We start from the raw sequence: 56,691 nt of genomic DNA, 5'->3' as shown, positions 1-56,691 counted from the left end.
GCGTCTGGCCCGGTGCCGATACGCTCTGGAAGATCCCGATCAAGCTCATCGTACCGTGAGCGAGATTGCATATGGGTGGGGATTCGGCGATCTCACTTATTTCGGCCGCAGGTTCAAAGCCGCTTACGGCATCACGCCAAGCGAATGCCAGATGCTGGCTCGCCGGATGTAAGTAATCACGACCTGCAGCTGACGATTCCTGCGCATCTGTTAACGTCGATAGCATCGAGCGAACTACTCTATTGCGGCCACTGACTTTTTCGGTGCGCTGCGACACCATCGATGCAGCGGTTGGCGCCTGACGTTGGCGTGATTGGGCTCTCGCTTCAATCAGTCGCGGCGGGGTGCCGCGTTCGCGCCCGACTAAACAGATCGATCATTGCGCGGTTGAAAGCCGGGATATCGTCAGGCTTTCGGCTGGTCACCAGACCTGGATCGGTCACTGCTTCCTCATCCACCCACTGCGCCCCGGCGTTCCGAAGGTCGATCTCGAGTGACGGCCAGGATGTCATGCGCCGGCCGCGCGCTGCATCGGCATTGATGATGGTCCATGGACCGTGACAGATTGCCGCCACAGGTTTGCCTGCATCAAAGAAGCTTTTCACGAATGCGACCGCCTTTGGCTGCATGCGCAAGGAATCAGGATTGATGACACCGCCGGGCAGGAGCAGCGCGTCGAAATCCGCCGGACTTGCGTGGTCCAGGTGCACGTCGACCGACAGCTCATCGCCCCAATCGGTGAAGTTCCAGCCGCGAACGCGACCCGTCTTCGGTGAAACGAGGCTGGTTTTGGCGCCAGCCTCGTCAAGCGCCTCCCGCGGCCTGACCAGTTCGACATACTCGAACCCGTCGGTGGCAAGAATGGCAATCTTTTTGTCTTGAAGTGGTCCGGCCATGGTTCGTCTCCCTCGTCTAAGCGCGCATCAAGCGGAAGCTCGCGCATGTACGCGTTCACCGGTCCCCCTCGTCGATGCGAGCTTGGTGGTGTTGTGTGGATCGATCACGTATTTCTTGGCCGATCCGTCATGGAAGCTCTGATATGCTTCCACCGCTCTCTCGAGTGATATGACTTCGGTATTCAGAAGTCCCGTGAGATACGGCAGCCGGTCCCAAAGAATGGCCATCATCAGCTCGCGATTGTAATGCATGACTGGGCACTGACCGGCGGTGAAAGATGGCGATTTGACCCAAGCCGCGGGGAAACCTAAGGCCATGAAGCCCTTCTTGTTGAGTTCGTTCGGTGCACCCGGATCGAGATTGGTATAGACGCCAGGGATGCCCATGGCGCCTGCGGGCTTGATCACCTCCATCAAGGTGTTGAGGACAGCCTCCTCCTCGTTCTTTCCGCTGCCGTCCGGCCCATAACCGTGGCATTCCAGTCCGACACAATCTACGGCGGCGTCCACCCAACGCGAGCCGCTGCCGAGGATCTTCTCGATCTGATCGGGAACGGGCGTGGCGCTCGAGGGATCAACAACCTCGTAACCGGTGTTCTTGACAAGATCGCGCCGCGCCTTGTTGTGGTCGCCGACGATAATACAGGAGGCTCCGAGCAAGTGTGCGCTGGCCGCAGCGCAACGTCCGACCGGGCCGGCGCCGGCAATGTAGACTGTTGATCCGGTGCCGACGCGCGCCTCGACACAACCGTGATATCCGGTAGGCAGGATGTCCGATAGCAGAGTGAGATCCCTGATCTTCTCGATCGCCTGCTCCTTGTCAGGAAATTTCAAGAGCTGGAAATCTGCCCAGGGCACCATCATGTATTCGGCTTGGCCGCCCTGCCATCCACCCAGATTGAAGCCGTACGCTCCGCAATATCCGAGCTCCTCATTGGCGTTGAGACAAACATCGGTATGACGTTCCTTGCAGTTCCGGCATGTGCCACAGGCAACGTTGAAAGGCACAGAGACGATGTCACCAACCTTGATGCGCTCCACATGCGAGCCCACCTCGACCACTTCGCCCGTATTCTCATGACCCAATTGCATTCCTGAGGGTGCAGCGAAGCGGCCATGATAGATGTGCAAGTCGCTGCCGCAGATATTCGTTGTGATCAGCTTTAGAATAACAGCATGTTCGATCTTCTTCCCTTTGGGGTCCGCAAGCTTCGGATATCCTCTGTCCTGGACCTCCAGTTTGTAAGGCCCTAGAAACGTGACTGCACGGTTGGTTGCGGCCATGGCTTGCTCCTCATAGGATCCGCTTGAAAACGGTGGCGCTACTCTTTCGTTCACGAAAATAAGCGACCCAGAAGAATGGCGCCTTGGCAAACGTCAATCTTTTGCGGGCTGCTCGTTGACTTTCGATGTCCACGGTAACAGGGAGCGACCGGGCCGCTTGCCTATGGAGAAGGTCCGGCCGAAGCCCGTTCTGGCAGAACGCAAATCGAGCTGTCTGATTCTGACAGCCCCATTCCAGGGGCTCGGCCGAGCCGCAGATCAGGAAATCGTCCTGACGCCGATGGAGTCAAAGGAGGTCGCCAGAGGCTATCGGGCTTAAGCGCCCTCAAGCCGACAAGGGCGAAATGATCGTAAGGATCAACGACTTCATCTTTGGCAAGGATGGCAACATCTACGCCATCCTCGCGGTCAGCGGTCGCGTTGGCCCCGGTCGTCATCTCGTCGCAATTACCTTCCGTGTCCTCAAGCTCGACGATCCACGCGGGGAGATCGTGCTTCCAGGCACCATCAGGCAGCTCTTGGAAAACTGCCTTCTCGGCAGCCCATAGCGCCACCGTGGCTCTTTCCTCTAGGCTGTTTCTTCCCGTCGGCAATCGCTGTCGCGTATCAGCGAATACACCACACCCAGCGCGAGGATAACGGTCGCGAATGCCAGCGTGTGCAGGGCATCCGTTTCGTTCAAATCGAGAATGATGATCTTTCGGCAGATGGCAAGCAGCGCGATCACGATCACGGACCGGATCTGCACCACTGCCTCTCGACGTTCAGCCACGACCAACAGGGACTTCTTGAACTCCAACGCAATGATCACGGTAAAGATCATGCCGAAAACGGCCTGGAATACCCTGAAATCAGACGGATCCAGACTGCCCGCCAGCACCAGCCCGAACAATATCTTTAGGCTCAGTGTCCAGACCGCCGCGACCACTACGATCGCAATCAGGAACGTCAGGAAGAGCACTACAGCGTGCTCAAACCATTGATAAAGTGACGTCAACCCGAACTCGCTCTTCGTCTCCTGGAATGCATCCTTAGTCGACATGATCGCCTTCGCCCTCTTCCTTTCGCTGACCTGACGCGCATTGTCGCGCCTAGCCGTCAGCCGGGACCGCACGGGACCATATAGCCGGTGAATATTCTTCCGCCTTGACTGCTGTCAGCAGATGTCCGGCGCTCATGGTGCCACGCTCATCACTTTTTACGCGATCCAATTGAGAACCATCAATGCACGGCCCTTTGGCACTTGCGATGCTCCAAATGCGAGGTGTCCCACCCTCGCTGCCCGTTCCCGGGCGTCCTCCCTTGACTTGGACCGCCAGCACACAGCTGCGCGGTCCTTTCTTTTCCACGTGAATGCGAGATCAGGTATCGCCGGCGCGGATCAGCGAACCCCTATGGTCAGCAGAGCAGCATGATCGTCGCTGACGGATGGGACGAGCAGCGAGAACTCGTCCCCCATCTACGAAGGGTGCCCTGGATCCAAATGGTAGAGCGGCGTCTTCTTGGCGCGCTGCGGCGTCATCTTGGCGGGGTCTGGCGCTCCGGGAACGCCGCGCGGCCCCAACAGCTCGCGTTGAATGTCATCTTCTGACTTCTCGGGTTCAACCCCGTTCATGGGAGGGTCTTTCGGCATGCTCTTCTCCTTCTCGACACAAAGTACTCCGCGCCCCAGCTCATCATGGTGCTCGCGAGGCGCCGGTCCTGCCATTTAGGAGGACTACGTAAGGCCTCCGCCATTCGAATTGTTTCGCAACACGCAAAGCTTGATAGCTGTCAAGGCACGTCGTGGTGGCAGGTCGCTAGTATGGCCGGACCTGGAACCGACGGCTATTCTTGGAGCTAGACATGACCAGCACGACCTTCAACAGTAATGCTGACTTCAACATCGACTCGGCCTCCGCGATGCTTGCCAAGAACTGGTGGCTGTTCCTACTGCGGGGCATATTCGGAATTGTTTTCGGGTTACTCGCTTTTCTCTTCCCGGGTCCCACCATGCTTTCGCTGGTGTTATTGTTCTCGGCCTACATGTTGGTCGACGGCATAGCAGGAATCATTTCCGCCGTTCGTGCGATGCGACGGAAGGATGAATGGGGACTGTTGATCTTTGAAGGCCTTCTTAATATCGCCGTCGGCGTTGCTGCCTTTATCTGGCCTGGCCTGACGGTGCTTGCCTTTGTCTTCATGGTCGCCGCCTGGGCGATCATCTCTGGCGTGCTGATGCTGGCTGCTGGCTTTCGCCTCAAGCTTGATCATGGCCGCTGGTGGATGGTTCTGGGCGGGCTGTTGTCGCTCGTTTATGGCGTGCTGCTGGTCGCTATGCCGCTGATTGGGGCGGTGGTGCTTACGTGGTGGATGGGAGCTTACGCGATGGCCTTTGGTATTGCGCTGGTGGTGCTGTCCTTCAAGTTGCGCGCGCGCCAAAACGAGCAGACTGGCTCACTCGCCGCGGCGGCGTGAGCCATCTCGACGGCGGCAAAGTTAGTGCGGCAGCGCAATATGTCGCGGTGGGCCATCTCCGGACTCATGCACCGCAGCAAGGGCGGAACTACTCGACAACCTCATCGGCGAGGGCGGCACGGTGACCGCCGAGAGCGTTCGCCGCCGCCCGCGTGGGCTTACCGCCGTTCGACAATGACTGTTCCCCTCACCACGAACACGGTCCGGTCGCCGTTAGTTACTTCGGTGGCGACATAGGTGTTGCGGGAACGCGCCGCAGCTCTTTTCAGGTCGGCCGGCATCCGCTGCACGGCTCGGTGACATGCTGTCCCATCGCTCGGGAATAGCTTTCCACGCAAGTCTTCAATCTTTTGACCGCGCACATGCTGATGAAAGAAGTAACGAGGCATTTGGGCCTCCTTTCTCCATTCAAGAGTCAATGAGCGGCAGAGCGGTTTGTTCAAAAGTGAACTTTTGGGGTAGCCCGGGAAACTCCGACGCCCAAGCGCCGGAGCCCCAGTGGCCTCGGTACTCCCGGTGCACCGGGGATCACCCCGGAAACCACCATCTCAGTCGATAGAGCGGCCGCGATGAACATTCGCTGAAAATCAACAATAGCTCCCAAGAGATTGATCGTCTAAGGCGGCGTTACCCTGCGGCGTATTGAACGGTGCGGATCAACTTGGCTCGCCAGGCAAGGTCCTCATAGCTCTCGGCGATGTTACAGAGCGATTCCTTGACCACATAGGATCTCCAGCTCTACTGGGCCAAGAGAGCGCGATAGTGGCGCAAGTAGTCCCGTGCCATCCGCTCCGCCGTGAAACGCTCTTCGAAACGCGCGCGGACGCGCCGGCGATCGATCTGCCCAAGCCGCGTCACAGTCTCAATTGCTTCGTCCTGGTTTTGGACGATGAAGCCTGTCACGCCTTCCTCTATAATCTCGGGCACCGAACCGGACCGGTAGGCAATGATCGGCGTTCCGCAGGCCATGGCCTCAATCATCACCAATCCAAACGGCTCGGGCCACTTGATTGGGAAGAGCAAAGCAGCGGCTCCTGCAAGGAACGGCTGTTTCGAGGCGTCATCTACCTCGCCGACGAGCTGGATTTGTTTGCCGTCGATCTGAGGCTCTATCCTCTCTCTGAAGTACCCACTTTCGGCGCGAGGGACCTTGGCAGCAATCCTAAGCGGCATTCTTGCTGCGAGAGCGATGCGGATAGCATCTTCGGGGCCTTTTTCGGCGGTCAAGCGCCCGAGAAACGCCAGGTATGATCCGGCAGCAAATGAGGCACGGAACTGGTCGATGGGCAGACCGTGATACACCGTTCCACACCAGTTTGCGCTTGCAAGCGGAATACGCTGATTTTCTGAGATGTATACAAAGCAAGCTTCTGGAAACTTGCTGGTCACGGCCGGCAGTCCCGGAAGGTCCAGCCGGCCATGCATCGTCGTGATAAACGGCACTCCTGCGCGATTGAGAATGGGGAGATGTAGCCAGTCGATGTGAGCATGAATTACGTCGAACTGATCGGCGCGATCAAAAATTGCTTCCAGTTGCGCAGCCAAAGCCGCATTCGGGTCTGAGCGCGGACGACCAAGGCGGAGTGCTCTTGGCCAGACTGGAAAAAGCGTAGCTCGGGTCCTGGAATCTCCGCTCGCAAAAAGGGTGACGTCGTGCCCGAGTTCGACGAGTGCATCGACGAGCCAAGCGACCACTCTTTCTGTCCCACCATAGAGCTTCGGCGGGACGCTTTCGGCCAGCGGAGCAATTTGAGCTATCTTCATTCAATCACTCCCAAATGGCGCTTGCGTTCCGGCCGCCAGCATTCAGACCGGCAAGCATCAGCGAAGGACCCTGGCGAGGGTCGCGTATATCAGTCGGAGTGCGTTCATTGGTCGATCCGAAACCAACGATACCCGTAGCCGTCGAGTTCGATCGTCGAGTCCTCGCAGGACTTCGATGAGTACACGCGATTGCCGAATAGATCAGTTAACTTGTGCGCCGCCGGGAAGTCATCGACTTGCGCTCGGCACTCGGACTGCGACAGGTTGTGCAATATCAGCACCGACTGACCTTCCCACTCGAATTTCTGAACCAGAATGGAGAGAGAATTCGCGTTCGGAAAACTCAGATCACCCCACCCAACTTCCGTGCAAGACTTGCGCAATTCGACGAGGCGCCGCATCCAGTTGAAAAGAGAGTCCGGATCGCGCTGCTGGGCGGCAGCGTTGACCTTGGACGGCGCGTACTCGGCATCTTGGATCATGTCGTAACGCAATCCGGCCGCCGGGCGAGTAGAGAATCCACCGGTTTCATCATCCGTCCATTGCATGCAAGTCCGCACCGGCCATCGCTCCGGAAGCGCGAGATTGTCGCCCATTCCCAATTCATCTCCGTAATAGATGACCGGTGTGCCTGGGAGACTGAAGAGCAGGCTATATGCGAGTTCGATCTGCCGGCGGTCATTGCCAAGGATGCAGGCCAGACGCCGACGAATCCCTCGTCCGTAAAGTTGCATTTTTCGGGATGGAGCAAAGGCAGCATAGACTTCCTCACGCTCTTCAGGTTTCAAACGCCCCAGGTCAAGCTCGTCGTGATTGCGCAAGAACTGGGCCCACTGAGCGAACGGTGGCAACCGAGGTAGTGCGGCCAGACACCACCGGAGTGGCTGGGCATCTCCGCGCGCAAGCGCAAGAAATAGGTGCTGATTTAGGAGAAACGCGAATAGAAGGTGTATGCGCGATCCACTGCCGAAGTAATGATCGAGCTCGGAAGGGGCAACATTCGCTTCAGCCAGCAATACAGCATCACCTTTGCGCCATGACAAGAAGTCACGAAGCTCTCCAAAGAACTCGTATCGGCGCGTTGCCGGACGGTCCGGGCGTATCTCCTCAACAACGAAAGGGGCGGCGTCGATACGAAATCCCGACACGCCAAGTTCAAGCCAAAAGCCGACGATTTTGAAAATTTCTTCGCGAACGGCGGAAGATGCAATGTTCAGATCGGGTTGGTGCTGGTAAAAGCGGTGATAATACCAGGCTCGGGCGCAAAGATCGTAAGTCCATACACTCAGCTGCACGCCCGGAAATACGACGCCCTCCGTGCTGTCTTCCGGTTCCGTGTCTGACCAGACGTAGTATTCGCGAAATGCCGACTGAGGATCGGCGCGAGCCTGCTGGAACCACGGATGCTGCTCAGAAGTATGGTTGATTGGGAGATCGATTATCAACCTCATACCGCGCAGGCGCGCTTGATGGCTGAATTCGACGAAGTCGCCGAGCGTTCCAAGGGCGGGCGCTACATTGTAGTAGTCCGTCACATCGTAACCATGATCGAGCCCTGGACTTGGATAGAATGGAAGCAACCACAGGCAATTCACTCCCAGCTGGGCAATATGATCGAGGTGCGCCACTAATCCTTTGAAATCGCCGACACCGTCTCCGTCACCATCTTTGTACGTAGCCACGTTCAAGCTGTAGATCGCAGCGTTCTTGTACCAGAGGTCGAGCATCGGCAGCCCTTGCCTTGTCTACAGAGACCTTCTCAGACGACTTCAGATGCAGCCGGAAGTAATGTTTCGCTCCCACTGCTGCCTGACCATTAGAGCGCAATTATGCGGCGATCGTATTGGGATACTTTCTACCGAGTTGGCGCTCCATTGCATCGCGGCGCACAATTCGGACGGTTCGAATCCCAATCAGAGCAATGATACCGCGCTGCTGCAGATCTGAAAAAGCACGACACACAGTCTCCACGGACACCGCCAGGTACTCGGCGAGATCATACCGCGTGAGCGGAAGCCGTATGTCTCCCCGTTGATCTCCATAGCGCCTCTCAAGCAGCAGCAGGAACGCACTCACCTTGTCCACCGTCGTGACCCCCCCGAGGACAACGAGCTGCTGTCGGGTACGTTCTATCGATTGAAAGGTGATCTCTCTCACTTCTCTTGCGAACTGGCGGTCGCGCTCGCCGAGATTCTCAAGCCGCGCTCCGGAATAGCCCGCCAGCACTGTCTCTTCCGAAACGGCCTCAATCGCCTCTTCTCTCTGGTTGCTCCCGACAAAGAAAAAATCTCCCACCAGCATTAGGTCCAGGATCTGCCGTCGTCCATCGGTGCGGACCGTCGACCATCGCATGGAACCTGCAATCACGTAGTACCAATGTCCCGCGGTACCGTCGTCTTCCGGAACCTGCTGGTCGCGGTTCAATTTGACGATTGCCGCCGAGCCGTCGAGCCGCTTCAGCGCGTGCGGCTGTGCGGCGAGCATCCTTCGATAATAGTCCGCTGGGTGGATTATCGGCTTCATTTCTCTGTCCCTCATCTTCCGCGCACTGCGGCTGGAACGATCCGCTCGAACGCAATCAACTCTCAACAACACAACCGCGTAAACGTGGGAAATCTTCGTGCGTAAAAATACGTAACGGCGCCCAAGCCCTACGGCATTGAAACCTAAGGCGCGGTCAATGACGAGAATGCTTGGACCGCCAACGGCATTTTCGTCGCTCGTGCGTGAGGCAGACAACATGACTCTGTAGGAACAATTGCCTTCGATTTCGCACTGCACGCAACTCTTGCTCAAGAGCTCACGCTCTCCTCGTTGGGAGGACGGCCAGTTTCACCACAATCGCGTATGCCCTCTGGCCGAAATAGATCCTCATCTCCAGATCGCGGCGGGACGCGCCGAGTTCGCAGCCGGAGCCGGCATGTTCTGGCAGATGCACGAGGCGCTATTCCAAAATCAGCACATCGCGAACGAGTCGATCATTTCCCTGATCGGCCGCGAGCTTGGCTTTGCAGCGATGCCCTGCAAGGTGCCCTTGACCGGGCGGCATCGCGACACGCTCCACGATAGCCCTCTTGGCGGTGTGTGCGACGGAATCATCGCCTCCCTATTTCTTCACCAACGGTTTAAGGCACGATGGTCCCTACAACTTCGCCTCTCTCGAAATCGATCCACGCGGAGGCTGCCGCAAATGGGGCACGACGGTTGGGCAATCGGGCCATTCGGTCGCAGAGTCGATTAAAGCGATCCGCAAATTGACAATGGTCAGTGCGCCCCTGGTCCAAAGGGCGTACTCGCTAAGCCACTGTCAGTCACAGGAGCGCGACATGGAAGCAACCATCCCCCGTCCCCTTTCGAAGCTCATCATCAGCGCAGCCAAACCGTGCCGGCGGAACGCCGCGAAGTGGACGCGATTTTCGGGCCTGGCGACACTTGCCGGAATATTGGCTGTCCTCAGCATCAATCCCGCCCTGCCGCAGGCTGGCGTAGCTCTCGTCAAGGTCGACTTAAGCGTCGTCTCTCAGGGCTATCGAATGAGCAAGCTGATCGGCAGCACCGTCATCAACGACAAGAATGAGAAGATCGGCAGCCTAGACGACGTGATTGCCGCCAAAGATAAGAAACAACTCGACTTTGCGATCCTGCAGGTCGGCGGCTTCCTCGGCGTAGGCGGCCATCTGGTCGCAGTCCCATTTGAAAGCCTCGTAATGGACGACACCGGCAGCAAGGTCACCCTTCCTGGCGCATCCAAAGAAGAGCTCAAGAAGCTATCGGAATTCCACTACCGATCCTCTTGACGGTTGCATCCTATGTCGACGTCAAGATCAACCGACACGATCCTGGACCGTAGCCGTATCCGCGAAGTGACCGGCGTCTTTCATTCACGACGTGCGCTCGATGACGCGGCCCAGGATCTTCTTCTGTCGGGATTCGATCGCTCGGACATCGACATCAGCGCATCTCCCGACGAAGTGCAGCGACGGCTGAATTACGCGGTGATCCCTCCGGCCGATCTCGCCGACCTGTCGACGACGCCGAGACAACCTTTCTTTGGCAGCGATGATTTGCTTGGCGCTGAAGCCGTCGCCAGCAGCGTTCTCGGCTGCATCGCAGCGGTTGGCTCCGCTCTTTTCCTGATAATCAAAGGCTATGAGGTTATGGCAGTCGCCATGTGGTCGATCCTGATCGGGATCTTCACAGGTGCCGTCGTCATAGTGCCCATATACCGACTACTGCGCCGCGTGCGCGCCAGAGGCTTGGAGCCGGTGGCAGAATGGGATGGCGTCTTGATATGGGTTCGGGGTCGCGCACCTGAGAAGGAAGCTCAGGCCCAGGAGATTCTAATGCGGCATGGCGGGCAGGCCGTGCATGTTCATGAAATCGATCTGGAAAAGCGGCCGGAAGATCTGCCGCTGCACTCACTTCGTCCGGATCCCTGGCTGGGTGACGAACGCCTCGGGCGACCGTAACGAGGCGGCGACACATGCCACGCCTGCGTCATTTCTCCCAGCTGTTCTCACTCCGTCACACAGGTCATCGCTGGCGACCTTCATCCAGTTCGGCTTTACGAGCTCAAGCGAGAAAGTCGGGACGGAAGTTGACGGTCGTCATGGCTCGCTCGCTCGTCACGCGTAAATTGCCCCCACCGACGACGACGGAGCCGCGCCGAGAATGCCGCTCGCAAAAGCCAGGAGCCAATCATGAAGTCAGACCGTGAGATCGAACGTGATGTCCGCGACGAACTGAAATGGAATCCAGACCTCGATGCCAGCGACATTGCCGTTTCGGTCAAGGACGGCGTGGTCACGCTTGCAGGTTTCACGCACAGCTACGCCGATCGACTTGAGGCCGAGTCAGCGGCGAAGCGCGTAGCGGGCGTTCGCGCCGTAGCCAACGACATCGAGGTTCGGCTGCCATCGATCGATCAGCGCCCGGATCCCGATATCGCACGCGACGCCGTCACCGCGCTCAAGTCGGAGCTTCCGATCTCTCACGAAAAGATCAAGGCGACCGTCAGAGACGGCTGGATCACGCTGGAAGGTTCCGCTGAATGGCAATATCAAAAAACCGCAGCTGAAAACGCGGTCCGCAAGGTCAAAGGCGTCAAGGGCGTCATCAACGTGATCATGGTCCAGCCGAAAGTCCAACCCTCCGAACTCAAGCGTAAGATCCAGGACGCCTTTAAGCGAAACGCGGAAGTCGACGCCAACCGGATCCAGGTCGAGGCTAACGGCAGCGAAGTGGTCCTTAAGGGAACCGTACGCTCCTGGATCGAACGGGAGGAGGCCGAGCGTGTCGCCTGGTCGGCGCCCGGCGTGAGCAGGGTCGACGATCGCATCGTCGTGAGCCCCTAGAACCGAGAGTTGCATCGCAAGCTGAAAAAGGAGAATCCAATGAGGTTACGATCACTCGTCCCGTCTCGTGATGCAGGAATGCTGATGCGGCCCGACTTTGGCCTTTTCGGCCTGCACCGGGAAATTGACCGTCTGTTCAGCGAGTTTTCGCAGGGCTTGGGCCCTAACGGACAGCAGCTCGTGCCGAACATCGAAATCGCGGAAACAGACAAGGCGATCGAAGTCACCGCTGAAATGCCGGGGCTCGAGCGCAAGGACGTCGACATCTCCATCGAGGACGATACGCTCACCATTCGCGGCGAGAAGAAGGTGGAGCAGAACACGGACAGCGGCAAGGACAAGAGCGACAAGAATGTCCAGCATAGCGAACGCAGCTACGGCGTGTTCCTTCGCGTGCTGCAGCTGCCGCCCGGCATCGACCCGTCCTCCGTCCAAGCGACGATGGCCAATGGCGTCCTGAAGATCACGATTCCAAGGCCTGCAAAGCCGGAACCGAAGAAGATCGAAGTCAAGGAAGCTGCTTGACCGTCGGCGCGGCGAGACGCCCGAGCCATTTATCTCCTCACAGCCCGGCTCGAAGCGTCTCGCCTCCCGTCCCCAAACATCCACGACGGTGCAGCCGTCCGCCGCATTCACAATCCGAAGGAATCTGATCATGGCAAAAGCAATCGGCATCGATCTCGGGACCACCAACTCTTGCGTGGCCGTCATGGAAGGCAGCAAAGCCAGGGTCATTGAGAATGCCGAAGGCGGGCGCACCACGCCGTCCATGGTGGCCTTCACGGACGATGGGGAAGTCCTAGTCGGGCAGCCGGCGAAGCGGCAAAGTATCACCAACCCCGAGAACACGATCTACGCCATCAAGCGCCTGATCGGCCGGCGTTACGACGACCCGATCACGGCGAAGGACAAGACCATGGTGCCGTATCACATCGTGCCGGGCGACAACGGCGACGCTTGGGTTGACGTCCGGGGTAAGAAATATAGTCCGAGCCAGATCAGCGCTTTCATCCTCACCAAGATGAAGGAAACCGCGGAAGCCACTCTTGGCGGCGCCGTCACACAGGCCGTCATCACCGTGCCCGCGTATTTCAACGACGCACAGCGCCAGGCAACCAAGGACGCTGGCCGGATCGCCGGGCTGGAGGTCCTGCGCATCATCAATGAGCCGACTGCGGCCGCCCTGGCCTACGGTCTCGACAAGAAAGGCAGCGGCAAGATCGTGGTCTATGACCTCGGTGGCGGCACGTTCGATGTCTCGATCCTGGAGGTCGGCGACGGCGTGTTCGAGGTCAAGGCAACCAATGGCGACACCTTTCTCGGCGGAGAGGATTTCGACAAGCGGATCATCGACTATCTGGCGGACGAGTTTCGCAAGGAAAACGGAATCGACCTCCGCAAAGATCGCCTCGCCCTGCAACGGCTCAAGGATGCGGCCGAGAAGGCCAAGATCGAACTCTCCAGCGCCACCCAGACCGACGTCAATCTGCCCTTCATCACCGCAGATCAGGCCGGACCGAAACATCTCAATATCAAGCTGTCGCGCGCCAAGCTTGAAGCGCTCGTCGACGATCTGATCCAGCGCACCATCGATCCCTGCAAGGCAGCATTGAAGGATGCGGGCCTGCAGCCATCGGACATCAACGAAGTCGTGCTGGTCGGCGGCCAGACCCGCATGCCAAAGGTTCAGGAGACTGTACAGAAGCTGTTCGGACGCGAACCTCACAAGGGCGTCAATCCCGATGAAGTGGTCGCGGTGGGTGCCGCGATCCAGGCCGGGGTTCTCCAAGGCGACGTCAAGGACGTCCTGCTCCTCGACGTGACACCCTTGTCATTGGGCATTGAGACCCTTGGCGGCGTGATGACCAAGCTGATCGACCGCAATACCACGATCCCGACCAAGAAGAGCCAGGTGTTTTCGACCGCGGAGGACAATCAAACCGCGGTCACGATCCGGGTCTTCCAGGGTGAACGCGAGATGGCAGCGGACAACAAGCTGCTTGGACAATTCGATCTGGTCGGGATCCCGCCGGCACCGCGGGGCGTGCCGCAGATCGAAGTGACCTTCGATATTGATGCCAATGGCATCGTCAACGTATCGGCCAAGGACAAGGCGAGTGGTAAGGAGCAGAGTATCCGGATCCAAGCGTCCGGCGGCCTGACCGAAGCAGACATCCAGAGGATGGTCAGGGAGGCCGAAGCCCATGCCGACGAGGACAAGCGGCGCAAGGAGCTCATCGAAGCCCGCAACCAGGCCGACGCTGTGATCTACAGCACCGAGAAGGCCTTGAAGGACTCCGAGGGAAAGATCCCTGCCGACGTCAAGAGGGAGATTGAGCAGGCGGTCGCCGAGGCAAAGCAACGGCTTAGCGCCGAGGACGTGACAGCGATCCAGCAGGCAACCCAGCGCTTGCAGCAGTCGGCATCCAAGATCGGCGAAGCCTTGAGCCGCGCGGCGTCCCAAGGCGGCGCTTCCGGCGGCGGACAGGCGGGATCGTCAGGCAGCGGCGAGGACGTCGTCGACGCGGAATTCGAAGAAGTCGACCCCGGCGATCGGAAGGCTTCTTGAAGCCTCCAATCGGCCCGAACGCGACAGATGGAGCGCGAGATGGCTACCAAGACCATGGCTGATGAGCTCGGCGAGCTTCCCGCGGGTGAGCGCAAGGAAAGCGACCAGCCGCAGGAGACCACCGCCGAGCGCGACCGCCTGATGCGTGCACTTGCGGACGCCGAGAACACGAGGCGCATTGCGGAGCGTCGGGTCCAAGACGCCCGGCAATATGCGATCGCCGACTTTGCTCGCGAACTGCTACAGGTGTCGGATAATCTGCGACGAGCCATCGACGCCGGCTCGCCGGACCAGGAAGCCGAGGACGACGACGGCCTGCTGGCCGGAGTTGTCGCCACCAATCGGATCTTGTCACAGATCCTGAAGCGCTTCGGTGTCGAAGAAATCGAGGCTCTGAACCGGCCATTCGACCCGATGAAGCACGAAGCAGTGATGGAAACCGATCGGTCCGACCAGTCTCCCGGGAACGTCGCGGACGTTTTGGAGAATGGCTACATGCTTCACGACCGTCTCTTGCGGCCGGCCAGGGTCGTTGTAGCCAAACCGCCGGCGCCACAATCGCAACCATCGCCGCAACAGTGACCGGCAGGCCGCTCGGCCCCGCTGACGCGCAAACAGGAGCTCGTGTTGGCTGCAGACCCCTATGCAACGCTGGGCGTGAAGAAGGACGCAACGCAGGCCGACATTCAAAAGGCCTACCGCCGGCTCGCCAAGAAGCTGCATCCTGATCTCAATCCAGGCAACAGGACGGCAGAGGACAAATTCAAGGAACTCTCCGCCGCCTACAATCTGCTGAACGATCCGGACAAGCGCGCGCGCTTCGACCGCGGCGAGATCGATGCGTCAGGCACCGAGCAGCAGCCCCGGCAATACTACCGGGATTTCGCCGATCGGGACGGCGGGTCGGGCTACACCAGCGGGGCCGGCTTTGCCGATTTCAGTGACTTCGCCGGCAGCGATGATATTCTCTCCGAGATCTTTGGACGTGCCGGCCGGACCACCCGGCGACGGGGGGCTGACGTCCGATATCACCTCGAGCTCAACTTTCTCGATGCCGTCAACGGCGGCAAGCAATCCATTGTCCTGCCCGACGGGAGTACGCTTGAGGTCAACATTCCTCCCGGCACCAGCGACGGCCAGATTCTCCGCCTGAAGGGGAAGGGTCGTCGGGGAGCCGGAGACAGTCCGCCAGGCGACGCCCTGATTGAGATCAGTGTCCTGCCGCACCCCTACTTCGTCCGCAAAGGCGACGACATCCACCTGGACCTGCCGATCTCACTGAAAGAGGGCGTGCTGGGCGCGAAACTCAAGGTACCAACCGTGAGCGGCGCTGTCGCGGTCTCTGTGCCAAAATGGTCGAGTTCGGGCCGGGTTCTTCGGATCAAGGGACGCGGCGTGCCGCGCGCCGATGGCGGAAGAGGTGACCAGTACGTCACGCTGAAACTGGTTCTGCCGAAAAAACCAGACCCGGATCTCGAACGGTTTGTGAGTGAGTGGCAGCCTTCTGATAGCCCAAGACAGTCGATGCGAGTGTGACAATGAAGCTCCAGGAATTCGCCGATCGATCTCACCTCGATTCCTCCACGATTGAAGCCTGGGTGAATGCGGAATGGCTGGTAGCGCATCGACCGGGGCATCAGTTTTCCGAGCAGGATCTCGCCCGTGCGCGCCTCATCCAGGATCTCAGGAGCGATCTGGGTGTCAACGACGAAGGTATCGCGCTGGTCCTGTATCTGCTGGATCAAATATATGGGCTACGCTGCCTGCTGCGAGACATCCAGGCGATGCGGACCACAGCTTCCGGACGCTCCAATTGATGCGTTTGCAATTGATCGGCTAACATAAGCATACAATTCGGGCTTCGCTAATCTCTTTGAAGGCCAGGGATCATGCAGTCACTTCTCGCAACAATTCACGAGGCAACGATGTCCTCGGATGCCTGGCCAGACGCACTTCGAAGGCTTATGGATAAGGCGGGCGTGGCGGGTGCGGCGTTGATTGTCACGAACAAGACGACTGGTACGGTCGATGAAGCCGTCTTTTGCGGCCTCAGCGCCGAGTTTAAATCCCGCTACGTCGACCACTACGCCACGCTCGATCCATACTCGCCCCTGCTGGATACGCGCTGGATCATGCTCTCCACATGTCTTCCAGAGGCACTTTTGCGGAGAAGTGAGTGGTACAATGAGTTTGTGCTGAGCTGCGGCGTTCGCGACATCCTGGGAACCCGGCTCACCGACACTGCGGATCATTCCGTCATTCTTGGTATTCACCAACGGATCGGCCGTCAATTTCCTCAAGATGTTGAGCCACTGATGGCCACGATCACGGAACCCCTAAGGTATGCGGCGCGCTGCCATCTTGATCGCCTGAACGGCGACCAGCAATTTCGCGATCCGCAAACGACCAAACCCGCAGGAGGCCGCTACTTCTTTCATATTGAGAACGGAGCCAAATATCCCGACGAATGCGGAAGCGTTCTCCTATCGCCCCGCCACGCTGCGGAACGCGGGTTGACCATTGCTCGTGAGTTGGCGCGGGATGGCGACTGGTCCGGCTGTTCTGTCGTTGTCATCGATGAACGGGGACGAACGATCACGCGCGTACCAATTGACTCTTGACCGTAAGTCGAGCGCCGGATTCGAAGCAACACGGGAACCACTTACGAACAACCGACAGCTGTCACGCGGCGTAATTGAGCGCGCTGGCGTTTATTGCGAATGTCGGTGGTCTCTGTCTCTGCGCGACCACCCTCTTTCTTTCAAATTCAGAGCATTGACGATTGTCAGCGCGATCTAGCGATCCGCCGATATATTGCAGTCTAGAGATCCAAAGATCTTCGGCCACTTAACTGCTTCAACGTGAGGCAATATGGTTAGCACTACAGCGCACAGCGGCGTGCTCCACGCGGTCCAAAAAGGAGACACGAACCCCCTCTTCCAACCATGCCGGCTTGGGCCGTTCAGCCTGCCCCATCGAGTGGTCATGGCGCCACTGACCCGTTCAAGAGCACGACAGCCCGGCAATGTGCCGTCTCAACTCGCGGCCTGCTATTATGCGCAGCGCGCCTCTGCCGCCCTGATCATAAGCGAGGCCACCCAGATCTCGATGCAAGGCCAGGGTTATGCCTGGACTCCGGGTATCCATAGCCGCGAACAAGTCGAAGCCTGGCGGCAGGTCACGAAGGCTGTGCACGAGGCCAATGGACTGATCTTCAACCAGCTTTGGCACGTAGGTCGCATTTCACATCCGGCCCTGCAGCCGGACAACATGCTGCCCGTTGCGCCGTCGGCGATCACGCCCGCGGGCAAGGCCTTCATCGAAAACGAGCGTGGCGAGGGAGAACTGGTACCATTTGTGCGTCCACGCGCGCTCACGCTGGAGGAGATGCCATACCTCATCAAACAGTATGAGCGCGCGGCGAGGAATGCGGAGGCCGCCGAGTTCGACGGCATAGAGATTCATGCGGCCAACGGCTACCTGATTGATCAGTTCATCGAGAGCAGCACCAATCGACGCAGCGACGCCTATGGCGGCACAATTCAAAATAGGGTGCGGCTTCTGCTTGAAATCACGGAAGCCCTAATTCCCATTCTCGGGGCGGACAGGATCGGCGTCCGGCTCTCACCTCTCGGCAAGATGAACGACATCAGCGACGACGCTCCGGACTCGACGTTCGGTTACCTCGCCGAGCAGCTCTCCGGCTATGGTTTGGCCTATCTGCACATCGTCAATCCGGCGCTCGAGCAGATGCAGAATGGCGAGAAGCCGGAGCCTTACGCCCTCCACATGGCCCGGCTGATCCGGAACAAATATCAGGGAACCCTCATCGTTGCCGGAGGCTTCAACGCCGATACCGCCGCGCAATGGCTACGCGATGGCCAGGCCGACTTGATCGGCTTCGGCCGCAAGTTTATCGCCAATCCCGACCTGCCCGAACGGCTGCGCACCAATGCACCACTGAACGTGGACGACCCGACGACATACTATGGTGGCGGCGAGAAGGGTTACACGGACTATCCTTCCCTGGAACAGGACCGCGGCGAAAAGGTGAAAGCCTGTGTCGACCAGCGTTGGCGATGATGCAGAGGAGCCAGTCTGCATGAGAATATGATCATCCTCACATCGCACAGCCAGCTCGGAAACACCGGAAGGAAGACCGGCTTCTGGTTTGAGGAATTCGCTACACCATATTACATTTTCAAGAACTCCGGGGCCGAGCTGACGCTTGCGTCTCCCAATGGCGGCTTGCCTCCAGTTGATCCCAGGAGTGAACGACCTGAGATGCAGACCGAGGCGGCCATTCGGTTCCAAGCAGATGGTTACGCACAGGCCGAGCTCGCGAATACCAGAACATTGTCGAGTATTTCAGTCAGCGATTATGACGCTGCCTTCTATCCTGGCGGTCATGGCCTGTAGTGGGATCTGGCCAATGACCCGCATTCGATCACAATCATCGAGACCTCATTTTACACGGGGCGTCCCGTCGTACTGGTCTGCCATGGGGCTGGCCCTTGCGCTACACCAGGGCCGCGAATGGCGGCCCCTCGTCACCGGCAAAATTGTCACCGGCTTTTCCAACGCCGAGGAGACCGCGATGGAGCTGACTGATGTCGTTCCCTTCCTGGTCGAGGACATCCTGAGGAATAACGGCGGCAACTATACCAAGCACGACAAGTGGCAGCCTTACGCCGTATCTGATGGCGATCTCATCACAGGACAGAATCCCGCGTCGTCGAACGGCGTGGCCAACACGCTGGTCGAACGGTTGCGGATTAGTCGCACCAGCGGCAAGCAAGCTGATCGTGCCGCAAAGGGAAACTCAGCCTGACGATCTCGCGCGGTGAGAAAAGCGACATGACACGACGCGTCATGCCTCAACGAGCGCCTTCAAGCAACCGAACTTTTCCAGCGGCAGCCGCTTCCGCGCTTCCTTCCGCTCTTCCGGTCGCTCCTACCCGGCGCGGATCGTCAGCATTCCTCCATCCGCGATTTCTTCCTATCTATTGACGGGTATCATGGTCGCAATTTGCGCGTTGCAGAAGAATATCAAGGTTCAAACAGGCGCGAGCACCATCGATGGGCAGAATCTACGGGTCATATCCTTGTCCAGAATGCGCTAAAATGCTGCGCCTGCTTCGCCAGCGAGAGACCGACGCCAGCCGAACAGGCGCCGCTTGCAGCGATCCGATGCAGCGACGGGATATTTCGAACCTCTTTAACAGCGAACTGCGGCCGCCACGTGAGCTCTCCTTGATAGCCACCGAGACGGGGAGAGCAAAATAATCAGTCTGCCTTTCATCCAAACCTCCGTCAGATACGCTTCGATGCGCCAAATACACGCAGCCATGGACCATTTCCATCGCGGCGATTTCGAGTGCGCAGCGACCCTGGCCGCTGCTGCCTACGGAATGCTCTCGGCCATCGACAACGCCGCCCTGTGCGCGTCGGAAACCTGTTCAGCGGGCGTCGAGACCATTGCCCAGTGGCTCGCACGTGGCACGGTCCTCGATCGGACCGGCGAGAGTCGGCGAACAGAGAGTATCGTCATACGCACGGCGCAGGTCGGGATTGCCATTCATTTGGCTATCACGCGGTTTGACATTGCCTTTCCGGATCAGAAAACGCCTCAGATGGCCGGCTTCAACCGCGCGTATCGATTCTGGAAAGAACACGCAATCAGCCCGACGCAGACCGCGGGCGGATAGCTAAGGTGGGCAGTCTCCTTCTTCAGCGACGCCCCGCTACAAACTCGTCCATGTAACGCAACAATTTTCGCCGGTCGTTTGTCCGCAAAGCGTCAGCAAGGACCCCGTCAATATGCGTGGCCCAGCCCGAATAAGCCAATGCCCAACGCCCGTATCTTCTTTTTTTGACGGGCTCTGTCTGCAACGTCACAAGGCTCGTATGCCTGTCATCGCTACAAATCGAAGCCTTTATGATATGGAGGTTAGTCTCTGCACCTTCGAGGAACTGAGCAAAATGGTGACCGGAAAACAGCAAAACACCAGTCAGCCCAAGTTCGGGATTTCGAGCTTCCGCGGTGCTTCGAATGTTGGCGATCTCTGTGTCAGCATTCTGCTCAAGCAAACTGGAACTTACGTAGAGCCACGTTGCAAACATTGACATCATCATTTTGATCCTTAGTGCACGAAAGAGGACGCTAAACTGAGGCAACGTTATTAGTGCACTTCAAAATTCGTACTAGGACACTACGGTCAATACAGATAGGCTGCCGTGAAGGCACTCTGTTCTAATTCATGAGGCTGCAGGCGCGGCTGAAAGCGCGTGCTGGCGCAACCAGTCGCGCAAAGCCTCGACGCCCACGGCGCCGGCGCGTTGAGCGACAACATTTCCTCTGCGGAATAGCATCAGGGTCGGAATGCTTCGAATGTTGTAGCGGGCCGCCAGCTCTGCTTCCGCCTCGGTGTCAACCTTCAGGAAGCGAAGCTCGGGTTCGAACTCGCCGGCGGCGCGCTCGAAAGCCGGCGCCATCGCCTTGCAAGGCCCGCACCATGCGGCCCAAAAATCGACCACAACCGGAATTTCGTTGCGCTGGATGTGCGTGGCAAAGCTGCCGGCCGAAACCGGCATCGGATGTCCCGTAAAAAGGTGCTGTCGACAGTGTCCGCATTTCGCTTGGCGCGCATCTCTCTGGGCCGGAATACGGTTGGTGCTCGTACAATGCGGGCAAACGATGTGGCGGGCCTCTTTGCTCATGGCACAATGTCTCCCGATCAGTGCGTCGCTAAAGGTTGCTTGCGATCCGGCGGAGGAAAGGTTTCATCAATTTCGGCCAGATCCTGAGGCGTTAGGCGGACGTCGAGCGCCCCACGGTTCTCGCGCACATGCTCCGGCTTGCCCGATTGCGGTATCGCACATACGCCGTCTTGGCGCAGCACCCAGGCCAGCGCCACTTGTGCCGGTGTTGCGCCGAGACGCGCTGCAATCGTCTTGAGCGTGACGTGATGCAACACACGACCCTGCTCGATCGGCGAATAGGCCATGATCGGCAGGCCGCTGCGCTGGCACAAAGGCATGAGATCGTACTCGATACCGCGGCGCGCGAGATTGTAGAGCACCTGATCGGTCGCAACGTTTGCCCCGTTGGGCAAGTCGACAAGTTCCTGCATGTCGGCGACGTCAAAATTGCTGACGCCCCAGTTTCGGATCTTGCCCGCGCCCACCAGCGTTTCGAAGGCATCGACGGTCTCTTCCAGCGGAACCGCCCCCCGCCAATGCAACAGATAGAGGTCGATCTCATCCACCCCAAGCCGAGCCAGACTTCGGTTGCAGGCCGCGATCGTACCGTGCCGCGTGGCGTTCTGAGGTAGCACCTTGCTCACCAGAAATATCTCGTCCCGCCGCCCCTTGATCGCCTCGCCGACGACACGCTCGGCGCGGCCGTCGGCATACATTTCGGCCGTATCGATCAGAGTCATGCCGAGATCGATGCCGAGACGTAGCGCGTTGACCTCCTCCGTTCGCTTCAGCGCATTCTCGGCCATGTGCCAAGTCCCTTGGCCGAGCCTTGGAATATGTTCACCTGAAGGAAGCACGATCGTCCAGCTGGTCTCCATCAGAGTCATAAGGTGCACTCCCTTGTCTTCTACAACGGGACTGAGCTTCATATCGCCAAAATGAACATCGCCACTGCCGAGCTCGATAGACCAAATCACCGGCAGATGACTCCGATATTGATGTGGAACTCCAGCAGGATTAGGTGCGAGAGCTATAGCAGCAGCTCGAAGATCCGCGAGGCGAGTTCCCACTGCGCGGTCTGCGGATTTTTCAAATCCGGCTCGATGATCTTCAATGCGCGTGCGACTGCGACGCCAAGTCCCCCGGCAAGATCTGGCAGCATTGCTTCAGTCTCGGCGCTATAGCTGAAATGCAACGGCGGCCGATGAGCCAGACGGTCGAGAATCGGCGCCAGCTCTATCGTTTCATCCATTTTCCTGAATTGCTCGATGCACTCCTGGAGCCCGGCGGTGATAGGGAGATTCCAGGGCTCGATCAAGACGTCGCCGCCAGCTTTGGCGTCGGCCTCGGCGCGCAGTAATAGTCGATAAATCCTGTGATCGATGAACTCCTCGTAGCGCTTGAGGTCAGCCTTATCCAAGTGGAGACCCGCCGCCCCGCGAAACAGTCGCTGGAACTGCCTCGCGCCCACCGGGCGCGGCGGCGGCATCTTGTCGGGGGGAAGTTGCGCGATCATCGGATAGGTTTGCCATTTATCGCCGCCAGTCGCATTGACAGGCGTCATATACGAGGGATCTTCTTCACGAACCGCTTGCAGCTCTTATCATGCCGCGGCGGCGTGCACCGGCTCTTCGCTCCGGCTGGTCTGCGCCGTCTCGAGAAAAGCGTGAATCTGCTGTACAACGGTGGCTCCCTCGCCGATCGCCGCGCCAACGCGCTTGACGGATCCGAAACGAACATCACCCACTGCAAACACACCAGCCACGTTCGACTCGAGCGATGGCACGCTCGCGCCGTCAACCGATAGGAGATCGTCGGGGGGTATGTTCGTGCCTGTTCGCACAAACCCCTTGCTGTCGCGGCTGACGTTGCAGCCGCTCAGCCACTCTGTTGCGGGGTCCGCACCGATGAACATGAAGACGTTGCGAATTGCTTTCTCAACTTCCGCGCCGGTCCTGTCGCGCCAGCGGATTCGTTCGAGCTGGCCCTGCTCGTTACCCGACAACCCTACGATCTCCGTGCAGGTGAGCAACTCGATATTTTCCGTCGCCGCGATCCTGTCGATCAGATATTGCGACATGCTCGCGGCCAGGCTGGATCCCCGCACAAGCATCCATACCTTCTTGGCATAGCGGCTTAAAAACACCGCCGCTTGCCCTGCGGAGTTGCCTCCGCCGACCAGCGCCACCTCCTCGTTTCGGCATAGACGAGCCTCGATCGGGGAGGCCCAATACCATACTCCCCGTCCCTCGAAATGCTCCAAGCTCCGTATGTTCGGCCTGCGATAGCGCGCGCCGCTCGCGATCACAACGGTGAGCGCGGTGACGCTCCGACCGTCGGAAAGCTCGATCGCGAATGGATAGCGCTCACAACGAAGGTTCGTGACCGTCTCGGGGATGATCATCTCCACACCGAACTTCTGTGCCTGCACATAGGCACGCCCAGCTAGCGCCTGGCCTGAGATTCCCGTCGGAAATCCCAGATAGTTCTCGATACAGCTGCTGGCACCGGCCTGTCCCCCGAACGCCCGTGCGTCGAAGACGCCGACTGACAAGCCCTCGGATGCCGCATACACGGCAGCCGCAAGCCCTCCTGGACCGGCACCGACAATTGCCACGTCGTATCGGCGCCCTTCGAGATCCGGAGGCACCATCCCCAGGGCCCGCCCCAAGTCAGCTTCACTCGGATTTTTCAGGATTGCCCCGTTCGGACAGACCACCAGCGGCAATTCTTCCGACTTGCAAGGATAGTGCTTCAAGAATGCTTGCGCATCCGGATCCTTGGTGGGGTCGAGCACCTGGTGCGGATAGGCATTGCGGGCTAAAAATTCCAGCAGACGCACCATTCCCGGATGGCCGTCGTGCCCGATGAGACAAGGGCCGCCGGCGCCGGCCTCGATAAGGAACACCCGTCGCAAAATAAGGGCGCGCATGATGCGCTCGCCGAGTTGAACATCGGCGATCAGCAAGGCGCGAAGTCTCGCCGGCAGAACAAGCAGCGCTTCAACGGGCTCGGTTGCACGCGCATCGACCAGGGCGGGTCCACCGGAGAGTTGGGCGACTTCGGCGATGATTTCGCCTGCACCCAATTCCAGAATCTTCTCCGTCCGACCAGGTCGGTTGCGAGCTTCGATGGATACCCGGCCAGAAATCATGACGAACATGCCCGCCGGACTCTCACCCGTCCGGAATAGATATTGATTGACGTCATAATGCTTGATCTCGCCGAACCGGCGCATGCGATCGATCTCATCCGGCGCGAACTTGGGAAACATGTGTTCGTGGCGGGACTCAAGCATGCCGTTGCCGCTCGTCTGGAGACCGGCGACAACCGTGTTGGATAGGTCATCCATCCTATGCGCCTTTCAGGACCACGGCCCCTGCACGGCGGAAGCATTCCAAGGAAAACCCCGCGGCGCGTGTTGCGCGGTCAGCCACTGGTCCGTCGTGAAAGCCTCGATCGCCCAAGAGCCATTGAATCGGCCAATGCCGGAATTCTTCTCGCCGCCAAACGGACAGGTCGGCAAGTCGATGACGGGTTGATCATTGACATGAGCCATACCGACCTGCATTCGCTGGGCAAAGTGCACGCCCCGGTGCACGTCGCGCGTGAATACGGCGCCGCTCAATCCAAAACTTGTTTCATTGGCCACAGCCAAGGCTTCTTGGGCACTGCCGACCCGGAGGATCGGCGCCACCGGGCCGAATATTTCTTCTGCGGCAAGCTCCATCCGGTTAGTGACGTTTACGAAGACATGCGGCGGCAACACGAGTCCGTCCGGCTCGCCTCCAAGTACCTGTTTGCAGCCGTCGTCGCCGGCACGGCGAACGCGTTCCATCAGCTTCTGAAGCTGCGAGTTGTTGATGATCGGACCAATCATGGTATCGCCATCGCGGGGATCGCCGGTTTTCAATTTCGCCACCCGCTCCGTGAAGCGCTCGACGAACGTGTGATAGACGGGCTCCTCGACAATGATGCGGTTAATAGCGATGCAGATCTGGCCCTGGTGCAGAAACTTGCCGAACACTGCGGCCTCAACGGCCTGATCCAGGTCGGCATCCGCGAGCACAACGAAGGGAGCATTGCCACCGAGCTCCAGATCCACGCGCTTGATGATCGGGGCCTTCGCCGCAAGTTCCGCGATCCCGCGGCCGACCGGCGTCGAGCCGGTGAACGAAATGACCCGTGGAACGGGATGACTGACGAAAGCGTCGCCGATTTCGCTGCCGGCGCCCACAACGACGCTCAGGAGCCCTGCCGGCAGACCGGCCTCCTCGAAGATTTTGGCCAGCAGCAATCCGCCCGTGACCGGCGTATCACTCGCCGGTTTCACCACAACGGCATTTCCTACCGCGAGCGCCGGCGCGACAGTGCGATTGCTGAGATGGAGCGGCCAGTTCCAAGGACTGATCGCCCCGACCACTCCGACCGGCTTGCGCCGCACCTGATTTTCCTTGCCCGGAATGTCGGACGGAATGTAGCGGCTTTCGACAGCATGGGGCACCGAGCTCGCCCACAGCATGACCGTATGCGTCACTTCCCACTCAAGGTTCGCCTTCAGTCGCGTGCTGCCGGATTCTCTGATCAGCCAGTCGACGATTTCGCCACGGCGCGCTTCCATCACGTCTGCCGCGCGACGAAATACCTGCGCTCGCACAGCCGGTGTTGAGGCAGCCCACTCCACCTGAGCCTTGGCACCCGCTGCAAACGCCGCATCAAGATCGTGACGATCGGCCTGCTTGATTTCGAGGAGGACATCGCCGGTAAAAGGATTCGTGTCGACCAGCCTGCGCTCTGCCTGACCATGGCGCCAGTCCCCGGCGATCGGCAGCAGCTCCAACTTATCATAAGCTTGCGGATCTCTCGTTTGAATTCTGGTGCCATCCGGTCTTCTGGCTTCGTGTCGGTCGGAACCACGGTTGGCACTGCGCGCGACCATGTCCATCTCCTTGGCAGGTTGGCTTTCGCAGCTGACGATGACGCGTCGAGCAACGCTCCACCTTGACAGCCGTCAACGTAGACGGGGGAAAGCATCGTGCATCGATTGCTCATGAAAGGGTCGCCCACGCCTCAGAGCCTCTGATCGTGCAGCGCGTCAATAAAACCTAGGGATCGGACCAAGTTGCGGCGTGGGCCGATCTGACAAGTCAAACATCAGTTCATCAACAAACACCAGCCCCAGCCTTCGGGCGGATCATAGGCTTCGATGATTGGGTGGCCGGTCGCATGAAAATGCTTCGTCGCGTGTCGATTGGGTGACTGATCACAGCAACCGACATGACCGCACGTTCGGCAGACGCGCAGGTGCAGCCATGGATCGCCCAGTTGCAGGCATTCTTCACACCCGAGGGAATGGGGAACGACGTCGTGAATTCCTGCCAGGTGTCTGCAACGCTGTGCCATGTCATCCCTCAGTTTCTGTCTACTGTGCTCTGCCTGATCTCAATTCCTGCCTCGTTGCCGAACGTCCGGCCGCTTTTGTCTGATATTTCCCGGTGCAGCGTGCTGCGCCGGCATCCAGGCAAGCCAATTAATGCAACTGTCGTTTCGGAGAGGGCGCGTTGAACTGCGCTATTTCCGCCGTCTGCGGCGCTTTGCCGTTGAATGTCAGGACATTGCCTTCCGCCGAGATCGCGACCTTGTCGCCGTCCTTCACCTCGCCTGCTAGGATCATCTCCGCCAAGGGGTCCTGCAGATACTTTTGGATCACCCGCTTCAGCGGCCGCGCGCCGTAAGCGGGATCCCAGCCCTTCGCTGCGAGCCAATCCCTCGCGTCCGCATCGAGCGCGAGCGTGATCTTGCGATCGTCCAGTAGCTTTTGAAGCCGGGCGAACTGGATCTCGACGATCCGTCCCATCTCGCTCCGCTGCAGGCGGTGGAACAGGATGATCTCGTCCACGCGGTTCAGGAATTCCGGCCTGAAATGCGCCCGCACCATGCCCATGACTTGCTCGCGCACCGCACCCGTATCCTCACCCTCCGGCTGGTTCACCAGGAACTCAGAACCAAGGTTGGAGGTCATGATGATCAGCGTGTTGCGGAAATCGACGGTACGGCCCTGGCCATCGGTCAGGCGGCCGTCGTCGAGCACCTGCAACAGGACGTTGAAAACGTCCGGATGCGCTTTCTCGATCTCGTCGAACAGCACGACCTGGTAAGGCCGGCGCCGCACCGCTTCGGTGAGCGCGCCGCCCTCGTCGTAACCGACATAGCCCGGAGGCGCGCCGATCAGTCGCGACACCGAATGCTTCTCCATGTACTCGGACATGTCGAGGCGGACCATCGCAGTCTCGTCGTCGAACAGATACTCCGCGAGCGCCTTGGTCAGCTCGGTCTTGCCGACGCCGGTAGGCCCCAGGAACATGAACGAGCCGGTCGGCCGATTCGGATCTTGCAGGCCCGCCCGTGAGCGGCGCACGGCGGTTGCGACCGCATGCACCGCCTCGGCCTGACCAACCACACGCTGTCCGAGCTGCTCCTCCATCTTCAGGAGCTTCTCCTTCTCGCCCTCCAGCATCTTGTCGACGGGCACGCCGGTCCAGCGCGAGACCACCTGCGCGATGTGGTTGGCGGTGACCGCCTCCTCCACCATCTCGCCGGAGCCTTCACGGGCCTCGATCTCGGCAAGCTGCTTCTCGAGTTGCGGAATCCGGCCATAGGCCAGCTCGCCGGCCTTCTGGAATTCGCCGCGCCGCTGGGCGTTGGCGAGTTCGACGCGCAAACCATCGAGCTCCGCTTTCAGCTTCTGGGCGTTCACGAGCTTGCTCTTCTCCGCGCTCCAGCGCGCCGTTAGCGCCGCAGCTTTCTCCTCGAGATCGGCGAGCTCCTTTTCCAGCGACCGCAGCCGAGTCTTAGAGCCGGGATCGCTCTCCCTCTTCAGGGCTTCCTGCTCGATCTTCAGCCGGACAATTTCCCGGTCGAGCGAGTCCAGCTCTTCCGGCTTGGAATCGACCTGCATCTTCAGCCGCGCCGCCGCCTCGTCCATGAGGTCGATCGCCTTGTCTGGCAGGAAACGGTTTGTGATATAGCGGTGGGACAGCATCGCAGCCGCCACCAGCGCGGAATCGGTGATACGCACACCGTGGTGCTGCTCGTACTTGTCCTTCAGACCCCGCAGGATCGAAATGGTGTCCTCGACCGAGGGCTCGCTGACGAAGATCGGCTGGAACCGCCGCGCGAGGGCCGCGTCCTTCTCGACATGCTTCTGGTACTCATCGAGCGTAGTGGCGCCGATGCAGTGCAGTTCGCCGCGTGCGAGTGCGGGCTTCAACAGGTTGGAGGCATCCATTGCGCCGTCGGTCTTGCCGGCGCCGATCAGCGTGTGCATCTCGTCGATGAACAGGATGAAATTGCCTTCGCTCGCGGTCACTTCCTGCAGCACGGACTTCAGCCGCTCCTCGAACTCACCGCGGTATTTCGCGCCGGCGATCAGCGCTCCAAGATCCAGCGCGAGCAGCTTCTTGTCGTGCAGGCTCTCCGGCACGTCGCCGTTGACGATGCGCAGCGCCAACCCTTCGGCGATCGCGGTCTTGCCGACGCCGGGCTCACCGATCAGGACGGGATTGTTCTTGGTCCGGCGCGACAGCACTTGAATCGTACGGCGGATCTCCTCGTCGCGGCCGATCACCGGATCGAGCTTGCCGTCGCGCGCAGCCTGGGTCAGGTCGCGGGCATATTTCTTTAGCGCGTCATAGGCGTTCTCGGCCGTCGCGGAATCCGCGGTGCGGCCCTTTCGCAGGGATTCGATCGCAGCATTTAGGTTCTGCGCCGTAACGCCGCCCTTCGCCAGTAGCTGGCCGGCCTCGCTATTCCTGTCCATGGCGAGGCCGAGCAGGAGACGCTCAACCGTGACAAAGCTGTCGCCGGCCTTTTCGGCTGCTTTTTCCGCTGCATCGAAGGCTCGCGCGAGTTCGGGGGCAAGATAAACCTGGCCGGCGCCGCCGCCAGACACTTTCGGCACCTTGTTGAGCGCGTCCTCGGTCGCCTTCAGGATTGCACGGGAATTACCGCCGGCGCGGTCAATCAGACCGCCAGCCAGACCCTCGCTGTCGTCAAGCAGGACCTTCAGCAGATGCAGAGTGGAAAACTGCTGATGACCTTCGCGCATCGCCAGCGACTGCGCGGATTGGATGAAACCGCGCGAGCGCTCGGTATATTGTTCAATATTCATCGTCGTCTTCCCTCGGCGTGCCACTCCGCCCCCGAAGTGCGATCAGCAAAAGGAGCGTACCGGTTTGCGCTCGATCACGATCAAGGTATTGACGATCCACGATTTGCTCGCCAACCGCACGCCGTTTAGCGAATTATTCGCAAAAGGCACGCACACCGCATGTTCTTTTGGTTTCGGCAAGCCCGCACTGACATTCGTCAATTCACAAGCGGCTTTCATCGCCAAGGCTGGCGCTTCACGGGTCTGCGAACACGACGTTGTGCTTCGTCGGACTAGGCCCGATAGGACTGGCTTGGTCCGGTTCGCGACTGGACCTCGCGGATAAACTCCTGTGGGCTCGTGAAGAACGAGTTCTCGATCAAGACGCCGCCGAGGATGACCATAGGGTGCGTTCGCAAAATATCGAATGCATGTGGCGCCGTCAGCAGATTGGCATCAAAGGTGCAAACCACCGGGTCGTCGTAATTCGGCAGCACGCTATTGAGTCGCATCTCGTATTCGGCCCATTCGATGCCGCTCTTCCAGTCGTCCACGGCCATTTCGGCGTGCGCGATCATCCGCGTCAACGGGAAGCCGAGTCCGGGGCCGGCCTTCAAGGCTTCCTGGATCAGGACGAGCATGGCGTCCTTGTCGAAGCGTCCGGTTTTGAGATAGGTGTCCTCCGGCAGCGCGACTTCGAGCTGACGGCTTTTCATCGTCTTCTCCACATCGATGCCGGCGTTGCGCAACCAATTGAGGTGATCCTCCCTGTGCTGAGACGGGAGGACATGAAACGCGCGCTGGCCGCAGTTGATGCCGTCACAAATGAACGGCAGTAACGCGTCGTACTCCTCCACTGCCGAACTGAAGAACGCGCAGACATGCCGGTGCTCCCGTAGCATGGATCGTCCAAAGGGAATCGGCTCGGCAGTTGAATTCATGTCAGCCTCCGGGTTGAGAGTCCTCTGCGATCTGCTTGTCGTGAAAGTGCTGGCTTGGCACCAGATCCTCTCGTTGCTCCAGGCTGTCCGTGACCTGCACCGCAAGCCGATCCAGCGGAGCATGATCGAACTCGCGCTCTATCTGCAGTTCGCGAAAGTGTGTTGTGAATACGCCCCAAAGGTGGCCGTTGCTGCTGATGAGCGGCGTCGATTGCGCGGCAGCAATGCCGCAGGAACGCAGCACATCGAGCTCACGTGTTCCCACAAACAGGTAACTCGTTGAGACGTCCTCGACAAACACACGCATGCGCCGCATGAGCGCGGCCGCGCATGTGGTGTTCGTGTCGCGGCGCACAACGCCGAAATAATTCAGGGCTTCGGGCGAGAATCCGCGGCTGGCAACAATTATCAGGCAGTCGGCTCTTTCGTCGAAGCGTTGCAGCGTGCCCATGTCGGCACCTGTTATGCCGATCGCGATATCGAGGACCCGCAGCAGATCAGCACCCACATCCTTGGAATTTCTCAGCCGCTGCAGAACGACCTCGATTTCGTGCCCAGTTACAGGGGTGAGCGGCTCCTTGACGGTTGCCATCGCCTTTGCCTCCGAAGTCCGTGTCGTGCCAACATTGTCGCGGCAAACGATGCAAAAATGTAAGGAGAGATAGTGGCCAAGCAGATTGAGTAATTCTACGTAATCATGTTTGTACCGCCAACCAGCGAAATCCGATGTAATCAAATCGCGTTTGCGAGACATCTTGTTGCTGCTCCCCCGCGCGGCCGCCCGTCCCGCCCAGTGGAGGTTTTCTGAAAGATTTGCCTATCCGGTTAGGAACCGAAGCTCGCTTTTCCGAGTCGGAAGAGCTAGATTTCTTATCACTGAGAGATTTAACGGCTTCAGCGGCTGAGAGACGCTCCTGCGCTCCCGCCGAACCTGCATAGGGAGCCTCATCATGTCTCAGTGCGCCAGACGCATTCTCAACGCGCTCTCGCAAGATGTCCTTGGCAGCACTGAGTCGCGCCTCCAGCCCGTGAAGCTGTCCTGTACGGAGGTGACCGCCGAAACCGATCGGTCGACGGCAAAAGTGTACTTCTCCTTCAGCGGTGTGGCTCTGGATTGGATGGGGCGATATGCCTTGGGTCGATAGACTTTCGGAGCCGGAAGAACTCAGGCGCTGCATCCGCGATCTCGTCGCGCTTTCGACGCTGCCAGCAATCTGGAAAGACTACAATTCGCGGCAGATCGCCGACAGCGTGGCGGCCGCCTTACTTTCGATGCTCAACGCCGACGTCATTTACGTGACTGCGCCGGGGCTGCGTGACGAACCCGTGGCCGACGTGGTGCGCATGAGCCATACGGTATCAATCGGATCGTCTGGTCACATTGAGCGCATCCTCCGCAGCGCGTCGCGCGGAAGCCGCGAGCAGATATCCGCGATCGACAACCCGTTCGGAACGGGAACCTTACGGATCGCGGCGGCGCCGATGAGCTTTGGCAGCGACGCTGCGATCGTCGCAGGTTCCGTCAATCCGCAATTTCCGAGCGAAACACACCGGCTCCTTCTCGGAATCGCGGCGAACCAAGCAGCGCTCGCCATGCAACGCCGCCACGCGGAGGCGGAGCAACGGTGTCTGGTAAGCGTGATCGAGCGGTCGTCCGAGTTCGTTGGTTTTGCCCATTTAGACGGCACGCCGCAATATCTCAATAAGGCGGCCTGCGAGCTCCTCGGCCTTTCAGGCATTGAGGAAATGCAGCGGCTTAACATCTTCGATTTCATGGCCCCCCATGAGCGCACTCGGGCGCTTCACGAGGCGCTTCCGATGGTAATGGGAACCGGACGCTGGCTCGGCGAACTCGACCTTCGTCACTTCAGAACCGGGGAGATCATTCCGTTCCTGGTAGATTGGTTCCGCATCGACGACAAGCGCACGGGTCACCCTACGAATATGGCAACCGTCAGCCGCGATTTGAGGCCTCAGAAAAAGCTGGAGAGCGATCTTCGACGCCTCAACGAAGCATTGGAGGAGCGGGTGTCGGAACGGACATCGGAATTGGCGGAAGCGCTCGAGCGACTGACGCTCGAAGCTGAGGAGCGCACGCGCGCGGATGTCCGCGCGCAGAAGCTACAATTGGAGCTTCTTCATGCGTCGCGGCTGAGCGCAGCAGGTCAGATGGCCGGCGCGTTGGCGCATGAATTGAACCAACCGCTGACCGCGTTCACCAATTCGGTCAACGCTGGGCGCCGGATGATGGCAAACGACGCACCCCACAGGGTCGATACTATACGAGATGTCCTTGACGAAGCCGCCGAGCAAGCGCTCCGCGCCGGCGAGATCATTCGGCAGCTGCGAGAGTTCGTGACGCGCGGCGAGACGGAAATGCGGATCGAAAACCTGCCTGACCTGATCCGTGAAGCCAGTCATCTTGCCTTGACTGGAACCGGGCCGCACGGCGTGCAGGTCCGGCTGAGCTTCGATCCCCGTGCCGAGGCGGTGTTTGCAAACCGAATTCAACTGCAGCAGGTCATGCTTAATCTGATACGGAATTCGCACGAGGCGATGGCGCAGAGCGAATGGCGTGAGTTGGAAGTGGTCACAGCGCGTCTCGATGACGAATCGATTGAGATCGCTGTAGCAGATCGTGGCTCGGGCCTGCCGAACGATATTGTCGAACACCTGTTCGAGCCATTCCACACAACGAAAGTCGATGGCATGGGACTGGGACTCTCGATCTGCCGCTCGATCGTCGAGGCCCATCGCGGAAAGCTGGGGTATGAGCCCAATTGCGGCGGCGGAGCAATCTTTCGTGTGACGCTGCCCGCCCCGCTGGAACGATGAGTCGACCGATGGCTGCCGAACGGTCCATTTACGTAATTGATGACGACCCGGCGATCCGCCGATCGTTGGAGCGGCTGCTGGGTGCGGTCGGTTTTCAGGTGACGTCGTATGCAACGCCAAAAGCGTTCCTCGACGTCGCCGGCAGCTTACTCGGGGGCTGCGTCTTGCTGGATCTTCGTATGCCGGAGTTGGACGGCTTCGAGGTTCATGCTCGCCTTCGGCTGGTAAACCCGAACTTGCCGGTCATTGTGATGACGGCTCAAGGCGACGTGCAGACCGCTGTCCGAGCGATGAAGGCGGGAGCTGCGGACTTCATTGAGAAGCCTTACAGCGACGACGCCCTGATAGCGGCGATTGAGTCCGCGCTGAAGACCAGCGCAGCAAAGGGCCGGACCGACGATATTGCTGCGGCGGTCGCGTTAATCAATACGCTCAGTCCGCGCGAGCGGCAGGTTCTCGAGGCGCTCGTGGCCGGGCAGCAAAACAAGGTCATCGCCTTCGATCTTGGTATCAGTGTGCGCACGGTCGAGGTTCACCGCTCACGTATGATGGATCGGTTGCGCGTGCGTCAGTTCGCCGAAGCTGTCCGACTTTTGGTCCTCGCAAGCTTTGCAGAGCGGGCGTGAGCGGATATCCGAAGGCTCATCGATTCGAAGCATTGGTAGCCTGCGGCGGCCGGGTCCCGCTATCGATGGTGTGTCCGACGCCCATCAAGCCTGTCCTTCCACGCGCGTTTAAACTTGCGGCCCGCCATGGCAGGTTAGATCGGCCTTGGGGCTACACCCAGGGCTACGCCAGAGACCTCTGCCGTGCAGTAAGACCTGAGTTTACGGGGCTTTCTTGAAGCCGTTTTATCCTGGCGAAAAGGGAGGGATTCGTATCCCTCTTCCGGGGCTCAGCGCCCCTTTTCCGTCAGCGGCGACCTACCGTTTAGGAACCGTGTCACGCCATGGGAAATCAAGAGCTTATCTACCCGTGTTGCGCATCTGTTGCAGCCATTTTCCCCGCCCCCGGCTGGTCCGCGCCGAATGGCAAAAGCGACTCCAACGAAGTGACAAAGGCACTGCAGCCTTTGGCCAGCGATCTCGCCGAGCCGAAGTAGCTTTACTCCAACCAGACTAGCCGCGCGTGCCGATCCGATGCCGGCGCGACAGATGCGAAACCAGCTCCATGCGGACATCGTATGACGGTAACGTCTCCGTCTTTCCGAATTCCTTGAATCGGCACCTTCTTCGCATGCGCAAGGACCGCGAGCTCGATGAGCTCCCGTACTTCAGCTCGCGCCGCCATGACGAATTTCTCGAGAGCTCGGCGACCTTACCATTGCTTCCAATCCGCCGGCCGAGCCTTGGAGGCGGTGCTGACGTTCCGCTGGCGGGCCGGCGGGCCACGAACTCGGACCGGGCGATTGGTTCCACGCCGTGCAATCGAGGATTGCTGCTCGACCGAGGTCGATTGAAACCGCAAACTCCGCAGGCTCAGCGGGACCTCTAACCACTCGTCGCGGCGACGCCATACCTCGCAGGCAGGTCAACCGTGAGAATTGATCAGCGACCAGCTCGGATGCATCAATGAGACATCCCTCGCGTCGAAACATCGATCGGCCAGGTCTGGGAAATCAACGGGTTACGCTGGATTAGACCGCTACAGCCCAACCGGCGTCCTTCAGGAGCATCGAGGCCGATTGTCTTCCGTCACTCCGGGGCCGTGGCCACCCGCGGAGCCCGCCATAAACCTGTCGCCGAGTGGTGCCTGGTGCCTAGGAGTCCGGGCATCCCTGCGGCGACAGTGTGCGCGAGAACTCCGCTGCTCGGCACGAACTCAACTTTACCGTCGCGCCGCGGGTTCACATTGGCGCATCTCAAGTTCGCATGCGGCCCGCTGCCGCCCATTCACATCATTTCGCTCGCGCCGTCCTCAATCTCCTCTCGCTGCCGGAATAGCAGCGCCTCTCGTCCCGCCGGACTCACTTCGAGAGGCCGCGTGCGACCGGAACGCATCAAGCCAAAGGGCCCCGACGTAAGGCGAGAACAACGCACTGGACGACCGAGACCGCTCCAAGTTTGCGGCGTGCGTTCTCGAGATGAGACGCGACGGTGTGTCGTCTTCCCTGCGCCGCCCGTCAAAGCGGCTCGCCACACGCGGCTCATTGGAACCGATTGGACGTGCAAGCGTTTCAGCTAGCCCCGTCAGCCAACGCAGGTCGCCTCTGCTTAGCACGTCTTCCATTCTCATCCCCGGCGAAACCGTCTGGCGACGATGCAGAGCAGACCGCGTCGCGATCCTGAACGATGCTGCCGAATATTTTGCGGCACTGCGGGCCGCGCTGCTCCTCGCCGAGCACGAGGTATACATAATCGGATGGGACATCCATAGCGAGGCACATCTCGTGGGTCCCACCGGTCGCGTGAATGATGGCCTTCCGCCAATGCTTGGACCATTCCTGAAAGCGTTGATCGAGAAGAAGCCAAAGCTCGTTGTCAACATTTTGGATTGGGACTTTGCTACTCTGTATGCCGCGGAGCGTGAATGGAATTCAGCGGAAAAATTCGGCTCCGGCACCGGTGGCCGCATTCGCTTTTGCCTTGATGACAGCCTGCCGCTTGGATCGGCGCAACATCAAAAGATCGTCGTGATTGACGATCTCGTCGCGTTCGTCGGCGGCCTAGATCTCACGGTGCGGCGCTGGGACACGAGCGAGCACGCTGCCAGCAATCCTCTTCGCATCGATCACGAAGGAAAGCCCTATCCGCCATTTCACGACGTGCAATGCATGGTCGACAGCGATGCCGCGGCAGCGCTGGGCGAAGTCGCTCGGGCGAGATGGGGCGCCGCCGGTTGCGCCGTGCCGGACGCCCAGCGGCAGAGCGGCGATCGATGGCCGGACTTCGTCGCCATCGACGGACGCGATCTCATGGTCGGCATCGCCAGGACCGCACCGCAAACCGCCAATCAACCCGGAATCACGGAAGTGTCGCGGTTGTTCGAAGCCTCGATCGCAACAGCCAACCGGCTGATCTACATCGAAAACCAATTCACCAGCGCCAACGAAATCGCGCTTGCTCTGGCACGTCGCATGGCAATCGTGCCTTCGTTGAAAGTGCTGATCGTCGCGCCGCGGGGGCACTCGTCCTGGTTCGAATCGCAGGCTATGCAGGGAGGCCGGCTCAGTTTCATGTCTCCGTTCGTCGCCGCCGGCGTAACCGAACGGCTGCGCATCCTCTATCCCACTTCGGAGCAACCGCAATCTGATGCCACCGCCATCATGGTTCACAGCAAGGTCATGATCGTCGACGACGGCTTTCTTCGTGTTGGCTCGGCCAACCTCAATAACCGCTCGCTGGGGGCCGATTCCGAATGCGACCTCGCCTTTGAGGCAACCTGCGATGAGCACGAGTCGTTCATCCGCAGCGTACGGCATCGATTAATCCGCCACTTTCTCGCGCTCGAGGCGCGTGAGATCGCGTCCAATGAGCATGACCTTCTGGGGTTCATCGACCGTCACCGATCGTCCGCGGCCGGCAAGAAGCTAGTGCCGATTGAAGAGGAAGGCATCTCCATGCGCGCCATGACGGAGTTTGTGCAGCCTATCGCCGATCCCAGGAGGCCGCTCGACCTGCAGCGCACCGCGCGCCGGATGTGGACGGCACGGACAATGATCGCCGTCGCGGGCATTGGGCTGTCGCTCGTCGGACTGACGCTCGCATGGCAGTACACGGCGCTCAATGCCTTCACGGAGGTCGGTTACGTTACCGACGTCATTTCGCAGAATACACCGTCGAAATTCGCTCCGCTGTTTGCGATCGCGGCGTTCGTGCTGGGTGGACTGATCGTGTTTCCGGTCCTCGTTCTCATCGCCGCGACAGCGGCCGCGCTCGGCCCATGGCTCGGCTTTGCGAGTTCCCTCACCGGTGTGCTACTGAGTGCATCGCTTCTGTTCATGATCGGCCGCTTCATGGGACACAAGCGGCTGCAATCGCTGATGGGCATGCGCGCCCTGCGAATTCAGAATCGCATCGTGGGCAAGGGGGTGGTTGCGGTCGCCTTGATCCGCATGGTGCCGATCGCGCCGTTCTCGTTCGTCAATCTGCTCGCCGGGGCCAGTCAGCTGACCCTGCGCGATTTTCTGATCGGTACTATACTGGGAATGGCGCCGGGAATTGCCACCATGGCGGCCCTCGGTGCGCAGATCGCGGATTTTGCCCGCAACGCATCCTGGTCTAGCGCGGCGCTGCTCGGCGTTACCATCGCGGCCTGGATCGGCGTTTGTCTCGGCGCGCAGTTCGTGGTCACCTGGCTTGCCGGGCGCAAGCGGTGACGGACTCTCTTCGCGTCATGACATGGAACGTGCACGGCACGTTCAACCTCAATCCCAACTTTGATCTGGAAGGTGTCAGCGCCATCTTAAAAAAATGGTCGCCGGACGTGGTCGCGTTGCAGGAGGTCGATTCGCGCGGACGCACCGACGATCCCTTCACAAAGCTCGCAGATGTAGTGGGCGAACATCGCGCAGAAGCCCGCTCAATCGTTACCGCGGACGGCGATTACGGCCAGGTCCTGCTTAGCAGGCACCCGTTCGCGGCCCCGCCCGTGATTACAGACGTCTCCTATCAGGAACGGGAACCGCGCCGCGCGATCAGAGTCCGCCTCCGGACATCCCGCGGCGAGGTCACCGTCGTTGCCACTCACCTCGGTCTTTCGATCCATGAGCGCCAGGCGCAGGCGCGCGCGATCGCCAGCCTCGTCGATAGTCCTTGGACAGTGGTGGTCGGCGATTTCAACGACTGGCTTTGGGTTAAGTCCGTACGGCGCGCATTGGCCGGGCGTTGCCCGGAGCGTACGCGCCTGCGAACATTTCCGTCATGGCTGCCAATCCTACGCCTCGATCGCATTTACACCACGGCTAACGGCGAAATCCTGGCGGCGTGGACCGATAAGGACGCGAAGGCCTATTCGGATCATCTGCCTGTCATCGCGGATATTGCATTTTCCGGCGTTACTGCCTCGGGTAGCGCAAAAGAGCAAAATTGACGAGCAACGCGTAGCCGTCCGGCGGCGCTCGGTCTCGAGCGGCACGTTGGTCAGGCAGTTGGACGTTGCACGGGTTTCAGGTGAGGCTGGCGGCAAGCGCAGCGGCCTCGGGAACAAGTTCAGCGGCGATTTCAAACGAGCGCAGTCGCGCCGTATGGTCGTAGATCTGGGCCGTCAAAATGAGCTCATCCGCGCGGGTCTCGGCGATGATCCGGACCAGCCCGCTTTCCACGGTGGCGGGGCTGCCCACGGTCGAATAAGCCAGCGACTCCTTGACCATCGACCGCTCTGCGGGCGAGCAGCACCGATCCATGTCGTCGACCGGCGGCGGCAGCGGTCCCGGTGAGCCCCGCCTTAAGTTGATGAACTGCTGCTGCAACGATGTGAATAAGTACTGCGCCTCCGCATCAGTATCTGCCGCAAAGACGTTGACGCCCACCATGGCGTACGGCACTTGCAGAAATTGCGACGGCTGAAACCGGGAGCGGTATATGTTCAGGGCGTTGAGCAGCTCTCCGGGCGCAAAGTGCGACGCAAATGCAAATGGGAGCCCAAGCGTCGCGGCGAGTTGCGCGCTGTACGTGCTCGAACCCAAGAGCCAGACCGGCACCCTGAGTCCGGCGCCGGGAACGGCCAGCACCCCCTGACCTGGTTGCACAGGTCCGAGCAGCGCAATCAATTCCATGACGTCGCGGGGGAAGTTTTCGGGGCCGGCCGTCAGGTTCCGTCGCAAAGCACGCGCCGTTCGCTGGTCCGTTCCGGGAGCGCGGCCGAGACCAAGATCGATGCGGCCCTCGTAGAGAGACTCAAGCGTTCCGAACTGCTCGGCAATGACCAGAGGGGCATGGTTCGGCAGCATGATGCCGCCGGAGCCCACCCGGATTGTCTTGGTGCCCCCTGCAATGTAGCCGATCACCACCGCAGTCGCAGCGCTTGCGATGCCCGGCGTGTTGTGATGCTCGGCCAGCCAGAAGCGCCTGTAATTCCAACGCTCGGTATGCTGGGCGAGATCGAGCGAGTTGCGGAAGGCCTGGGCGGCGTCGCTGCCTTGGGTGATCGGCGCAAGGTCCAGTACTGAAAAGGGAATCACAATCGCCTCCAGCTATTCGCGGTGCCCCGTCGCTCCGGTCACGTTCGTATTCAGCCATCGTTCGGACAAACCATTCTCCGCCGATCGCTTCGTGACCAATGAAATCCAGCTCGGAGAAATTCAACGCGGAGAACGACGGCAGGCGGCGCGTGGTCCGCCAGTTCCTGCTTCCGCGAGCCAGAACCCTGCCGCCGGTGCTCAGCCCGCGCCGTGCCTTCTCGTCGACGACACTGTATGTTTCCGCATCGTTGGATGCCGAATAGGTCACGAAACCAGTTGTGGCGTGCGGCGGCTTCAGTTCGTCGACGCCTTCCAGTGCGGCGCCCGTTTTCGCTTCCGGATAGCCTTCGATAGTCTCATCGGCCAATCGCGGATAGCTATTGATCGAGCGGAACATCGATACCCGCAAGTGAGCACTATCAGAGCATATCCCCGCATGATAACCTCTTAGCACGTCGTCAACTGTCGCGGCGCTGGCCGAACAATTGCATCAGAATCATGAACAGGTTGATGAAATCAAGATAGAGTGCCAGCGCGCCCAGCACCGCCTTTTTGCCAGCTGTTTCGTGCGATTCAGTATCGAGATACATTTGCTTGATCCGTTGGGTGTCGTATGCGGTCAAGCCGACGAAAACGATCACGCCGATGATTGAGATCGCGAACTGCAGCGCGCTTGAACCGATGAAGATGTTGACGATAGAGGCGATCACAATGCCGATCAGGCCCATCATCAGGAAGGATCCAAAGCCCGATAGATCGGACCGCGTCGTGTAACCGTAGAGGCTCATCACGCCGAAGGTCGTTGCCGTAATGAAGAACACGCGCGCGATCGAGGCTCCCGTGAACACCAGAAAGATGCCACCCAACGACAGCCCCATCACGGTGGCATAAAGCGCGAACAGCAGCATCGCCGTGTCTGCACTCATGCGCTGGATGAGAAAACCTAAGACCAACACGAAGCCGAGCGGCGCCAACATCACCAGCCAGATTAGCGGCGTCCCTGCGATGGCTTGATAGAAGCCGGAAGCTGCGGCGGCATAGGCCACGATACCCGTCAGCGCGAGGCCGCCGGCCATATAGCCGTAGACCCGCTGCATGTGGACGCGCAGCCCTGCCTCGATTTGGGCATCCAGTGACGGCGGAACACCTGCGTCGCGCGACGGTCGTTGCGGGTTGTAGTCGTAATAGCTCATGGCTTGCTCCGTACGTTGGCTCATTGCCACCGGGGGCACAATCGCGCCTGACGCGCCCGTAATGCGCATGCAGGGCCGCTGCAAACCTCATCGGCGGTGTATGGCGCTTCTCAGTCGAAAGCTTCCCAGCCTGGCTTTCCGGTAAAGCTCGCCGTGCTCCTGAAGCCCCATGTATCGATGCAGGCCAGTCTCACTCATCGTCCGCAGAGCACCTTGACGAATATCAGTAATATCAGCATTTAGTCGCTGCTATGCGTGCGCTCGACTTTCACGCGCCGAGCATTCATCTACCCCTGCTCGAGAGCGGCATCGACTGCGAAGCTTCAGGAAGGAGCGCTTGCGCTCGCGCTCGGCACCGTCTCTGTGGAATTGCCTGCATAGCTGTATGTACGCAGGTGGTTCAGTCGCTCTTGGCCATTTTGGCAGCGTTCATTTTGGCAGCGTTCAAGAAGCCAGCCGGGATTTCGCCACTTCCACCGCCCGCAGCCAGTCTTGCCACGCCGCCGGATCAACCGGTGTCCCATCGGCCCATTTCAGGGCTCCGATGAGGCGCTCTAATTCCGCCGAAGTCCCACCCTCACGCTGCCGTACCTCTTCCAAGAAGACCCGCATCGCATCATATGCCTCGACCAACGTGATGGTCTCAGTCGCATTCATGATAGTCTCGCCCGTCGAGCCTGCTGCATACGATTCATTGCCTCTCTCCGTTAGAGAATTGCCCGGTCCGATCGACCAAGCTACCGGCTATTATTTGGGGGTACCGCTGCCCCCCTGGTGCTGTAGGCACGGGTGTCATTATTGGGCTGAGGCGCCGCAGGAACGGGGCTTGCGCTAGGCTCGGTAAATGCGCTTCGCGGTGTGTCGGAGGCCTGGTGCTCCCGTCGTCCGCTACTGGTCCCCTCCATAGCCCAGAGCATCAGAACGACTCCAACGCAAGCCATCAAGAGAACGAAGATGATCGCATAGGGTACATCTCTGTTCATGCGGTGTCCTTTGGTATAGCGCTGCAAACCTCCCTATCGACCATGGCTGTCCGACGGCAAGGCGCATGCCCGTATGCAACTGCTGCGGTGTGGAGAAAAGGTCGCCTGCGAGGCATTTCCCACACGTCCCCTTCACCAGAAGCGGATGGGGGCGATGCCATCGCATGGGATGCGCTTGCGCGCATTGATGATCGTCAAGGCCGCCGTCGAATACTCAACCGAAGACGAGATAATGAGGACTGCAACAGTAGAGCAAGGGCGAGCGGCGACTCCGCATTCGCAACTCCGGTGTTTGACATTCGTCAACGAGACATGAGCCCAAAATACGTACCGCACACGGCAAAAGCGGTGGGCGTCATTGGCATCGAGAAGATGCATCCACCAAAATACTGGGAGATGCGCGCAGGGGAGTTCCGCGCGAAGTCGGACAACTGCGAGCATAAGCAGGTCAAGGAATCGCTCCGTAAGATAGCCAACACCTATGACGGACTCGCCCAGCGGGCCAAGTTGATCCGTACCGTTCAGGACGCCGGAGAGTAATGCGGCCTCCACCTATTGGGAACTACCGCATTTTCAGCGAGTGTTCATCGCGTCCGCTCTATCGATGGAGATGGTGGTTTCCGGGGTGATCCCTGGTGCACCGGGAGTACCGAGGCCACTGGGGCTCCGACGCTTCGGCGTCGGAGTTTCCCGGCTTACCCCCAAAAGTTCACTTTTGAACCAAGCCGCCTACCGTTCGTTGAATTTTGAATGGAGCAAGGCGGCCCCAATGCCCCGTTACTTCTTTGATCAGCATGTAGGTGGCCAAAAGACTGAAGATACGCGTGGGCAACTATTCCCGAGCGATGCCGCAGCATGCCACAGAGCCGCGCAGCGGATGCCGGCTGGCCTGAAAAAAGCTGCGGAGCGTTCCCGCAACACCTATGTCGCCACCGAAGTAACTGACGGTAACCGAACCCTGTTCGTGGTGAGGGGAACAGTCATTGTCGAACCGCGGTAAGGCCACCTCTGCGGCGGCGAACGGTCTTGGCGTCACCGTACCCGCGAGCTGATTCAGTTGTGCTCCTCCAGTTGGGCGGCGCTGCCATGGACCGGACAGTTTGCGTCGGGAGCCGCAAGCATACCGGCGGGCTCCAACTCCTCCGCCTTGGCCTCGTGGTAGATCACGTGGCATGTGCAACCAAGCTGGATCGCTTCCGTGGTTCCTGGTGGTGGTACAGAGTAGTCCTGTGTGTGCGGTACTCGCATAATAATCTCCGTTTCTTCGAGATCGTGCCGCAGCGGCGGTCTGTACCGGCTGCCCCCTTCGATTGATCCGCACCATCTCCAGAAGCGCGTGAAACTGCTGCACGACGGTCGCCCCCTCACCGATCGCTGCGCCGACGCGCTTGACTCGTCGGAACGCACATCGCCCACTGCGAGCACGCCTGTCACGTTCGTCTCGAACTACGCTCGTCGATCCAACAGGCAACCTCACCCCTCCGAAACCGTTCCCATTTTCGTTGATGCGGCAGATCCATCACCAAAGGTTGCCGGCGCATTGATTTCGAGCATGTGGCTACGCATACCGACGCGGTCGCGATCACACCGCTTCCGTGGCGACCGCCTGCCGTTCGGCCGCCCGCTCGGCAAGCCGATCGTACTCCTCGGCAATCTTCAGCAGGCGATCGCGCGAGTGTCTCATGCTGAATTGCTCCGCCTTGTCTCTCGTCCTCTCAGCGCGTTCTCGCCAATGTCGCGGATCAAGCACGTCTGTCATGGTCGGCATCTCCATACTCTTTTTTTAGACATGGGCGTTTGAGGCAACGCTACGACTCAGCGGCATTTACATGTCGCAACTACAACCGGCAATTTGTTGAAACTACTTAACTGCGTTGTAAGCGAAGCGTCATGGCCCGCCTTATCGCCGCCGCGTCCAGCAAGCGCTTGCGGATCGGGAATTGAAATCAGATAGCGATAGTTGCGCATGACAATGACGGTCAGAGCGGCCGCCAGCTGCGGCCATCGCGCTTCAACAATTCGAATGCCCCCGGGGGACCCTCGCTGCCGGCGGGATAAAATTCCAGCCCCTTCGCGCCAGCTTTTTTCCAGGCATCGATGAACGGCTGCACCGCCCGCCAGGCGGCTTCGACACCGTCGGCCCGTTGAAACAGAATGTTGTCCCCAATCATGCAGTCGTAGATTAGGGTCTCATACCCCGTCGCTTGTTCGGTCTTGAAGTAGTCTCGGTAGCGGAACTTCATTTGTACGCCGTCGGTCCTGATCAAGGGCCCCGGCACTTTGGTGTTGAACTGCAGCGTAATGCCTTCCGTCGGCTCGATGCAGATGACGAGATAGTTCTCAGCCAGCTGCTGGACGTGCGTAGACTGAAACATCGCAAAGGGCGCCTCGCGAAATTTTATCGCAACCTCCGTGCGTTTCATGGCGAGCGCCTTGCCGGTGCGCAGGTAGAAGGGGACACCGGCCCAGCGCCAGTTGTCTATATGCAGTTTCATAGCGACGTAAGTCTCCGTCACGCTATCCGGCTTTACATTTGGGGTCTCGCGATAATCCGGAATCTCGGTATCGCCGATCTTCCCAGCGGTATACTGCCCACGCACGGAGTTGTTCAGCGCATCCTCCTCGCTCCGGGCCTGGATCGCAGCCAGTACCTCGTCCTTTTCTGAACGCACGTTGTGGGCGTCGAAACGGGTCGGAGGCTCCATTGCGATTAGCGATAGCAGCTGAAACAGGTGGTTCGGCACCATATCGCGCAGCGCGCCAGTCGCGTCATAGAAGCTGCCGCGGTGGCCAACGTCGATCTTTTCAGCCACGGTCACCTGCACGTGATCGATATGATGGCGGTTCCAGATCGGCTCGAACATTCCGTTTGCGAAGCGCAGAACCAGAATATTCTGGACTGTCTCCTTGCCCAGGTAATGATCGATTCGGTAGATCTGGTGTTCATCGAGAATGCTCAGCAGTTCCGCATTCAGTGCGTGCGCTGACGCCAGGTCCGTCCCAAACGGCTTTTCCACCACTAGCCGTCGCCAAGTGCCGTCTTCTTCCTTCAATAAGCCGACACGACCGAGCTGGCGCGCGATCGGCGCAAAAGCATCAGGCGGTGTCGCCAAATAGAATAGCCGATTGCCGCCGGTATTGCGCGAGGCCTCCAATTGTTCGAGCCGCTCCTTCAACCTGTCGAAGGACAGGGCGTCCCCAGGGTCGGCTGCGACGGAGGTGACACATTCGAGAAGGCGACGCGCGACCTTGTCATCCATGGGGCGGGTTGCGAACTGACGCAACCCCTTCATGAGCTTCTCGCGCAGCGCTTCGTTCGACATGGGATACCGCGCGACGCCGACTACGCAAAACTGTTCCGGCAATAGTTCGGCTGCCGAGAGGTTGTACAGCGAAGGGATCACCAGCCGGTTGGTCAGATCCCCAGTGACACCGAAGATGACAAGGGCACAGGATCGTGGCTTCTGGTTGGGCTGCAGGTCTATCACGAACAGCTGACCGTGAATTGGTGAAATGGTGCGGGCTTCCCCGAGCCGAGACCGCCGTGCTGCTGGAGCTCTCGGCGGCTCAAATCGGCGGGCGACCGCCATCCACTCTAGTGGAAGGAGTTCAAGTGGCTCTCTCCTGATGCCATAAAGCGGCGCGCGCTGCCTTGACCGCCGTCAATATATCGAGCGTCCATAAGGCGATTGCGACCGAGGCAGACAGAGTGTGCAGACCACAGAGTCGCAGACCACAGAGTCAGAGAACACGGAATCGAGAAGGACCGTAGTCCAGATCACGTCATGCTACCCGGCAGGAAGCATCGAATCGTGGTGCCCAACGATCCCTTGATCGGCCAGACCATCGCCCTCCCAGCCCGGTTCGGCTCGGTGAGCACGGCATCATCGGGAACCACGATCCACTCGTTGTCGATGCGGACACGAAAATGACCGTCTTTCGATTCCCAATCCGGGTCGGCAATCGCGAGACCGTCACTAACCGAGCAACATGGACCTTTGCCGGACTTGAGACTATCGAACCATGGCTTGAGTGGAGATTGCGAATAGCGGCCGTCGTCACGGGCTTGGGCGGCGCCGATCAGCAGCGAGACGAGAATGATAAGGCTCAATTGGCGCAAGGAAGTTTCCATGATTGCGTGCCAAGAGCTGGTAAGGCCGTGAGCTGTTAAGGCCATGGCGATCTCGCCTAGCGGCTCGTACTTCAAGGGAAGTTATATGATCCACCGGGGCCGGCCTTGATAACAGTCAACCTGGCAGATCATTACCGCGGCTTTGCAAACTAGCTTACGGTCTCGTGCAGGTATTGGCTACGCACCGCGCCCTTTGGCCTCGCAGCTCGCACACCAGAGCGGTCTGGCCGATTGCAAGCGCCGTCTGCAGCTCTGCCCCAACGATGGCGCCCGCGCCGAATGCAACCCCCATTCGCTCCAGGTATCCGCAAGAGTTGGTTGAGGAAGCCGCCCTTGCCCAACCGGAGCAAGGCCGACCAGTATCGGCAATGACGAGCGTCAATGCAGCGAGCGCGATTGTGGCGTAGGTGCTGCAATAGAGCGCAAAACCCCCGGGCCAACAAATAGCGAACCGGGGGCCAAGCAACTGAGCTTTGCAAAGGCAGCACGGTTGGCAATGGAGAAGACGATATGGTGACCACAACGCAACGCGCATCCGCGACCGAACGCGGGACTACATCCTCACTGATCGCAAGTGACCGCGTGGAGGGAACTGCGGTCTACGACGCAAAGGGAAAGCGTATCGGAAAGGTCGAACATCTCATGATCGACAAGTCTGGCGGTCGCGTCATCTACGCCGTCCTCAGTTTTGGAGGCTTCCTTGGTATCGGCGCGAACCACTACCCGATTCCCTGGCGGATGCTGGATTTCGATGAGAAGCTCGGCGGATACCGCGTGGGCATCACCGAACAGCAACTCAAGAACGCTCCGAAAATCGAACAAGGGGAAAGCTGGGAGCAAGCGAACCGCGGCCGCGACGAAGAGGTCTATGGCTATTGGGAGCAACCCACACCAGACCAGACTTCGTCTCTCATATCTAGCGACAGCGTCGAAGGAATGCCTGTCTTTGACCTACGCGGCAAGCGCATCGGTAAAGTCGAGCGCCTCATGATCGACAAGCTCACCGGCCAGATCGCCTATGCGATCCTGAGTTTCGGCGGCTTCCTCGGCATCGGCGAGGATCAGTATCCGATACCCTGGTCGATGCTGACCTACAACGAAAAGCCCGATGGCTTCCAAGTCGACATCACCGAAGAGGAGCTCAAGAACGCCCCGAAAATCGTACCAGGCGAAAACTGGGAGCAAACAACTCGGACCCGCAATCAGGACGTCTACGACTATTGGGAAGTCAGGTACTATTGGATTGTCGGTTCCGATATTCCGTGAGCCCTATCGTTGGCCTCGTCAATGCAGGCGTCCGGGCCTAATGCCATGTGGCGGCCAAGCCTCCAGCTGCCAGAACCCAAGATCGCGTGATCTAAGCACGGGCGTTATCGACAATCAGCGTCCGCGATCGCGGCCTCCGGCCAAAGTTCAGCGGTAGAAGGCCCAGGATTAACCTATGGATGGGAAGCGAGCGAAAGCCAAAAAAAGACGGCAGCGCTTCAAACAGGAAGCGCCGCTAAGCGATCGGTTGCTGAAGTTGGCAGCGAACGCTCGGCACGAGGCGGCTCGGCTTCCTTTCGGAAGCCAACGTGATCATCTGCTAAGGAAAGCCAAACAAGCCGAGATTGTCGCATCCCTTGATCAGTGGCTATCATTGCCCCGCAAGCAAGCGCCTCAAGCCAACAGTGAAGCACGCGCGTCCACCACCGCCGCTGGATCCTTCCACAATCGCGCGGCTGCTTCCGAAAGCCCACCGCGGTCAGATCTTCCGTCAGCCTCGGCCGTCACGCCTCAACAATTCGAACGCGCCAAAACGGCCCCTGCTGCCCGCGGAATAGAGTTTCAGTCCTCTGCTGCCACACTTCTCCAGGCTTCAAGGAAAGGCTGAATCGCTCGCCAACCGGCTTCCACGCCATCGGCGCGCTGAAAACAGAGTGTCGTCGCCGATAATGCATCGCCGTCGGGATCGGGCGCGGGTCGCACAGACCTTCGCGACAAGCTCACCCTTTGCAAATCAGTCAGGGCTCTGCCGGAAAGTCTTTAGCGGAGGGCAGCGGAAGACAGAACACCGCGACTTCAGCTTGCTCGAGGTTTTGTTTCTTCAGGCGCGTTCCGACCGCCACTTATTGAGCTCTATGCGGGCGGCTTTTGCGCCGCTGGACTCAAGCGAGTGTGAGGCGCTGATCCCACTTTTGAGCAGGCTGCGGTAGATCGCCTCGCCCCGGTTGACCGTCGTCATGGTGGAACCAAACGCAGCAACCTAGATTACCCAATCCCGACGGGTGGGGGGACCAACAGGAGAGTCTCCCATGAGGATAAATTGGCTTTACACGACGGCGACGGCATTGGTGATTTGCGCCGGTCCCGCCATTGCGCAATCGCCGGAAGGTTCGCAGAAGCGCGAGGAGAGTCCGCGCGCCCAGTCACCGGCATCTCAGTCTAGGGAAATGGACCGTCCAGCCGCCCAGTCGAAGGAGATGGATCGCGGCGGCGCGGCGGATCGCATCAAGGAACGCGCGCAGTCCGAGCCGATGGGCGGCGCCCAGGACATGCAGCGCGGTGAGGCACCGTCGCCGGCCGAGCGCAGCAAGGAGGCGCAGAAGCCGCAGGGCCGCGAGTCCAATGAGCCGACACGGCAGAGCCAGGATCAGCCCAGCCGTGGCGAGCGCGCGCCCTCGAGCACGGCGCAGCAGAAGGACCTGCAGCAGGGCCGCGATGCCAAGCCGGCTGCCGACCAGAGGCAACAGGCTGAGGAAAAGCTGCGGGCCCGCGAGGGTCAGCCCAAGCAGGACCGCGCGCAGGACGCCACCAGGTCGGCCGATACGAAGCAGCAGCAGACCCAGCAGCAGATCGATCGAGATCGCAAAGAGCAACTCGATCACGCCGCCCAGCCCTCCAAATCCTCGCCGCAGCAGAGCGCGCGGCCGGCCGACAACACACAGACCCAGAAGACCGGAGGGGCGCCGGATCAATCGAACCGCCAGACTTCCTCGGGTGCGGTCAACGACGATCAGCGCAGGCAAGTCGTCGATCAGCTGCGGCACGACAGGACTGCCACCAGCCAGAACCTCAATGTCCAGCTCAATGTAGGCACACGGTTGCCGCGGGGCGTGCAGGCGCGCCGGTTGCCGCCCGATATCGTGCGGATCATGCCGCAATACCGGGACTACGAGTACACGGTGATCGACAATCGCGTTGCCATTATCGATCCGCGGCGACGCGAGGTCGTCGATATTCTCGACGACGGACCGGGTTACAGCAGGGCGGCCGCTTACAGCGGCGACCGGGTTGTCATCGGCGATGACACGCGTAGGCGGTTCAGGGAATTGGTGCGCAGCTCTTCGACGACGGTCGGCTCGACCTCGCCTTCAGCCGGCGGAGGCGGAACCTCCGCGTCGAACTGTCTGTCGCTACAGCCGGTGCCGGAAGAACTGGCGCGCAACCATCCAGAGCTCGCCAACTACCGCTATCTCGCTATCGGCGACGAAGTGGTGCTGGTTGACCCGCAGCAGCAGAAGATCGTCCAGGTGATCGACTAAGACCGGATGTTCTCCCTCTCTCCGTTCTTCACGGGGAGAGGTTGAGGTGAGAGGCTGCACGTTTCCGCGCTATCGCGGCCCAGCTCGGTGCGTCGATAAGCGTTGGTGTGAACTTTGACGGCAAAACTGATGGCCATCAATGAACGTCAAGCAATGATGCCTGATGCTCCACTGCCACGGAGGCGCTGAAGAGGAGCAACCCTGAGGTGAAGATGTTGATCGTACTAACCTCGCACGACCGACTTGGAGACACTGGCAAGAAGACCGGCTTCTGGTTCGATGAGTTCGCTACGCCCTACTACATCTTTAGGGATGCCGGCATGGCTCTTACACTTGCGTCTCCCGAGGGGGGCCTGCCGCCGGTCGATCCAAGAAGCGAGCGGCCCGAGGCGGAGACCGAAGCGACTATTCGCTTTCGGCGCGACGGTTACGCGCAAGCTGAGTTGGCGAACGCCCGGATGCTGTCTAGCATTTCGGCCCGCGACCATGATGCCGCCTTCTATCCAGGAGGCCACGGCCCCTTGTGGGATCTCGCCAATGACCCCCACTCAATCGCGTTGATCGAAACCATGTTCCGCACGGGTCGTCCTCTAGCGCTCGTCTGCCATGGCCTCGGCGCCTTGCGTTACACCATGGCTTCAAATGGCCGTCCACTTGTCGCCGGCAAATCGGTCACCGGGTTTTCCAACCTCGAGGAGGTTGCAATTGAACTGACGGACGCCGTACCGTTCTTGGTCGAAGATATGTTGAGGAACAATGGCGGCAGTTATTCCCGGAAAGACAAGTGGCAGCCCTATGCCGTTTCCGATGGCGATCTGATCACGGGACAGAATCCGGCATCCTCGGAAGCCGTTGCGAATGCTCTACTTGATCGATTACGGATCAGGGGTCAGGCCACAAAAGGTGGCAACGCCTGGACCCGGAACGCCTGAGTAGTACGAGAGATGCGGCGCCGGCCGATCGGACAAATCGAATGGGAGCTCATCACCGTGGAAACCAAATCTTTCTTGCACGCCGAAGACATTCTACTTTAGTGCCACAACCTTAGGTGACGGGCCGCTCGCACCCGCGCATTCCGAATGCCAGAAATAATCACCACAGCTAAGGAGAACTGCATGAAATTCCGTCCGCTCCATGACCGCGTCGTGGTCAAGCGCATCGAAGCCGAAGAGAAGACCAAGGGCGGCATCATCATTCCCGACACTGCCAAGGAAAAGCCCTCCGAGGGCGAGATCACCGCCGTAGGCCCGGGCGGCCGCGACGAAGCCGGCAAGCTAATCCCGGTCGATCTCAAGGTGGGCGACCGCGTGCTGTTCGGCAAGTGGTCTGGCAATGAGGTCGTGCTCGACGGCCAGGATCTGCTGATCATGAAGGAGAGCGACATCATGGGCGTCCTCACCGACGCTCCCGCCGCCAAGAAGAGCGCCGCTTAGGCGCTTAGCCCGCTCCCTCATCCTGAGCGGTCATGCTGCAAGCTCAAATCTCATCCTTCGAGAACCCGACGAGCCGCTTGTCCTTTAGCAAGGGCCTGAGCCGTACGCGAGCAGGTGATGGGAACTGTGCGGGCAAATTTCCAGCCGGAATTTCCTCAACCGCGTCGACGGGATCTCCTGTTGCGAGATACAGCTCGGTCGCCTTGAGAAGCTGCTGGAAGCCCGTCTTTAGCGTCGACCCGCAACCTCGTCGATGCGACTCAGGAGATCTGCTGGGTCTTCATAGACGCGGAACGCTCCGGATTGTCGCAACTCGTCAGGCCCATAGCCGCCGCTTAAAAGACCTATACCCAACGCGCGACATCGGATCGCCGCCAACATGTCCCAGACACTATCGCCAACAACGACTGCGGTTTCGATGGGAACGCTCAGCCGTTCGGCAGCCGTCAAAAACAAATCCGGATCGGGCTTGGCATGTTTGACTTGATCACGCGTAACGACTGGAACCGCATCCCGATCGACCCCAAGCGAAGTCAGATTGACGGCTGCGGTTTCCAGGCGGCCGCTGGTCGCAATCGCCCATGGAATGCCGGCCTGCGACAACCACTTCAACAATTCGCGAACTCCAGGCAATGGCCGAACCCGATTTGACTGCTGTCGGTAGGCGGCAGCATGGGCGCGGCGAAGCCGCTCAACGCGTTCAGTGCCAATTTCGATGCCGGTTTCGCGAAGAAGCTGATTGATGAATAAGCCTCCGCTCATTCCTATCTTGCGATGGATGCGCCAAACCGAGAGTTCGATGCCCTCTGCATCGAGCGCCTCCTTCCATGCAAGAACATGCTGATAGACGCTATCAACCAGCGTGCCATCGAGATCAAACAGGAAGGCGGGTTCGATATTTGATGAGTGTTTCGACATTCTATTCGTCAAGCCTCGACGCAATCCATTCACGCCACACGGTGAGCAGAGCCGCCATAATCACCGGGCCGAGAAAGAGACCTATCAATCCAAACGAATCCACTCCGCCGAGGATTCCGATCAGTACCAGCAGGAATGGTAGCTGCGCAGTGCCTCCAATAAGGGCCGGGTGAATGAGATTGTCGCCGATCAGCAAGATTGCTGCGCCAAAAACGATTAGGCTTACGGGCGCCAGCAACGTACTGCTGTGAGAGGCCAATATCAGTGCAGCCGTCGTGAGCGCGATCCAGGCGCCAAGGGGCACCATCGCCAACGCCGTCGTCACAGCAGCGAACAGCAGCGGATGCGGCACTCCCGTCGCGACATACGCGATACCGATGGCGGCGCCTTTCAGGATCGCAGCTGCGATCGTCCCGTTCACGGTGGCGCGGATTGCATCGGCGATCCTGCTTATCAAGCGCGCGCCGGGATCTCCGATCAGATCGCCGGCGGTGGTCATGGCACGATCCGCCAGCCAGACGCCATCACGGAGCGCTACAAATAGTGCGATCAGCGTAATTGCAAAGAGAAATAGACGATGCAACAGCGCGCCCCCGAGGGCACCGGTCCACGACGTGAGATTTTCGATATTCACACCGCGAAGCCATTCCCTCAGAATGTCGGGATTGCTGAGGTTGGTGCGCCACCAGAGCTCGAGTTGCTGGCCGGCGATCGGCAGCTGCGCAAGCCAGACCGGGACTGCAATTCCACTCTCACGCAAGCGGTCGAGCGCACTTAGAAAAGCGCCGCTTCCCTGTGCAATCTGATGCGCAACCAAAATCAGGGGCACAAGCAGGACAAGTCCGGTCAGAATCGTAAACAGCAACGGGGCTAACAAGGAAGAACGACGGCTGGAGATCAGCCGTGCGAAATGAATGTAAGCCGGCCAGATCGCGATGGCGATTAACGCTGCCCAGGTCAGCGCCACCAGGAACCCACGCGCAACCCAGAGCGCCAAGAGCACTACCGCGATCGCAATAGCTGATTGGATGATAGCCCGGGCGCGTGAATCGAAGGTTGGCTCTAACGCGCCGATCGACCGAAGCCCACCGTCATTGCTTGGTGTGAGTCCATGAAGCTGCATAATAACTCACGAGTGTTTCGCCGCAGAAATGACCGGTTGCGGCAGACAGACTACAACCACATGCCTCTGCACACATTGACGACTATCAATCGCCAGCGCCGCCGCGCCCACCGGCTCCTGGGACGAGGGAGTCTGCGAGCATAGTCCTGCGATGAACATCAATGACGAGGAGCGCGAGCGGAGTTACTTCAAATCGGCATCATCCCTCATGCCACATCCGGCTTAGCCGATGGCACTCTGGTTCTGAGGGCACTCGTGAGGCGGTAGTCGAACTCCAGCGCGATCTACGGAAAATTACTGCCGACAGCTTGACAACGATCAAGGCTCAATCCCCCCGCCGCGCGGAGATTAGAGTGACAACCGAGCTGACGCGCGCAAGTGTCCCGGCTGCAATGGTCGCCGACACGGCACGTGCGTCACCTTATTCAGTAACCATCGCTGGGACACGCCCAAAAGGTACGGCTCGGATCCATCACAATCAAGGAGACCATCATGAATCGACTTCTCTATTCCGGCGCTTTGCTTGTCGTTCTCGGCAGTACCGTCGCCACAGCTCAGAACGCAAGCGACACTACTCAAAGCAACAACGCTCACGGGGCGCTGAACCCGGCACAGCAACAGATGGTCAGCAACAGCCTCTCCAGCACACCCTCGCAATCCGCACCATCGGGCGCGCAGCCGCAAGTCGGTGACAAGGTTCCAGAGTCCATGTCGGCGCAATCCATGCCGCATAACGTCGTTGACCAGGTCCCCGAGGCGAAGGAACTGCTCTTTGTCAAGCTGCCAGACCGTATCCTGCTCATCGACCCCGACACCAAGCTGATATCCGAAATCGTCACCGAGTCGGCCACCACCGGGTCGACGGCCGGCAACCAGGGTCGGTAGCACTACCAGTGCCTCGGCCAACGGCCTGGCCCAACCTTGAAGGCGAAGGAGTTTTGATGAACATTCCCCACCTCCCGCTGCTCCTGGTAGCCACCTTGGCCGTCGTCACGCTTTCGAAGCAGATCGATCACGCAGTCGCCCAAGAGATCGGGCTGACGCCTCTGGAGGCGACGGAGGTCGCCAAAGGCTATAGCGCCGAGGCGCTCAAATTTCGGTCTGTAGTCGGCGACAAGCACGACAGGATAGGAAGAATCAGCGACTTCATCTTCGGCAAAGACGGCAATATTTATGTGGTCGTTGCGGTAGACGATTCGACAGGCCTGCCTGGCCATCCCGTGGCCATTCCACTCCGTCAATTCCAGCTGGACGATTCACCCGACTATGCGGTTCTGCCGGGCGCAAGCCGCACTTCGCTCTCGAAGCTGCCGGTTTATGTCGGGCACTGATAGCGTGGTCCGAACCTTTGCAATGAATCAGAAAAGAACGGCAGCTCCGACTGCCTCGCCGATATGGGCAAAGGCGGCCCAGGCGAGTGCCGCGAGGACATCGCGCACGATCCAGACAGAGAGCGTCAGGAGACCCACGGCGGCGTTGGTCAGAATGCCCCCGCACACGCGATTCAGAAGGTATGCGACTTGTCTGATCGACCAAAGAGCGCCGTGATGACGGTCCAACGAGAGGAGCGCATGCCGTTGGCGGGCGCTGATAGCCATCCACTGTAGCTCGTGCCCTTCTGGCGCGGAAACAGCGCATGGGGTGACGGTCGTCAAGGCGCAACTTGCAGCCGGAGGGCTACGGTCTTAGTGAGGCAATCACGCAGAGCACGTCTCAAATTCGGAGAATGCCATGGCCAGCACCACAATGAATTCACCCTTCGATACCTCGTCCGTCGCTGCCAGCGATGGGCTCGCGCGAAACTGGTGGCTGTTCACACTTCGCGGCATCTTCGGAGTCGTGTTTGGCTTGACTGCTTTGCTCTTTCCCGGACCAACCATGTTGTCCCTCGTGATCTTGTTCTCGGCCTATATGCTGCTCGACGGAGCGGCAGGCATCATTTCCGCGGTCCGTGCAATGCGCCGCCGAGACCAATGGGGCTTCTTGATCTTCGAGGGTCTCCTCAACATTGCTGTTGGCATGGTCGCTTTCCTCTGGCCCGGCGTCACCGTGGTTGCGTTCGTGCTCCTGGTCGCTGCATGGGCCATCATCTCCGGTGGATTGATGATGGCGGCCGGGTTCCGACTGAGCATCAGCCACGGACGATGGTGGTTGGTGCTCGGCGGATTGTGTTCGCTGATTTACGGGGCGCTGCTGATCGCTATGCCGCTCATCGGTGCGGTCGTGCTCACGTGGTGGATGGGCGCTTATGCACTCGTATTCGGTATCTCTTTGATCATTCTGTCGTTCCAGCTCCGCTCCAGGCATCGGCATGCGGCCACGCCCAGCACGGCGGGTACTCAGGCATAGGTGACATTTTATGACTTCCGCCACACGCAAGCCGAGCCAGCCGGATGGTCCGCCACAGGACCGTCCGGTCGGTGATGCCGAGAAGGCCAATGGCGAAGAGTTACTGGAGGAAAGCCTGATCGAAACCTTCCCGGCAAGCGACGCACCATGCTGGACCGCCTTGACGCGCGTCGGGCCGCCTGATCGAAAAGGCCACCATGTGAAGCGCAAAAAGAAGCGGCTTGGTCTCCCTCATAAGAAAGAGGCCGCCAACTGAGGCGGCCCTGATAGGACTACTCAGGCGATCGACCTTCACCTTCCCAAGGCCTTATTGATTACTTCCTTTGCCTCCTCAAATGCTGGTGAAACGCTAGTGGCTCGAATGTTCAAGGCCACCCAGTCAATTTCCGGCAGCGTCGGGTTTGTCCGATAGATCGCGGCGTGCCAAAGGGCGGGGTTGTTCGTGACCCGGATTTCGTAGCCGCGAAAGGTCTGTTGTTCGGTATGCATATGAACTCTCCAAACGCCCCGCTCAGAACATGGGGTTTGGGCGACGACCGGAAAGGGGCCAACCATTAAATTAGAAAGGGGCCACCACCTAAACAGGAGTGGGAAAGGTGGCACCCGCAAGGCGCATTCAGATCAGGCGGCCTAGTGTGTCAATCTGATGCGGGAAAGCGTGCCGGAATATTGACGGCCGTCATGGCGCGTCGATGCCTAATCGAGAGTCTTGCGGGCATCCTGCAGCGACGATGCACGAGGGCGGCCGACCGTTGTTGGGGGCCAGCAGGTGACCGCCCATCCCATTTCTCTCGTGCGCACGACCACACCTAGACGCGCCCTGCTCCGAACAAGAGGTCATGATGGAGTCCAGAGGACCGGATGGCACAATAGGGATCCCGGGAGGCACTAGCGAATGACACCGTGTCCATGAACACCACAGCCGTCATGAACGGAAATGGGTCGGAAAGTGCAGGCCATCCGCACCCTTCCCCTGCGATCGCTAGCTCTTTCGCAGGGCGTGATTGAAACCTCAACCTTGCGAGGCGTCCATGCCGAAAAAAGAGCCCTACATCAGGTTGCCGCATCGCGCAGTCGTTTTTATCGGAGACGGCAGCAAGGCCCTCATTCTTCTAAATGAAGGGGATGGTCTAAAACCACACCTTGTAGTCCAACAGGCGTTTGAAGATGAGAACCCGCCGACTCACGAGCAAGGATCGGACAAGCCCGGACGAGCTCTGTCTGCCACCGAGCCGAACCGCAGCGCGATGGAGCAGACGGACTGGCATGACATCGAGAAGCATAGGTTCGCGCGCACCGTCGCAGGTGCTCTGGATCGCCTTCTGGGAGAGCTACAAACAGAGCGTCTTGTAATCGTAGCACCGCCGCGAACACTCGCAGACCTGCGTCGATCACTTTCTCCCAAGGTCCAAAACTCCATTGTTGCGGAGCTTGCAAAGGACTTGACCGGCCTGAGCGTCAGCGACATCTCGCAATATCTGACAGCCCGATCGTAGCGGGTTCAAATTGCGGGCCGGCGCCCCCCGCTGCTCCCGAGCCCCAAAAAGCCTTTCGCCTCTGGCGCGCCGCGTCGCGGTATTATTGCCCGCTGCTCGGGGCTGCCGTTTCATGGCCTTATCGGCGCTTGACGGTCGATCATGGATGTTCCGCCCTCCGCAATTTCGCGCTGTACCGGGTGATGTTCTCGCTACTCATGGACGTCGTGTTGTTGGCGCTAATGTTCTACAGCACAACGAACCGCTGGTCGTGGCGCCGGGGCAGCGAGCCGAATACCGTCTGCCGGCCGCGGTCAAATGAATTGATAGCGAAGGATTGCCGTCAATGGAGCGCGCTCCGGCAATTGTTCTCGTGACGCGGCCAATACCCTTGCCCCGGTGCATAGCGCGCGCCGTGCCACCTCGTCGACGACGCTGTAGACCTCAGCATCATCGGAAGCGGCGTAAGTCACGCTGCCGTCGATACCG

Annotated in this window: 56 protein-coding genes and 3 pseudogenes (2 of these 59 running past the window's edge); 31 read left to right on the top strand and 28 right to left on the bottom strand. The window is 59.6% G+C overall.

What is annotated here, in order from left to right:
- On the top strand, positions 1-172 hold the end of the coding sequence (locus tag QA645_RS07580; RefSeq protein ID WP_283049318.1) for a helix-turn-helix domain-containing protein. Its footprint begins 785 nt before the window's first position; only the last 172 of its 957 coding nucleotides appear in the window; its start codon lies off the left edge, out of view; its stop codon occupies positions 170-172.
- 154 nt (positions 173-326) lie between these two features.
- On the opposite strand, the gene QA645_RS07575 is transcribed toward QA645_RS07580, so the two are convergent.
- Positions 327-896 (bottom strand): type 1 glutamine amidotransferase domain-containing protein, encoded by a 570-nt coding sequence (locus QA645_RS07575; protein ID WP_283049317.1) that lies wholly within the window; start codon positions 894-896, stop codon positions 327-329.
- A 27-nt stretch (positions 897-923) separates the two neighbouring features.
- Positions 924-2,180 carry a glutathione-independent formaldehyde dehydrogenase gene (locus QA645_RS07570; protein ID WP_283049316.1) on the bottom strand — a complete coding sequence of 419 codons (1,257 nt, stop codon included), beginning with the start codon at positions 2,178-2,180 and terminating at the stop codon, positions 924-926.
- A gap of 344 nt (positions 2,181-2,524) precedes the next feature.
- Here QA645_RS07570 and QA645_RS07565 point away from each other — a divergent pair, with 344 nt between their 5' ends.
- Positions 2,525-2,728, top strand: coding sequence for a hypothetical protein (locus tag QA645_RS07565; protein WP_283049315.1), 204 nt, complete (start codon positions 2,525-2,527; stop codon positions 2,726-2,728).
- Between the two features lie 20 nt (positions 2,729-2,748).
- Here the strand turns inward: QA645_RS07565 and QA645_RS07560 are convergent, their stop codons facing one another.
- Complete coding sequence (locus tag QA645_RS07560) at positions 2,749-3,222, bottom strand: phosphate-starvation-inducible PsiE family protein (RefSeq protein ID WP_283049314.1); 474 nt, start codon at positions 3,220-3,222, stop codon at positions 2,749-2,751.
- An 803-nt stretch (positions 3,223-4,025) separates the two neighbouring features.
- On the opposite strand from QA645_RS07560, the gene QA645_RS07555 reads away from it, so the two are divergent.
- Positions 4,026-4,637 carry an HdeD family acid-resistance protein gene (locus tag QA645_RS07555; RefSeq protein ID WP_283049313.1) on the top strand — a complete coding sequence of 204 codons (612 nt, stop codon included), beginning with the start codon at positions 4,026-4,028 and terminating at the stop codon, positions 4,635-4,637.
- Positions 4,638-4,795: 158 nt separating this feature from the next.
- Here QA645_RS07555 and QA645_RS07550 read toward each other — a convergent pair whose 3' ends face one another.
- The 4 genes from QA645_RS07550 to QA645_RS07535 all read right to left on the bottom strand — a co-directional run bounded on the left by QA645_RS07550 (position 4,796) and on the right by QA645_RS07535 (position 8,924).
- Positions 4,796-5,026 (bottom strand): hypothetical protein, encoded by a 231-nt coding sequence (locus tag QA645_RS07550; RefSeq protein ID WP_283049312.1) that lies wholly within the window; start codon positions 5,024-5,026, stop codon positions 4,796-4,798.
- A gap of 349 nt (positions 5,027-5,375) precedes the next feature.
- Positions 5,376-6,401, bottom strand: a complete 1,026-nt coding sequence (locus QA645_RS07545) for a glycosyltransferase family 4 protein (protein WP_283049311.1) — start codon at positions 6,399-6,401, stop codon at positions 5,376-5,378.
- Positions 6,402-6,505: 104 nt separating this feature from the next.
- Positions 6,506-8,128: an alpha-amylase family protein gene (locus QA645_RS07540; RefSeq protein ID WP_283049310.1), complete on the bottom strand. Its 1,623-nt coding sequence runs from the start codon at positions 8,126-8,128 to the stop codon at positions 6,506-6,508.
- A gap of 100 nt (positions 8,129-8,228) precedes the next feature.
- Positions 8,229-8,924: a helix-turn-helix domain-containing protein gene (locus tag QA645_RS07535; RefSeq protein WP_283049309.1), complete on the bottom strand. Its 696-nt coding sequence runs from the start codon at positions 8,922-8,924 to the stop codon at positions 8,229-8,231.
- Positions 8,925-9,727: 803 nt separating this feature from the next.
- Between QA645_RS07535 and QA645_RS07530 the strand changes: the two genes are divergently transcribed.
- The 12 genes and pseudogenes from QA645_RS07530 to QA645_RS07475 all read left to right on the top strand — a co-directional run bounded on the left by QA645_RS07530 (position 9,728) and on the right by QA645_RS07475 (position 20,032).
- Positions 9,728-10,198, top strand: a complete 471-nt coding sequence (locus tag QA645_RS07530) for a PRC-barrel domain-containing protein (protein ID WP_283049308.1) — start codon at positions 9,728-9,730, stop codon at positions 10,196-10,198.
- Positions 10,199-10,210: 12 nt separating this feature from the next.
- Complete coding sequence (locus QA645_RS07525; protein ID WP_283049307.1) at positions 10,211-10,870, top strand: hypothetical protein; 660 nt, start codon at positions 10,211-10,213, stop codon at positions 10,868-10,870.
- Positions 10,871-11,101: 231 nt separating this feature from the next.
- A complete protein-coding gene (locus QA645_RS07520; RefSeq protein ID WP_283049306.1) occupies positions 11,102-11,755 on the top strand; it encodes a BON domain-containing protein in 654 nt (217 codons plus the stop codon).
- Positions 11,756-11,833: 78 nt separating this feature from the next.
- A complete protein-coding gene (locus QA645_RS07515; protein WP_283049305.1) occupies positions 11,834-12,280 on the top strand; it encodes an Hsp20/alpha crystallin family protein in 447 nt (148 codons plus the stop codon).
- 130 nt (positions 12,281-12,410) lie between these two features.
- Complete coding sequence (gene dnaK, locus QA645_RS07510; RefSeq protein WP_283049304.1) at positions 12,411-14,324, top strand: molecular chaperone DnaK; 1,914 nt, start codon at positions 12,411-12,413, stop codon at positions 14,322-14,324.
- A 39-nt stretch (positions 14,325-14,363) separates the two neighbouring features.
- The gene (locus QA645_RS07505; protein WP_283049303.1) at positions 14,364-14,906 is read left to right on the top strand and encodes a nucleotide exchange factor GrpE; all 543 of its coding nucleotides are present in this window, start codon (positions 14,364-14,366) and stop codon (positions 14,904-14,906) included.
- A 45-nt stretch (positions 14,907-14,951) separates the two neighbouring features.
- Positions 14,952-15,860: a DnaJ C-terminal domain-containing protein gene (locus QA645_RS07500; RefSeq protein WP_283049302.1), complete on the top strand. Its 909-nt coding sequence runs from the start codon at positions 14,952-14,954 to the stop codon at positions 15,858-15,860.
- Between the two features lie 2 nt (positions 15,861-15,862).
- Entirely contained in the window at positions 15,863-16,141 is a 279-nt protein-coding gene (locus QA645_RS07495) for a chaperone modulator CbpM (RefSeq protein WP_283049301.1), read from the top strand.
- 72 nt (positions 16,142-16,213) lie between these two features.
- Positions 16,214-16,945, top strand: a complete 732-nt coding sequence (locus QA645_RS07490) for a hypothetical protein (RefSeq protein ID WP_283049299.1) — start codon at positions 16,214-16,216, stop codon at positions 16,943-16,945.
- A 364-nt stretch (positions 16,946-17,309) separates the two neighbouring features.
- Positions 17,310-18,407 carry an alkene reductase gene (locus QA645_RS07485; protein ID WP_283049297.1) on the top strand — a complete coding sequence of 366 codons (1,098 nt, stop codon included), beginning with the start codon at positions 17,310-17,312 and terminating at the stop codon, positions 18,405-18,407.
- A 27-nt stretch (positions 18,408-18,434) separates the two neighbouring features.
- Positions 18,435-19,155, top strand: a pseudogene (locus QA645_RS07480) (type 1 glutamine amidotransferase domain-containing protein).
- A 517-nt stretch (positions 19,156-19,672) separates the two neighbouring features.
- On the top strand, positions 19,673-20,032 hold the full coding sequence (locus tag QA645_RS07475) for a hypothetical protein (RefSeq protein WP_283049296.1): 360 nt from the start codon (positions 19,673-19,675) through the stop codon (positions 20,030-20,032).
- Between the two features lie 22 nt (positions 20,033-20,054).
- Here QA645_RS07475 and QA645_RS07470 read toward each other — a convergent pair whose 3' ends face one another.
- The 11 genes and pseudogenes from QA645_RS07470 to QA645_RS07420 form a co-directional block, all read right to left on the bottom strand.
- Positions 20,055-20,456, bottom strand: a complete 402-nt coding sequence (locus QA645_RS07470) for a BLUF domain-containing protein (protein ID WP_283049295.1) — start codon at positions 20,454-20,456, stop codon at positions 20,055-20,057.
- A gap of 126 nt (positions 20,457-20,582) precedes the next feature.
- Entirely contained in the window at positions 20,583-21,044 is a 462-nt protein-coding gene (trxC, locus tag QA645_RS07465; RefSeq protein ID WP_283049294.1) for a thioredoxin TrxC, read from the bottom strand.
- Between the two features lie 17 nt (positions 21,045-21,061).
- Positions 21,062-21,904 (bottom strand): aldo/keto reductase, encoded by an 843-nt coding sequence (locus QA645_RS07460; RefSeq protein ID WP_283053124.1) that lies wholly within the window; start codon positions 21,902-21,904, stop codon positions 21,062-21,064.
- Between the two features lie 152 nt (positions 21,905-22,056).
- Positions 22,057-22,590 carry a DUF1931 family protein gene (locus QA645_RS07455; RefSeq protein ID WP_283049293.1) on the bottom strand — a complete coding sequence of 178 codons (534 nt, stop codon included), beginning with the start codon at positions 22,588-22,590 and terminating at the stop codon, positions 22,057-22,059.
- 39 nt (positions 22,591-22,629) lie between these two features.
- Complete coding sequence (locus QA645_RS07450; protein ID WP_283049291.1) at positions 22,630-24,378, bottom strand: cyclic nucleotide-binding domain-containing thioredoxin-disulfide reductase; 1,749 nt, start codon at positions 24,376-24,378, stop codon at positions 22,630-22,632.
- 12 nt (positions 24,379-24,390) lie between these two features.
- Positions 24,391-25,965, bottom strand: a complete 1,575-nt coding sequence (locus QA645_RS07445; RefSeq protein WP_283049290.1) for an aldehyde dehydrogenase family protein — start codon at positions 25,963-25,965, stop codon at positions 24,391-24,393.
- Between the two features lie 156 nt (positions 25,966-26,121).
- Positions 26,122-26,429, bottom strand: a pseudogene (locus QA645_RS07440) (UBP-type zinc finger domain-containing protein).
- 127 nt (positions 26,430-26,556) lie between these two features.
- Positions 26,557-29,196 carry an ATP-dependent chaperone ClpB gene (gene clpB / locus QA645_RS07435; protein ID WP_283049288.1) on the bottom strand — a complete coding sequence of 880 codons (2,640 nt, stop codon included), beginning with the start codon at positions 29,194-29,196 and terminating at the stop codon, positions 26,557-26,559.
- Between the two features lie 42 nt (positions 29,197-29,238).
- Positions 29,239-29,421: a hypothetical protein gene (locus QA645_RS07430; RefSeq protein WP_283049286.1), complete on the bottom strand. Its 183-nt coding sequence runs from the start codon at positions 29,419-29,421 to the stop codon at positions 29,239-29,241.
- A gap of 47 nt (positions 29,422-29,468) precedes the next feature.
- A complete protein-coding gene (locus tag QA645_RS07425; RefSeq protein ID WP_283049284.1) occupies positions 29,469-30,116 on the bottom strand; it encodes an MEDS domain-containing protein in 648 nt (215 codons plus the stop codon).
- A gap of 1 nt (position 30,117) precedes the next feature.
- Positions 30,118-30,870 carry a GAF domain-containing protein gene (locus QA645_RS07420; RefSeq protein ID WP_283049282.1) on the bottom strand — a complete coding sequence of 251 codons (753 nt, stop codon included), beginning with the start codon at positions 30,868-30,870 and terminating at the stop codon, positions 30,118-30,120.
- Positions 30,871-31,244: 374 nt separating this feature from the next.
- Between QA645_RS07420 and QA645_RS07415 the strand changes: the two genes are divergently transcribed.
- The 4 genes from QA645_RS07415 to QA645_RS07400 all read left to right on the top strand — a co-directional run bounded on the left by QA645_RS07415 (position 31,245) and on the right by QA645_RS07400 (position 37,982).
- Positions 31,245-32,951 (top strand): ATP-binding protein, encoded by a 1,707-nt coding sequence (locus tag QA645_RS07415; RefSeq protein WP_283049280.1) that lies wholly within the window; start codon positions 31,245-31,247, stop codon positions 32,949-32,951.
- A gap of 8 nt (positions 32,952-32,959) precedes the next feature.
- Entirely contained in the window at positions 32,960-33,577 is a 618-nt protein-coding gene (locus QA645_RS07410) for a response regulator (RefSeq protein ID WP_283049278.1), read from the top strand.
- A gap of 1,802 nt (positions 33,578-35,379) precedes the next feature.
- Positions 35,380-37,269, top strand: a complete 1,890-nt coding sequence (locus QA645_RS07405) for a VTT domain-containing protein (protein ID WP_283049276.1) — start codon at positions 35,380-35,382, stop codon at positions 37,267-37,269.
- A 17-nt stretch (positions 37,270-37,286) separates the two neighbouring features.
- Positions 37,287-37,982 carry an endonuclease/exonuclease/phosphatase family protein gene (locus QA645_RS07400; RefSeq protein ID WP_283049274.1) on the top strand — a complete coding sequence of 232 codons (696 nt, stop codon included), beginning with the start codon at positions 37,287-37,289 and terminating at the stop codon, positions 37,980-37,982.
- Between the two features lie 76 nt (positions 37,983-38,058).
- Here the strand turns inward: QA645_RS07400 and QA645_RS07395 are convergent, their stop codons facing one another.
- The 3 genes from QA645_RS07395 to QA645_RS07385 all read right to left on the bottom strand — a co-directional run bounded on the left by QA645_RS07395 (position 38,059) and on the right by QA645_RS07385 (position 40,922).
- Positions 38,059-39,072, bottom strand: coding sequence for an LLM class flavin-dependent oxidoreductase (locus tag QA645_RS07395; protein ID WP_283049272.1), 1,014 nt, complete (start codon positions 39,070-39,072; stop codon positions 38,059-38,061).
- Positions 39,073-39,530: 458 nt separating this feature from the next.
- Complete coding sequence (locus QA645_RS07390) at positions 39,531-40,169, bottom strand: Bax inhibitor-1/YccA family protein (protein ID WP_283053122.1); 639 nt, start codon at positions 40,167-40,169, stop codon at positions 39,531-39,533.
- Positions 40,170-40,709: 540 nt separating this feature from the next.
- Positions 40,710-40,922 (bottom strand): hypothetical protein, encoded by a 213-nt coding sequence (locus tag QA645_RS07385; protein ID WP_247820202.1) that lies wholly within the window; start codon positions 40,920-40,922, stop codon positions 40,710-40,712.
- Positions 40,923-41,137: 215 nt separating this feature from the next.
- On the opposite strand from QA645_RS07385, the gene QA645_RS07380 reads away from it, so the two are divergent.
- Both QA645_RS07380 and QA645_RS07375 read left to right on the top strand, forming a co-directional pair.
- Positions 41,138-41,788: a hypothetical protein gene (locus QA645_RS07380; protein WP_283049269.1), complete on the top strand. Its 651-nt coding sequence runs from the start codon at positions 41,138-41,140 to the stop codon at positions 41,786-41,788.
- 175 nt (positions 41,789-41,963) lie between these two features.
- Positions 41,964-42,248, top strand: a complete 285-nt coding sequence (locus QA645_RS07375; protein ID WP_283049267.1) for a hypothetical protein — start codon at positions 41,964-41,966, stop codon at positions 42,246-42,248.
- A 979-nt stretch (positions 42,249-43,227) separates the two neighbouring features.
- On the opposite strand, the gene zwf is transcribed toward QA645_RS07375, so the two are convergent.
- Together zwf and QA645_RS07365 are read right to left on the bottom strand one after the other, a co-directional pair.
- Positions 43,228-44,838 carry a glucose-6-phosphate dehydrogenase gene (gene zwf / locus QA645_RS07370; protein ID WP_283049265.1) on the bottom strand — a complete coding sequence of 537 codons (1,611 nt, stop codon included), beginning with the start codon at positions 44,836-44,838 and terminating at the stop codon, positions 43,228-43,230.
- Between the two features lie 188 nt (positions 44,839-45,026).
- Positions 45,027-45,380, bottom strand: coding sequence for a hypothetical protein (locus QA645_RS07365; RefSeq protein ID WP_283053120.1), 354 nt, complete (start codon positions 45,378-45,380; stop codon positions 45,027-45,029).
- A gap of 510 nt (positions 45,381-45,890) precedes the next feature.
- Between QA645_RS07365 and QA645_RS07360 the strand changes: the two are divergent.
- From QA645_RS07360 to QA645_RS07335, 5 genes and pseudogenes are all read left to right on the top strand, one after another.
- Positions 45,891-46,190: pseudogene (locus QA645_RS07360) on the top strand (PRC-barrel domain-containing protein); the annotation flags it as partial.
- Between the two features lie 126 nt (positions 46,191-46,316).
- Positions 46,317-46,646 (top strand): PRC-barrel domain-containing protein, encoded by a 330-nt coding sequence (locus QA645_RS07355; protein ID WP_283053118.1) that lies wholly within the window; start codon positions 46,317-46,319, stop codon positions 46,644-46,646.
- A 1,196-nt stretch (positions 46,647-47,842) separates the two neighbouring features.
- Complete coding sequence (locus tag QA645_RS07345) at positions 47,843-48,904, top strand: DUF1236 domain-containing protein (protein ID WP_283049263.1); 1,062 nt, start codon at positions 47,843-47,845, stop codon at positions 48,902-48,904.
- Positions 48,905-49,110: 206 nt separating this feature from the next.
- Positions 49,111-49,836 (top strand): type 1 glutamine amidotransferase domain-containing protein, encoded by a 726-nt coding sequence (locus tag QA645_RS07340; RefSeq protein ID WP_283049262.1) that lies wholly within the window; start codon positions 49,111-49,113, stop codon positions 49,834-49,836.
- 183 nt (positions 49,837-50,019) lie between these two features.
- Positions 50,020-50,337 carry a co-chaperone GroES gene (locus QA645_RS07335; RefSeq protein ID WP_283049259.1) on the top strand — a complete coding sequence of 106 codons (318 nt, stop codon included), beginning with the start codon at positions 50,020-50,022 and terminating at the stop codon, positions 50,335-50,337.
- A 228-nt stretch (positions 50,338-50,565) separates the two neighbouring features.
- On the opposite strand, the gene QA645_RS07330 is transcribed toward QA645_RS07335, so the two are convergent.
- Both QA645_RS07330 and QA645_RS07325 read right to left on the bottom strand, forming a co-directional pair.
- Complete coding sequence (locus tag QA645_RS07330) at positions 50,566-51,255, bottom strand: HAD family hydrolase (RefSeq protein ID WP_283049257.1); 690 nt, start codon at positions 51,253-51,255, stop codon at positions 50,566-50,568.
- 1 nt (position 51,256) lies between these two features.
- The gene (locus QA645_RS07325) at positions 51,257-52,378 is read right to left on the bottom strand and encodes an AI-2E family transporter (RefSeq protein ID WP_283049255.1); all 1,122 of its coding nucleotides are present in this window, start codon (positions 52,376-52,378) and stop codon (positions 51,257-51,259) included.
- Between the two features lie 492 nt (positions 52,379-52,870).
- Between QA645_RS07325 and QA645_RS07320 the strand changes: the two genes are divergently transcribed.
- Positions 52,871-53,263, top strand: a complete 393-nt coding sequence (locus tag QA645_RS07320) for a hypothetical protein (protein WP_283049254.1) — start codon at positions 52,871-52,873, stop codon at positions 53,261-53,263.
- 56 nt (positions 53,264-53,319) lie between these two features.
- A complete protein-coding gene (locus QA645_RS07315) occupies positions 53,320-53,709 on the top strand; it encodes a PRC-barrel domain-containing protein (RefSeq protein ID WP_283049252.1) in 390 nt (129 codons plus the stop codon).
- Positions 53,710-53,736: 27 nt separating this feature from the next.
- On the opposite strand, the gene QA645_RS07310 is transcribed toward QA645_RS07315, so the two are convergent.
- Positions 53,737-53,976 (bottom strand): hypothetical protein, encoded by a 240-nt coding sequence (locus QA645_RS07310; protein WP_283049250.1) that lies wholly within the window; start codon positions 53,974-53,976, stop codon positions 53,737-53,739.
- Positions 53,977-54,109: 133 nt separating this feature from the next.
- Here QA645_RS07310 and QA645_RS07305 point away from each other — a divergent pair, with 133 nt between their 5' ends.
- Positions 54,110-54,727, top strand: a complete 618-nt coding sequence (locus QA645_RS07305) for an HdeD family acid-resistance protein (protein WP_283049248.1) — start codon at positions 54,110-54,112, stop codon at positions 54,725-54,727.
- Between the two features lie 10 nt (positions 54,728-54,737).
- On the top strand, positions 54,738-54,983 hold the full coding sequence (locus tag QA645_RS07300; protein ID WP_283049245.1) for a hypothetical protein: 246 nt from the start codon (positions 54,738-54,740) through the stop codon (positions 54,981-54,983).
- Positions 54,984-55,018: 35 nt separating this feature from the next.
- On the opposite strand, the gene QA645_RS07295 is transcribed toward QA645_RS07300, so the two are convergent.
- Positions 55,019-55,216 carry a hypothetical protein gene (locus tag QA645_RS07295; RefSeq protein WP_283049243.1) on the bottom strand — a complete coding sequence of 66 codons (198 nt, stop codon included), beginning with the start codon at positions 55,214-55,216 and terminating at the stop codon, positions 55,019-55,021.
- 542 nt (positions 55,217-55,758) lie between these two features.
- Between QA645_RS07295 and QA645_RS07290 the strand changes: the two genes are divergently transcribed.
- Positions 55,759-56,223, top strand: a complete 465-nt coding sequence (locus tag QA645_RS07290; RefSeq protein ID WP_283049241.1) for a host attachment protein — start codon at positions 55,759-55,761, stop codon at positions 56,221-56,223.
- A gap of 293 nt (positions 56,224-56,516) precedes the next feature.
- On the opposite strand, the gene QA645_RS07285 is transcribed toward QA645_RS07290, so the two are convergent.
- Positions 56,517-56,691 carry the 3' end of a hypothetical protein gene (locus tag QA645_RS07285; RefSeq protein ID WP_283049240.1) on the bottom strand. 1,007 nt of this gene lie beyond the right edge of the window, so only the last 175 of its 1,182 coding nucleotides appear in the window; its start codon lies beyond the right edge, outside the window; its stop codon occupies positions 56,517-56,519.

The organism is Bradyrhizobium sp. CIAT3101, from assembly GCF_029714945.1.
In the GTDB taxonomy this organism is placed as follows: domain Bacteria; phylum Pseudomonadota; class Alphaproteobacteria; order Rhizobiales; family Xanthobacteraceae; genus Bradyrhizobium.
This window is presented reverse-complemented; position numbering and strand designations above follow the sequence as displayed.

Bases quoted from the DNA above. Each gene is read 5' to 3' on its own strand.
- QA645_RS07345 (WP_283049263.1), top strand. From the start codon at position 47,843: ATGGATCGCGGCGGCGCGGCGGATCGCATCAAGGAACGCGCGCAGTCC.
- QA645_RS07490 (WP_283049299.1), top strand. From the start codon at position 16,214: ATGCAGTCACTTCTCGCAACAATTCACGAGGCAACGATGTCCTCGGAT.
- QA645_RS07330 (WP_283049257.1), bottom strand. From the start codon at position 51,255: ATGTCGAAACACTCATCAAATATCGAACCCGCCTTCCTGTTTGATCTC.
- QA645_RS07565 (WP_283049315.1), top strand. From the start codon at position 2,525: ATGATCGTAAGGATCAACGACTTCATCTTTGGCAAGGATGGCAACATC.
- QA645_RS07525 (WP_283049307.1), top strand. From the start codon at position 10,211: ATGTCGACGTCAAGATCAACCGACACGATCCTGGACCGTAGCCGTATC.
- QA645_RS07535 (WP_283049309.1), bottom strand. From the start codon at position 8,924: ATGAAGCCGATAATCCACCCAGCGGACTATTATCGAAGGATGCTCGCC.
- zwf (WP_283049265.1), bottom strand. From the start codon at position 44,838: ATGGCGGTCGCCCGCCGATTTGAGCCGCCGAGAGCTCCAGCAGCACGG.
- QA645_RS07305 (WP_283049248.1), top strand. From the start codon at position 54,110: ATGGCCAGCACCACAATGAATTCACCCTTCGATACCTCGTCCGTCGCT.
- QA645_RS07365 (WP_283053120.1), bottom strand. From the start codon at position 45,380: ATGGAAACTTCCTTGCGCCAATTGAGCCTTATCATTCTCGTCTCGCTG.
- QA645_RS07485 (WP_283049297.1), top strand. From the start codon at position 17,310: ATGGCGCCACTGACCCGTTCAAGAGCACGACAGCCCGGCAATGTGCCG.
- QA645_RS07470 (WP_283049295.1), bottom strand. From the start codon at position 20,456: ATGATGTCAATGTTTGCAACGTGGCTCTACGTAAGTTCCAGTTTGCTT.
- QA645_RS07545 (WP_283049311.1), bottom strand. From the start codon at position 6,401: ATGAAGATAGCTCAAATTGCTCCGCTGGCCGAAAGCGTCCCGCCGAAG.
- trxC (WP_283049294.1), bottom strand. From the start codon at position 21,044: ATGAGCAAAGAGGCCCGCCACATCGTTTGCCCGCATTGTACGAGCACC.
- QA645_RS07390 (WP_283053122.1), bottom strand. From the start codon at position 40,169: ATGCAGCGGGTCTACGGCTATATGGCCGGCGGCCTCGCGCTGACGGGT.
- QA645_RS07325 (WP_283049255.1), bottom strand. From the start codon at position 52,378: ATGCAGCTTCATGGACTCACACCAAGCAATGACGGTGGGCTTCGGTCG.
- QA645_RS07550 (WP_283049312.1), bottom strand. From the start codon at position 5,026: ATGCCTCGTTACTTCTTTCATCAGCATGTGCGCGGTCAAAAGATTGAA.
- QA645_RS07320 (WP_283049254.1), top strand. From the start codon at position 52,871: ATGAATCGACTTCTCTATTCCGGCGCTTTGCTTGTCGTTCTCGGCAGT.
- QA645_RS07410 (WP_283049278.1), top strand. From the start codon at position 32,960: ATGGCTGCCGAACGGTCCATTTACGTAATTGATGACGACCCGGCGATC.
- QA645_RS07310 (WP_283049250.1), bottom strand. From the start codon at position 53,976: ATGGCTATCAGCGCCCGCCAACGGCATGCGCTCCTCTCGTTGGACCGT.
- QA645_RS07425 (WP_283049284.1), bottom strand. From the start codon at position 30,116: ATGAATTCAACTGCCGAGCCGATTCCCTTTGGACGATCCATGCTACGG.
- QA645_RS07315 (WP_283049252.1), top strand. From the start codon at position 53,320: ATGAACATTCCCCACCTCCCGCTGCTCCTGGTAGCCACCTTGGCCGTC.
- QA645_RS07460 (WP_283053124.1), bottom strand. From the start codon at position 21,904: ATGGAGACCAGCTGGACGATCGTGCTTCCTTCAGGTGAACATATTCCA.
- QA645_RS07520 (WP_283049306.1), top strand. From the start codon at position 11,102: ATGAAGTCAGACCGTGAGATCGAACGTGATGTCCGCGACGAACTGAAA.
- QA645_RS07560 (WP_283049314.1), bottom strand. From the start codon at position 3,222: ATGTCGACTAAGGATGCATTCCAGGAGACGAAGAGCGAGTTCGGGTTG.
- QA645_RS07495 (WP_283049301.1), top strand. From the start codon at position 15,863: ATGAAGCTCCAGGAATTCGCCGATCGATCTCACCTCGATTCCTCCACG.
- QA645_RS07475 (WP_283049296.1), top strand. From the start codon at position 19,673: ATGGACCATTTCCATCGCGGCGATTTCGAGTGCGCAGCGACCCTGGCC.
- QA645_RS07355 (WP_283053118.1), top strand. From the start codon at position 46,317: ATGCCTGTCTTTGACCTACGCGGCAAGCGCATCGGTAAAGTCGAGCGC.
- QA645_RS07575 (WP_283049317.1), bottom strand. From the start codon at position 896: ATGGCCGGACCACTTCAAGACAAAAAGATTGCCATTCTTGCCACCGAC.
- QA645_RS07570 (WP_283049316.1), bottom strand. From the start codon at position 2,180: ATGGCCGCAACCAACCGTGCAGTCACGTTTCTAGGGCCTTACAAACTG.
- QA645_RS07385 (WP_247820202.1), bottom strand. From the start codon at position 40,922: ATGAATGCGACTGAGACCATCACGTTGGTCGAGGCATATGATGCGATG.
- QA645_RS07405 (WP_283049276.1), top strand. From the start codon at position 35,380: ATGCTTGGACCATTCCTGAAAGCGTTGATCGAGAAGAAGCCAAAGCTC.
- QA645_RS07300 (WP_283049245.1), top strand. From the start codon at position 54,738: ATGACTTCCGCCACACGCAAGCCGAGCCAGCCGGATGGTCCGCCACAG.
- QA645_RS07540 (WP_283049310.1), bottom strand. From the start codon at position 8,128: ATGCTCGACCTCTGGTACAAGAACGCTGCGATCTACAGCTTGAACGTG.
- QA645_RS07415 (WP_283049280.1), top strand. From the start codon at position 31,245: ATGCCTTGGGTCGATAGACTTTCGGAGCCGGAAGAACTCAGGCGCTGC.
- QA645_RS07530 (WP_283049308.1), top strand. From the start codon at position 9,728: ATGGAAGCAACCATCCCCCGTCCCCTTTCGAAGCTCATCATCAGCGCA.
- QA645_RS07290 (WP_283049241.1), top strand. From the start codon at position 55,759: ATGCCGAAAAAAGAGCCCTACATCAGGTTGCCGCATCGCGCAGTCGTT.
- clpB (WP_283049288.1), bottom strand. From the start codon at position 29,196: ATGAATATTGAACAATATACCGAGCGCTCGCGCGGTTTCATCCAATCC.
- QA645_RS07555 (WP_283049313.1), top strand. From the start codon at position 4,026: ATGACCAGCACGACCTTCAACAGTAATGCTGACTTCAACATCGACTCG.
- QA645_RS07505 (WP_283049303.1), top strand. From the start codon at position 14,364: ATGGCTACCAAGACCATGGCTGATGAGCTCGGCGAGCTTCCCGCGGGT.
- dnaK (WP_283049304.1), top strand. From the start codon at position 12,411: ATGGCAAAAGCAATCGGCATCGATCTCGGGACCACCAACTCTTGCGTG.
- QA645_RS07420 (WP_283049282.1), bottom strand. From the start codon at position 30,870: ATGTCTCGCAAACGCGATTTGATTACATCGGATTTCGCTGGTTGGCGG.
- QA645_RS07450 (WP_283049291.1), bottom strand. From the start codon at position 24,378: ATGGATGACCTATCCAACACGGTTGTCGCCGGTCTCCAGACGAGCGGC.
- QA645_RS07515 (WP_283049305.1), top strand. From the start codon at position 11,834: ATGCTGATGCGGCCCGACTTTGGCCTTTTCGGCCTGCACCGGGAAATT.
- QA645_RS07295 (WP_283049243.1), bottom strand. From the start codon at position 55,216: ATGCATACCGAACAACAGACCTTTCGCGGCTACGAAATCCGGGTCACG.
- QA645_RS07335 (WP_283049259.1), top strand. From the start codon at position 50,020: ATGAAATTCCGTCCGCTCCATGACCGCGTCGTGGTCAAGCGCATCGAA.
- QA645_RS07455 (WP_283049293.1), bottom strand. From the start codon at position 22,590: ATGACGCCTGTCAATGCGACTGGCGGCGATAAATGGCAAACCTATCCG.
- QA645_RS07400 (WP_283049274.1), top strand. From the start codon at position 37,287: ATGACATGGAACGTGCACGGCACGTTCAACCTCAATCCCAACTTTGAT.
- QA645_RS07445 (WP_283049290.1), bottom strand. From the start codon at position 25,965: ATGGTCGCGCGCAGTGCCAACCGTGGTTCCGACCGACACGAAGCCAGA.